This is a genomic window from Faecalibacterium sp. Marseille-Q4164, assembly GCF_017377545.1.
GTDB classification, from domain to species: Bacteria; Bacillota; Clostridia; order Oscillospirales; family Ruminococcaceae; genus Faecalibacterium; species Faecalibacterium duncaniae.
Genome location: NZ_JAFREJ010000014.1, coordinates 1 through 57671, shown reverse-complemented (window position 1 = coordinate 57671; position 57671 = coordinate 1). Strand labels below are relative to the sequence as shown.

The 57671-nt window shown below is 49.4% G+C and carries 53 protein-coding genes and 9 pseudogenes (1 of these 62 running past the window's edge); 6 read left to right on the top strand and 56 right to left on the bottom strand.

From position 1 onward, the window contains the following. Nucleotides 1–4137, bottom strand: a pseudogene (locus tag J3352_RS11320) (DEAD/DEAH box helicase family protein) (its annotated part extends 1383 nt beyond the left edge of the window); the annotation flags it as partial. A 119-nt stretch (nucleotides 4138–4256) separates the two neighbouring features. Further along, complete coding sequence (locus tag J3352_RS14335) at nucleotides 4257–4613, bottom strand: TnpV protein (RefSeq protein ID WP_081016879.1); 357 nt, start codon at nucleotides 4611–4613, stop codon at nucleotides 4257–4259. Here J3352_RS14335 and J3352_RS14330 point away from each other — a divergent pair. After that, nucleotides 4600–5367 carry a hypothetical protein gene (locus J3352_RS14330; RefSeq protein ID WP_242699959.1) on the top strand — a complete coding sequence of 256 codons (768 nt, stop codon included), beginning with the start codon at nucleotides 4600–4602 and terminating at the stop codon, nucleotides 5365–5367. The genes J3352_RS14335 and J3352_RS14330 overlap by 14 nt on opposite strands. A gap of 96 nt (nucleotides 5368–5463) precedes the next feature. Here the strand turns inward: J3352_RS14330 and J3352_RS11315 are convergent, their stop codons facing one another. The 11 genes and pseudogenes from J3352_RS11315 to J3352_RS11265 form a co-directional block, all read right to left on the bottom strand. Then, nucleotides 5464–5679, bottom strand: a complete 216-nt coding sequence (locus J3352_RS11315) for a transposon-transfer assisting family protein (RefSeq protein ID WP_009272656.1) — start codon at nucleotides 5677–5679, stop codon at nucleotides 5464–5466. Nucleotide 5680: 1 nt separating this feature from the next. Then, nucleotides 5681–8965, bottom strand: coding sequence for a YodL domain-containing protein (locus J3352_RS11310; RefSeq protein ID WP_156067307.1), 3285 nt, complete (start codon nucleotides 8963–8965; stop codon nucleotides 5681–5683). Nucleotides 8966–8971: 6 nt separating this feature from the next. Then, nucleotides 8972–9250 carry a hypothetical protein gene (locus J3352_RS11305; RefSeq protein WP_009322006.1) on the bottom strand — a complete coding sequence of 93 codons (279 nt, stop codon included), beginning with the start codon at nucleotides 9248–9250 and terminating at the stop codon, nucleotides 8972–8974. Further along, a pseudogene (locus J3352_RS11300) lies at nucleotides 9247–11040 on the bottom strand (DNA topoisomerase); the annotation flags it as partial. The gene J3352_RS11305 and the pseudogene J3352_RS11300, both read right to left, overlap by 4 nt. A 37-nt stretch (nucleotides 11041–11077) precedes the next feature. Beyond that, a complete protein-coding gene (locus J3352_RS11295) occupies nucleotides 11078–12703 on the bottom strand; it encodes a recombinase family protein (protein WP_242699958.1) in 1626 nt (541 codons plus the stop codon). A 93-nt stretch (nucleotides 12704–12796) separates the two neighbouring features. Next, nucleotides 12797–12979 (bottom strand): hypothetical protein, encoded by a 183-nt coding sequence (locus tag J3352_RS11290; RefSeq protein WP_005924684.1) that lies wholly within the window; start codon nucleotides 12977–12979, stop codon nucleotides 12797–12799. Between the two features lie 223 nt (nucleotides 12980–13202). After that, on the bottom strand, nucleotides 13203–13667 hold the full coding sequence (locus J3352_RS11285) for a replication initiator protein A (protein ID WP_242699957.1): 465 nt from the start codon (nucleotides 13665–13667) through the stop codon (nucleotides 13203–13205). Nucleotides 13668–14436: 769 nt separating this feature from the next. Next, on the bottom strand, nucleotides 14437–16017 hold the full coding sequence (mobQ, locus tag J3352_RS11280) for a MobQ family relaxase (RefSeq protein ID WP_055185953.1): 1581 nt from the start codon (nucleotides 16015–16017) through the stop codon (nucleotides 14437–14439). Between the two features lie 269 nt (nucleotides 16018–16286). Beyond that, nucleotides 16287–16604: a DUF3847 domain-containing protein gene (locus tag J3352_RS11275; protein ID WP_156067311.1), complete on the bottom strand. Its 318-nt coding sequence runs from the start codon at nucleotides 16602–16604 to the stop codon at nucleotides 16287–16289. 75 nt (nucleotides 16605–16679) lie between these two features. Further along, nucleotides 16680–17948 (bottom strand): GHKL domain-containing protein, encoded by a 1269-nt coding sequence (locus J3352_RS11270; RefSeq protein ID WP_097785098.1) that lies wholly within the window; start codon nucleotides 17946–17948, stop codon nucleotides 16680–16682. Continuing rightward, complete coding sequence (locus J3352_RS11265; protein WP_097783064.1) at nucleotides 17945–18643, bottom strand: LytTR family DNA-binding domain-containing protein; 699 nt, start codon at nucleotides 18641–18643, stop codon at nucleotides 17945–17947. The genes J3352_RS11270 and J3352_RS11265 overlap by 4 nt, the downstream gene beginning before the upstream one ends. 179 nt (nucleotides 18644–18822) lie before the next feature. Here J3352_RS11265 and J3352_RS11260 point away from each other — a divergent pair, with 179 nt between their 5' ends. From J3352_RS11260 to J3352_RS11240, 5 genes are all read left to right on the top strand, one after another. Continuing rightward, nucleotides 18823–19401 (top strand): accessory gene regulator B family protein, encoded by a 579-nt coding sequence (locus tag J3352_RS11260; RefSeq protein ID WP_097783063.1) that lies wholly within the window; start codon nucleotides 18823–18825, stop codon nucleotides 19399–19401. A 68-nt stretch (nucleotides 19402–19469) separates the two neighbouring features. After that, nucleotides 19470–19604, top strand: coding sequence for a cyclic lactone autoinducer peptide (locus tag J3352_RS11255; protein WP_165852945.1), 135 nt, complete (start codon nucleotides 19470–19472; stop codon nucleotides 19602–19604). A gap of 265 nt (nucleotides 19605–19869) precedes the next feature. After that, complete coding sequence (locus J3352_RS11250; protein ID WP_133300985.1) at nucleotides 19870–20616, top strand: hypothetical protein; 747 nt, start codon at nucleotides 19870–19872, stop codon at nucleotides 20614–20616. A gap of 31 nt (nucleotides 20617–20647) precedes the next feature. Further along, nucleotides 20648–21037 (top strand): hypothetical protein, encoded by a 390-nt coding sequence (locus J3352_RS11245; protein ID WP_055187026.1) that lies wholly within the window; start codon nucleotides 20648–20650, stop codon nucleotides 21035–21037. Nucleotides 21038–21232: 195 nt separating this feature from the next. Next, nucleotides 21233–21748 (top strand): hypothetical protein, encoded by a 516-nt coding sequence (locus tag J3352_RS11240; protein WP_055187025.1) that lies wholly within the window; start codon nucleotides 21233–21235, stop codon nucleotides 21746–21748. A 190-nt stretch (nucleotides 21749–21938) separates the two neighbouring features. On the opposite strand, the gene J3352_RS11235 is transcribed toward J3352_RS11240, so the two are convergent. The 43 genes and pseudogenes from J3352_RS11235 to J3352_RS11035 all read right to left on the bottom strand — a co-directional run bounded on the left by J3352_RS11235 (nucleotide 21939) and on the right by J3352_RS11035 (nucleotide 57608). After that, the gene (locus J3352_RS11235) at nucleotides 21939–22295 is read right to left on the bottom strand and encodes a hypothetical protein (RefSeq protein WP_055187024.1); all 357 of its coding nucleotides are present in this window, start codon (nucleotides 22293–22295) and stop codon (nucleotides 21939–21941) included. A gap of 158 nt (nucleotides 22296–22453) precedes the next feature. Beyond that, on the bottom strand, nucleotides 22454–22714 hold the full coding sequence (locus tag J3352_RS14325) for a DUF6061 family protein (RefSeq protein WP_081028504.1): 261 nt from the start codon (nucleotides 22712–22714) through the stop codon (nucleotides 22454–22456). Between the two features lie 88 nt (nucleotides 22715–22802). Next, nucleotides 22803–23117 (bottom strand): annotated as a pseudogene (locus tag J3352_RS11230) (DNA topoisomerase III); the annotation flags it as partial. Beyond that, complete coding sequence (locus tag J3352_RS11225; protein ID WP_156067313.1) at nucleotides 23098–23790, bottom strand: conjugal transfer protein TraG; 693 nt, start codon at nucleotides 23788–23790, stop codon at nucleotides 23098–23100. The gene J3352_RS11225 and the pseudogene J3352_RS11230, both read right to left, overlap by 20 nt. Then, on the bottom strand, nucleotides 23787–23981 hold the full coding sequence (locus J3352_RS11220) for a hypothetical protein (protein WP_156067315.1): 195 nt from the start codon (nucleotides 23979–23981) through the stop codon (nucleotides 23787–23789). The genes J3352_RS11225 and J3352_RS11220 overlap by 4 nt, the downstream gene beginning before the upstream one ends. Next, nucleotides 23978–24742, bottom strand: coding sequence for a DUF4366 domain-containing protein (locus tag J3352_RS11215; RefSeq protein ID WP_156067317.1), 765 nt, complete (start codon nucleotides 24740–24742; stop codon nucleotides 23978–23980). The genes J3352_RS11220 and J3352_RS11215 overlap by 4 nt, the downstream gene beginning before the upstream one ends. After that, nucleotides 24732–24989 (bottom strand): DUF4315 family protein, encoded by a 258-nt coding sequence (locus J3352_RS11210; RefSeq protein ID WP_009003366.1) that lies wholly within the window; start codon nucleotides 24987–24989, stop codon nucleotides 24732–24734. Before J3352_RS11210 ends, J3352_RS11215 begins: the two co-directional genes overlap by 11 nt. Nucleotides 24990–25017: 28 nt before the next feature. Next, nucleotides 25018–26754: a CHAP domain-containing protein gene (locus J3352_RS11205; protein ID WP_118019721.1), complete on the bottom strand. Its 1737-nt coding sequence runs from the start codon at nucleotides 26752–26754 to the stop codon at nucleotides 25018–25020. Then, on the bottom strand, nucleotides 26747–27130 hold the full coding sequence (locus tag J3352_RS11200) for a DUF3851 domain-containing protein (RefSeq protein ID WP_009003364.1): 384 nt from the start codon (nucleotides 27128–27130) through the stop codon (nucleotides 26747–26749). The genes J3352_RS11205 and J3352_RS11200 overlap by 8 nt, the downstream gene beginning before the upstream one ends. Next, nucleotides 27127–29526, bottom strand: coding sequence for a VirB4-like conjugal transfer ATPase, CD1110 family (locus J3352_RS11195; RefSeq protein ID WP_156067319.1), 2400 nt, complete (start codon nucleotides 29524–29526; stop codon nucleotides 27127–27129). Before J3352_RS11195 ends, J3352_RS11200 begins: the two co-directional genes overlap by 4 nt. Next, entirely contained in the window at nucleotides 29483–29938 is a 456-nt protein-coding gene (locus J3352_RS11190) for a PrgI family protein (RefSeq protein ID WP_156067321.1), read from the bottom strand. Before J3352_RS11190 ends, J3352_RS11195 begins: the two co-directional genes overlap by 44 nt. 20 nt (nucleotides 29939–29958) lie before the next feature. Further along, nucleotides 29959–30828, bottom strand: a complete 870-nt coding sequence (locus J3352_RS11185; RefSeq protein WP_156067323.1) for a VirB6/TrbL-like conjugal transfer protein, CD1112 family — start codon at nucleotides 30826–30828, stop codon at nucleotides 29959–29961. 69 nt (nucleotides 30829–30897) lie between these two features. Then, a pseudogene (locus tag J3352_RS14530) lies at nucleotides 30898–30996 on the bottom strand (Maff2 family mobile element protein); the annotation flags it as partial. Between the two features lie 85 nt (nucleotides 30997–31081). Continuing rightward, the gene (locus J3352_RS11175) at nucleotides 31082–32701 is read right to left on the bottom strand and encodes a recombinase family protein (protein ID WP_000945966.1); all 1620 of its coding nucleotides are present in this window, start codon (nucleotides 32699–32701) and stop codon (nucleotides 31082–31084) included. Nucleotides 32702–32812: 111 nt separating this feature from the next. Next, the gene (locus tag J3352_RS11170) at nucleotides 32813–33001 is read right to left on the bottom strand and encodes a transposon-encoded TnpW family protein (protein ID WP_000427739.1); all 189 of its coding nucleotides are present in this window, start codon (nucleotides 32999–33001) and stop codon (nucleotides 32813–32815) included. 14 nt (nucleotides 33002–33015) lie between these two features. Continuing rightward, a complete protein-coding gene (locus tag J3352_RS11165) occupies nucleotides 33016–33855 on the bottom strand; it encodes an ATP-binding protein (protein ID WP_000200031.1) in 840 nt (279 codons plus the stop codon). Beyond that, nucleotides 33852–34646 (bottom strand): replication initiator protein A, encoded by a 795-nt coding sequence (locus J3352_RS11160; protein ID WP_001205019.1) that lies wholly within the window; start codon nucleotides 34644–34646, stop codon nucleotides 33852–33854. The genes J3352_RS11165 and J3352_RS11160 overlap by 4 nt, the downstream gene beginning before the upstream one ends. Before the next feature lie 72 nt (nucleotides 34647–34718). Next, nucleotides 34719–35106: pseudogene (locus tag J3352_RS11155) on the bottom strand (cysteine-rich VLP domain-containing protein). Then, complete coding sequence (locus J3352_RS11150; protein ID WP_009249723.1) at nucleotides 35096–36763, bottom strand: relaxase/mobilization nuclease domain-containing protein; 1668 nt, start codon at nucleotides 36761–36763, stop codon at nucleotides 35096–35098. The pseudogene J3352_RS11155 and the gene J3352_RS11150 overlap by 11 nt, the downstream one beginning before the upstream one ends. Continuing rightward, a complete protein-coding gene (locus J3352_RS11145; RefSeq protein WP_001126628.1) occupies nucleotides 36735–37133 on the bottom strand; it encodes a plasmid mobilization relaxosome protein MobC in 399 nt (132 codons plus the stop codon). The genes J3352_RS11150 and J3352_RS11145 overlap by 29 nt, the downstream gene beginning before the upstream one ends. A 646-nt stretch (nucleotides 37134–37779) precedes the next feature. Continuing rightward, nucleotides 37780–37971: a hypothetical protein gene (locus J3352_RS14320; protein ID WP_000841357.1), complete on the bottom strand. Its 192-nt coding sequence runs from the start codon at nucleotides 37969–37971 to the stop codon at nucleotides 37780–37782. A 131-nt stretch (nucleotides 37972–38102) separates the two neighbouring features. Continuing rightward, nucleotides 38103–38300: a helix-turn-helix domain-containing protein gene (locus J3352_RS11135; RefSeq protein ID WP_001909500.1), complete on the bottom strand. Its 198-nt coding sequence runs from the start codon at nucleotides 38298–38300 to the stop codon at nucleotides 38103–38105. Further along, nucleotides 38293–38715 (bottom strand): annotated as a pseudogene (locus tag J3352_RS14315) (sigma-70 family RNA polymerase sigma factor). Before J3352_RS14315 ends, J3352_RS11135 begins: the two are co-directional and overlap by 8 nt. 170 nt (nucleotides 38716–38885) lie before the next feature. Next, nucleotides 38886–39653 (bottom strand): class I SAM-dependent methyltransferase, encoded by a 768-nt coding sequence (locus tag J3352_RS11125; protein ID WP_002586626.1) that lies wholly within the window; start codon nucleotides 39651–39653, stop codon nucleotides 38886–38888. Nucleotides 39654–39703: 50 nt separating this feature from the next. Next, nucleotides 39704–41623 (bottom strand): tetracycline resistance ribosomal protection protein Tet(W), encoded by a 1920-nt coding sequence (gene tet(W) / locus J3352_RS11120; RefSeq protein WP_156067327.1) that lies wholly within the window; start codon nucleotides 41621–41623, stop codon nucleotides 39704–39706. Between the two features lie 657 nt (nucleotides 41624–42280). After that, nucleotides 42281–42409: pseudogene (locus J3352_RS11115) on the bottom strand (Maff2 family protein); the annotation flags it as partial. Between the two features lie 218 nt (nucleotides 42410–42627). After that, nucleotides 42628–43443: pseudogene (locus J3352_RS11110) on the bottom strand (VirD4-like conjugal transfer protein, CD1115 family); the annotation flags it as partial. A gap of 41 nt (nucleotides 43444–43484) precedes the next feature. Further along, entirely contained in the window at nucleotides 43485–43643 is a 159-nt protein-coding gene (locus J3352_RS11105; protein ID WP_081018971.1) for a transposon-encoded TnpW family protein, read from the bottom strand. Between the two features lie 142 nt (nucleotides 43644–43785). Next, nucleotides 43786–45657, bottom strand: a complete 1872-nt coding sequence (locus J3352_RS11100) for an AAA family ATPase (protein ID WP_118257623.1) — start codon at nucleotides 45655–45657, stop codon at nucleotides 43786–43788. An 11-nt stretch (nucleotides 45658–45668) separates the two neighbouring features. Next, the gene (locus tag J3352_RS11095) at nucleotides 45669–45971 is read right to left on the bottom strand and encodes a hypothetical protein (protein WP_006875985.1); all 303 of its coding nucleotides are present in this window, start codon (nucleotides 45969–45971) and stop codon (nucleotides 45669–45671) included. Then, nucleotides 45968–47464, bottom strand: coding sequence for a MobQ family relaxase (gene mobQ, locus J3352_RS11090; RefSeq protein ID WP_156067329.1), 1497 nt, complete (start codon nucleotides 47462–47464; stop codon nucleotides 45968–45970). Before mobQ (J3352_RS11090) ends, J3352_RS11095 begins: the two co-directional genes overlap by 4 nt. Next, nucleotides 47430–47789 (bottom strand): DUF3847 domain-containing protein, encoded by a 360-nt coding sequence (locus tag J3352_RS11085; protein WP_006875983.1) that lies wholly within the window; start codon nucleotides 47787–47789, stop codon nucleotides 47430–47432. The genes mobQ (J3352_RS11090) and J3352_RS11085 overlap by 35 nt, the downstream gene beginning before the upstream one ends. 382 nt (nucleotides 47790–48171) lie before the next feature. Further along, nucleotides 48172–48780, bottom strand: a complete 609-nt coding sequence (locus J3352_RS11080; RefSeq protein ID WP_002593328.1) for an ATP-binding cassette domain-containing protein — start codon at nucleotides 48778–48780, stop codon at nucleotides 48172–48174. After that, a complete protein-coding gene (locus J3352_RS11075) occupies nucleotides 48777–50741 on the bottom strand; it encodes a DUF1430 domain-containing protein (protein ID WP_156067331.1) in 1965 nt (654 codons plus the stop codon). The genes J3352_RS11080 and J3352_RS11075 overlap by 4 nt, the downstream gene beginning before the upstream one ends. A 215-nt stretch (nucleotides 50742–50956) precedes the next feature. Next, nucleotides 50957–51301: a TnpV protein gene (locus J3352_RS11070; RefSeq protein ID WP_156067333.1), complete on the bottom strand. Its 345-nt coding sequence runs from the start codon at nucleotides 51299–51301 to the stop codon at nucleotides 50957–50959. Further along, the gene (locus J3352_RS14525; RefSeq protein ID WP_370569103.1) at nucleotides 51298–53184 is read right to left on the bottom strand and encodes a DUF4368 domain-containing protein; all 1887 of its coding nucleotides are present in this window, start codon (nucleotides 53182–53184) and stop codon (nucleotides 51298–51300) included. Before J3352_RS14525 ends, J3352_RS11070 begins: the two co-directional genes overlap by 4 nt. Before the next feature lie 60 nt (nucleotides 53185–53244). Further along, nucleotides 53245–54291, bottom strand: a pseudogene (locus tag J3352_RS14520) (type IV secretory system conjugative DNA transfer family protein); the annotation flags it as partial. Further along, entirely contained in the window at nucleotides 54288–54788 is a 501-nt protein-coding gene (locus J3352_RS11060) for a PcfB family protein (RefSeq protein WP_007886614.1), read from the bottom strand. The gene J3352_RS11060 and the pseudogene J3352_RS14520, both read right to left, overlap by 4 nt. A 97-nt stretch (nucleotides 54789–54885) precedes the next feature. Beyond that, nucleotides 54886–55197, bottom strand: a complete 312-nt coding sequence (locus J3352_RS11055; RefSeq protein ID WP_044024580.1) for a DUF5720 family protein — start codon at nucleotides 55195–55197, stop codon at nucleotides 54886–54888. Nucleotides 55198–55247: 50 nt separating this feature from the next. Further along, nucleotides 55248–56108, bottom strand: a complete 861-nt coding sequence (locus J3352_RS11050) for a DUF6017 domain-containing protein (protein WP_007886611.1) — start codon at nucleotides 56106–56108, stop codon at nucleotides 55248–55250. 67 nt (nucleotides 56109–56175) lie between these two features. Beyond that, nucleotides 56176–56361 (bottom strand): hypothetical protein, encoded by a 186-nt coding sequence (locus tag J3352_RS11045; protein WP_118753548.1) that lies wholly within the window; start codon nucleotides 56359–56361, stop codon nucleotides 56176–56178. A gap of 29 nt (nucleotides 56362–56390) precedes the next feature. Next, complete coding sequence (locus tag J3352_RS11040; RefSeq protein ID WP_156067581.1) at nucleotides 56391–56666, bottom strand: DUF5720 family protein; 276 nt, start codon at nucleotides 56664–56666, stop codon at nucleotides 56391–56393. Nucleotides 56667–56678: 12 nt separating this feature from the next. Beyond that, nucleotides 56679–57608, bottom strand: coding sequence for a ParB/RepB/Spo0J family partition protein (locus J3352_RS11035; protein ID WP_156067583.1), 930 nt, complete (start codon nucleotides 57606–57608; stop codon nucleotides 56679–56681). Between the last annotated feature and the right edge of the window lie 63 nt (nucleotides 57609–57671).

Below are 57671 nucleotides of genomic sequence, written 5' to 3'. Positions count from 1 at the left end.
CACAGCCACCGCCTGATGGGGCTTGATGGTCCGCTTGGTGAACATATCTGCCTTGCGTTCCAGCTTTCCGTCCTCGTCGATGACTTCCAGCGCACAGAGCAGGTAATAGGAAGAATCGTCTGCATAGGCCAGTCGGTTTGCACGGTCATTGATAAGGCCATATTTTTCAGAAAAGCTGTCATATAGGCTGTTCAGTTCCGCCTGCTTTTGGGTAATGGTGCTGTCCGAAACCGCTGCATCCATCTGAAGGTCGATCAGTTCCTGCACACAATCACGCAGTCCCACAAGACCTTTTACGCGGGCTTCTGCGGTGGTGTTGAGATCCGGGCGCACCATGCGGCTGTTTTCCCGGTAGTACACCTGCCCGTCTACAATGGCATAGGAATAGTTCTTCACATTAGGATCGGCAGGAATGGAGGTGCCAATGGCTTCGCCTTCGCCCAACTCCGGCAGCTCTGCCTCCTGATAAGTGCCATGAATGTACTTCACAGCATCATGCAGCTGGTCGGAAAGCTTCAGTTCCTCGATGGGGTTCACGGTGTAGTCCATACCATGTGCAGTGCTTACCGGCTCCTGTCTGCCCAGCACCATTTCCGGGTGGTCGATAAAATACCGGTTGATGGCAAAATCGTTCTCCGTCTGTCCGGTCTGGGTCCATTCCGGCACGATGTCCAACGGGCGGTCCCGCTTTTGGAGGAAGATGATGTCCGATACCACCTCGGCACCGGCATTCTTTTTGAACGCGTCATTCGGCAGACGGATAGCTCCCAGCAGCTCAGCACGCTGGGCAAGATAGCGGCGCACGGTAGAATCCTTGGCGTCCATGGTATATCGGGAGGTCACAAAAGCTACCACGCCGCCGGGACGCACCTGATCCAGTGCTTTGGCGAAAAAGTAGTTATGAATACTGAAATTCAGCTTGTTGTAGGCTTTGTCGTTGACCTGATACTGACCGAACGGCACATTGCCGATGGCAAGGTCAAAGAAGTCACGCCTATCGGTGGTCTCAAAGCCGCCTACTGTGATGTCCGCCTTGGGATAGAGCTGCTTTGCGATGCGCCCGGAAACAGGGTCCAGCTCCACGCCGTACAGACGGCTGTTTCGCATTTTCTCCGGCAGCATACCAAAGAAATTGCCCACACCCATAGACGGCTCCAGAATATTTCCGGTCTCAAATCCCATACGGTCCACCGCTTCATAGATGGCCTGAATGACCGTAGGGCTGGTGTAATGGGCGTTGAGGGTAGAGCTTCTGGCGGCGGCATATTCCTCCGGGGTCAGCAGTTCTTTTAGCTGGGCATACTCTAAAGCCCATGCCGGTTTCTCCGGGTCAAACGCATCAGAGAGACCGCCCCAGCCCACGTATCGAGAAAGAACCTCCTGCTGTTCGGGGCTTGCCTGCTGTCCGGCAGCTTCCAGCTCTTTCAGCAAACGAATCGCATTGACATTTGCCTGGAACTTGGCTTTCGGACCGCCTTCGCCCAAATGCTCATCGGTAATGCGAAAGTTTTTTGCATTGCGGCGCAGGTTAGCCTTGTATTCCTCATAGGAGGCTTTCTCGGCAGCTTTGGCATTGGGGAAGGTCTGCCACTGGCCATTGACCTGAATGGAAACCGGGTGTTCGTCCAGCACTTCCTCAAAGGTTTTCTCCGGCTCAGTCACAGGGGCTGGTGGCTCCGGCTCCTCGATATGCAGTCGTTCCACCACCACATCATAAGGCAGATTGTTCTTATCGCCCGGATAGACGGCCATGGTCTCGGAATGGAAGGTTGGGGATTCGGTAGCCGGTTGGGGCTGTTCCTGTCCAAAACCGTCCTGCTGACGGGCATACATCCCGCGCAGCAAAGGCGCAACCTCATCCCAGCGGAAATACAGCATAGCCAGACGCTTTTCCTCTGCATCCATGACTTCCAGTTCTATGCCCTGTGCCGTGGTACGGTAATCGGCAATATCGCCGGTCTCCAGATTCAGTGTCTCGATCTCACCGGAATAGGCTCTGCTCAGCCAGTAGGCAATCTCGCTGTTGCTCCTGCCGGATTGCAGCAGCGTGGAAATCTTCTTTTTATCCGCTTCATCCATCAGTCCATGAGCCAATACATCCCGCAAGTCCTGATCTGCCTTGTCCGGGTCAGTAGGAAGAAACTCGGTATAGTAAGCATTGCGGCGGTCTGCCCGAAGCAGCTGCTCGAACTGTTCTTTGCGCTCTGCCCGGTAGATGGGATATACCATCCCGGTGGGCAGAAGCTGTACGGTGTCCTCACGCAGCTCGGTGATCTGATAGGCGTCATCCTCGATATACACGGTATCGCCCACGGCATAGACCGGGGCAGCAGGGTCATAGGATGTTCTTTGCGGAGTTGGGCGGCGAACTGCATCATATTCCTCATCGGAAATGGAAACTTCGGAAGTCTGCTCTGTCTCGGCATCTGCGATCTGCTCGGCATCTGACATCACCTGTTGGATAAATGGGGCATTGTCCAATTTTTCCGGGTCTGCCACCTGGCCGTTGACGATCCCTCTTTCCTCCAGAGCTTCCCGGATGGCGATGGGGTCGATGTCGTCAAATCGGTTCTGTTCTTCTTCGGTATAGAACCGTTCCTCCTGAATGAGCTGGGCAAGCCTGCGCTGTACCTTCGGCCAGGGCAGCTGCGTTTCCTCCGGGCTGCCGGCACGGACAACGAACAGGCTGTTACTGTTACTGCCGCCGTATTCCTGAGCCAGCCATGCGGCGGTATCTTTTTCTCTTGCATGGTCTTTCATATAGCGGACAACAGCGTGTTTACTCTCGATATTGCCGTTCCATGCACAAAGGGCAGTATCAATATCTTCCTGAGAAAGAGGGCGCAGAAGCTCATGGAGCTTTGGATAGGTCTCGTCGATCACTTCCCGGTGTAAACGCTGACGGAACTCCGGCACATCCGAATAGAGTCGGATCAGCTCCATATCCTTAGAACCAAGGACTGCACGGCGCACAGCGGCATTACCCTCGATGACAGAATTTTCACGGTCAGAATGACCGCAGGCATTGCGATATGCGGTATCCTCGGAAATGGTGGCAGTCACCACAGGCTTATACTGCTCAAACTGCTCCCCAAGGGTAGGCTTTGGCGTTTCTTCTTCCATCTCCGGCTGCTGGGCTTGAAGGGCATCTTCTTCGGCCAGTTCCTGTTCAGACTGGATTTTGTCATACTGCGCCTGTTCCTGTTCGGTAAGATAGCGGTCTTTCTGGACAAGTGAGGTAATGCGCTTGGCAACCTTTTCCCAGTTCAAGTGAACATCCGGGCAGTCCTGCTTTTTATAGTGCAGTCCTTTCCCATCGTGATCTTCGCCGCTGTGTGTTGCGCCGGACAGGGCATGAGAGCGTCCGCCAATGCCATACTCGTCTTTGAGGAATCTCACTTTCTCCTTATCCGTATGGTTTGCCATGAAGAACGCATAGATACGGCCTTTTCCTCCGGCGAAACTGCTGCCGCCGGTCATAGCGGCGTCGATCTCATCCTCGGTAATGAAGTGCTGAACGGTTGGCACTTGGGAAAGGTCTGAAGAAAAGGTCCTGCGTGGCAGGTCAAGGTCCTTCAGGTTCTCCCAGATCTCCCTTGGTCTGTGATAGTGAAAACGCAACAGGTCACGATCCTGCTGATAGGCAGTCCAGAAGGCGGCGTATTCTTCCTTGAGTGTCTGGCGGAAAGCCGGGTCACTCAGCTGCTCCGTCAGGCGGCGGGTCTCCTCTGGGAAACCATTGCCTTTGATCTCTGACAGGCAGGACAAATATCCGGCTTTTCTGGCGTCCTTGCTGAGATCGTGATACAGATGCCAGAGCTTTTCCGAGAGAAGGGAGCGTTCATAGCCTGCCGCTTCTGCAAGCTCCACATTGGAGGCAAACTGACCACTTTTCAAAAGCTCCCCGATACGCTCTGCGGCACTCTCCCAGGAAATGACCTGGGCAGACCTGTCATAACGGACAGACTTCCCGTGGGAAAGATGGATACCATCCTCGGCATACCATGCACTCACACTGCCAAGGCCGTTACCGCCGTGATACAGCGTTTTCAGTATCTCGGCAATCTCAGCGGTGGTTTTCTGCTTTTCAAAGGCTGCAACCACACGCTCTCTCTGACGATCTGTATTGCCTCCCAAACGCAGCACATGGTCAATATCATTTTGGGCAAAAGAAAAAGCAGAGGATGTATGCGCTACATTCTCTGCTTCATCTATGGATTGGATCTGCTCCGCTTCGGAGAGGAACAGGTTTAGGGTCAGCTGTTGATAAGCTCCGCCATCAGGATCTCCTCTGCCTGGGCTTTGCAGGTGTTCATCAGCCCCACCCACTTCATGGGATCGCTGGCTTTCAGTTCCTCGGTGGCTCCCGCTTCCTTCGCCAGCTGGGGCATCATCTGCTCCAGTCTGCTCTGGGCGGTCTCGTCGATCTCCAGAAGGTGCGGGTACAACTTCTCGCTCAGCAACATCTGGTTGTAGAGGATGGGACGATGTTCCTTCAGGTAGGTTTTCCTCATCCTGCCGTACTTGCCCAGGGGTTTCTCCGGCTGCTGGCTCAACTTCAGGTCGGGAATCAGATAGTCTCCGTTCTGGATATAGGTCATGGGATTGTTCATCTTGTTTGCTCCTTTCTTGGTTGGCTTCGCGCTCTGCATTTCGGACGGTAACGCCGATCTGCCGCAGCACCTGCTGGTTGATCTGGCTGACCGCTGTTCCCAGCGCCCCGATGGTGGACGGGGTATTGAAATCAAAGATTGCCATGAAATCTTCGTGGTCGAAGTAGCGTTCCGGCTCCAGTCCGCAGCGGGACATCAAAGCGTAAGTGATGCTGACGGTGGCTGCTGCCTTGAACTGTACTCCGATGTTAAACTCATCATATTCCTCCAAAAAGGAACCGTCAACGATATAGAAGAAGTCCTGCTGATGCTCCGTCCAGTATTCCTCAGCCAGTTTTCCGGCTACCTCGGTGAGCTGTCCGGCAAGGTCATCACCGGAAACATCATAGGTGCGCTCAAGCATGGCCTGCACCGAATCCAAATGGCGCTCCTCCAGCTGCCACAGCCAGGGAGTGCGGGAATGTTCACGGGTTCCGGTGTCGGAAATATCAAAAACATAGCGCAGGCGGGGCCTGTCCCCGGAATCGTCCACCAGAGCAATTCCCTTGGAGCCGCGCCTTACATACCGGCCCATCTTTTCATTCCACAAATCGTACTCTGCACAGGCGGTAGCGTCCGGGCGCTGGGCGTAGATCATCAGCTGCTCATGGAACGGGTACTTGTAAAGCCGGGCTGCCGTAGTAAGGAACCCTGCCCATTCCTGCCAGCTTCCAGTGAGTTGCGTTGCCACTTTCTCCGCCATCTGTGCATATAGTTCAGCTTTGGTTGGCATAGTGTTCTGTCCTCCTTTCAGTTTTGGGGTAAAAAGGTGGGGTGGCATATTGCCACCCCATCCCTGCGACTATGGTGTTTACTGGTCAAAATCCGGGTACAACTCCAGCTCGGCAAACTCGGCATCACTCATGGCCTGAAGCTTGCCCAGTGCGCTGTCTGTCAACTCCCGCAGCTCGGTTTCCTCCGGGGCCAGTTCACCGCACATCTCAGTCAGAGCTTCGATCAGTCCGGTGCGGCTACCGGTATTGTAAATGCACATCAGGTTCATTTCCTCAAAAGTAAAGTTTCCCATATCAAATCTCCCTTTCCGCACTCTTTTTGGGCGCTGTCTTTTTGTGTTCTGCCTTGGGCTGGCTTTTCAGCTGCTCCATGACGGACTTTTTCTTTTCCCGTTCCTCCCGATGGGCAGCGGCAGCCAAATCCATGAGGGAAATGGACTGACCGCTGCGGGCCTGCTGTTCCAGCTCTGCCACCGTAGGCTCTTTTGCGCCATTGTTGATGATACCGTCGATCATGCCGTAATCGTCCTCCACGGCCATCTCCGCATTTTTCAGCGGATTTTCCGGCAGGAATCCGGGGATCTGGGTAAAACCAACACTGTCACAGTAATGACAGGATACCTTACCATCCTGCTTGATCGCAACGATGTCACTGACACTCATAGAAGGACTGTGAAAATCCGCCGGTTTTTGCAGATTAAACTGCTCATATAGTTTTTCCAGCTGCTCCGGTACCGTGCCAGACTCCCTCAGCGGAGCAGTGTAAATGAGATCATAATTGCTACGGTCTATGGAAATGTCATGGGACTTTAGCCAGTCCAGATTCATAAAGCGCACATTCTGCGGATCGTCACGGCTCACCTGATAGATGGCAAAGCAATCTCTGTTCTGAGCAAGAAATGCCTGTTCCCGTTCCTGCTGATGTTCCTGGCGCTCCATGACCTTTTCGTGGAACTGAGGGCTTTTCTCCCATTCCTCACGGTCCACACCGAAAATGCCGCCATGATCCATGATTTCCTGCGAGTCAAATACCATACTCTCCGTATTGTCCTCATGCAGCACATAGACAGTCAAACCAGCGGCATCCAGTTCTAGCGCCCGTTCTCTGGTGACAGGGAGCATCCCATCATAGAAGTAGCCGTATTCCTGCATATCCGGTGTGGATACCTGCTCATCAGGCATAGGGTATTCATCCAGCGCCTGCTCTTGTACTTCCGGCAGCTGAGAAGAAGCAGCCATCTGACTGGCCTCTGCCTGCATCTGCTGGTAGGCAGCTTCCTGCAAGGTCTCAATCATGGACAACGGTGCGTATTTTACCGAATCTCTGCCCAAATCGTTGTCATCACAAATCTGGAGAACTGCCTTCATGCGGGAAATCTCCGGCATATCCAGCTGACCACCATCCAACTCTTTCATGGACGCGGCATCGTAAAGGGTATAGTCCCAGCCGCTGTCACAGGACTGGATATGAAGATAGGTGGCATCGTCAATCAGAAACAAAGCCTCCTGCTGGTTGGCATCCGCCCCCAGCACTTCCATTTCCGGCATTGCCGCAGCCAGTTCCTTTACCGCTTTCTGTACCAGCGGATTGTCACGGTAATAGTCGATTGCCTGAATAGTGTCCAGGTCAATGGTCTGCCCGGTCAAAATCGGAAACGGTCCTTCATAGTCGCTTCCGTCTTTCAGTTCAAAACCAATGCCCTTGATCCCGTTCATTCGTTCTGCAGGAATCTCCTGATAAATACGGATTGCTTCCTCCAAAGACAGGTTATCGTGGTATTCTCCGAGGTTTGGAAATTCCATGCACTCTGCTACATAGTAGGTCAGATCGCCGGTCGGCAGCCTATCAGATACCTTAATGGAATCTGCTGGCTGCTCTATCGGGGCGGTTTCCGGCTCTACCTTTGCATGAGGGTCGATTCCGCGCTCTTTGCAGATTTCCTTATAGTGGCGCTCAATGTCGGAGATCAAAGTGCCGGAGGTTTTGTTGATGGTCTCCAAACTGGCTCTCAACTCTTTCAGTTCCTTGCCCTGACTCCAACTGGCAATATAGCCAAAGCTGTTTTCTCCTGTCTCGATGCCAAAATATTTGCAGACTGCATAGGAGATGCTTTCAGCCTCCACTTCTTCCGTGTGACGGTTTTTGATTGCCTGTTTTTCTGCGGTTGCATCTTCCTCAACTGCAAGACGCCATTCAAACTGATTTTCGTCCACATAACGCCAATCCATATCAGAAGCAAACTGTTCGGCTTCTTTTTCTGTGGCAAAATCCAACTTGAAATCATGCTTGGTTCCACCTTCACTCTCCTGCACAACCTTCCATGACGGTAGCATTTCATATTTTTTAGGGTCATGGAGCTTGCTGTGGGCAATCTCGTGTACTGTGGCCGAAACCGTCTGCACCTCGCTCATGCCCTGACGAATGGCAATTTTCTGATGATCGGCAGAAAAATAGCCGTCCGTATCGGCGGCCATTGCTTCAAAAGTAATCGGCACCGGTGCGCTGCGGCGCAGGGCCTCCATGAATGCCTCATAATTTGGCACATTGCCGGAAAGGGAGGAAGCAAGCTCCGGCAAAGGTTTCCCGTCGGTCTGACTCACATCAAAGACCTTGACCGGGCGGAACATGGGAATCTCGATTTCTTTTTCCTCTGTGACGATCTTTCCGTCTTTATCCAGAATCGGAGCCTTGGTATCCGGGTCCAGCTTCTGCTCCTCGATTTTCTTCTTGTACGGTGTTGGGGCGATGATGGTAATGCCATGCTCGCCCTTTTTTACATGACGCTCAAACTGGTCTTTCCACTTATTGTATCCGGCTACCAATGTGGCGTCCGGCTTCTGCATATAGATGAGCATGGTGTTGTTTACCGAATAGCGGTGGAAGCGGGACATGACGGACAGATAGCGCATATACTTTTCACTCTCAAACAGTTCTTTGATGCCCTGCTCGATGCCATCTGTGATTTCCCTTAGCCGTTCTCGGTTGGTGGGTTTGTTCTCAGCCATGATTTTCAATCTCCTTTCCAAGTGTGTGATTTCTGCTGTGTGTTCTGCAATCCATGCCTTTTGTTCTTCTTCACTTTCATAAAGAAAAAGGTCCAGCAGGTACTCTACATAGGGTTTCTTCTGGATTGCTTCCACAAAGCGGGGGTGCGGTTCTTCCTCCGGTGTCCTGGGAGAACGGTCGGCTTCCCATTTTTTCAGCAGATAGTAGTAATCGGACAGTACACGGTAACAGCGCTGTCGATTCTCCCGAAACTTCTGTGCCTCGGTTTTTTGCCGGACATATCTCCTGCGGGGCGGGGCCTGACTGTCATAGATCAGGCCAAAGTCCTGTGCCAGTTTCTCCGCCGCTTCTTTTGGGGAGAGGTTAAAGAGCTTTGCGGTAAAGTCGATCACATCCCCATCTTCACCGCAACCAAAGCAGTGGAACCGCTGGTCTACCTTCATGCTGGGGTTCTTATCATCGTGAAAGGGACAGCAGGCCATACCATTTCGTTTGACCTCGATCCCATAAAACGCTGCCGCTTCTCTGGTGCTGACCGACTGCTTGACCGCTTCAAATACATTCTCTGCCATGTGCCTTTAACTGCCGGACTTTTTCACAGGGGGCTGGTATCCGGCGGCTTTCGCACGCTCACTGGCAGCTTTGCGACGCTCGGTGCTGTATGGCTCCCGGACTGATACACACCGCTTGGGGACGGTAAAGTTATGGGCGTCCTTTCGGGTGATCTGGTCGGGATGCTTTTTTGCCAGCAGTTCCAGCTTCTCCATCAGACGAGGATCGTGGGTATAGACCTCAGCCATTGGTTCTGCCTGGTTATAGAGGAGAATGGTTTCCCGTTCCACTAAAGAGAGCTTCATCGGCTGCCTCCTTTCCGCTGGTCAAATTCCAGCTTGAAGTTGGCATACTGTCCATCGTCCTCCAAAACCACAGTGGCATCGTAGGTCTTGCCGGTTTTCTCCGAATATAGCCCCGTCACACGGACACAGCCATCGTTCAGCAGCGCAGACACCACAGCTTTGGTCGGCTGTTTTTTCTTGGTAGCCCACCATTTGTTGTTTTTCCAGATTGCAAATTTGCAAGAATCATTCTGACAGAAGAAGCCTTTTTGCAGTTCTGCAACTTCACCGCCGCAGCGAGGGCATTTGCCCACCACCTCACGGGGCGGAGTGAACAGGTACTCAGTTCCCTTGATGACCTGATAAGTCCCCACCAGATCTTTCAGCATGGTGCTAATCCCGTCCAGAAACTCCTCTGGGGCAAGCTGCCCGCGCTCGATCTCGCCCAGGCGATACTCCCACTCGGCAGTCAGAAGCGGCGATTGCAGTTGTTCCGGCAGCACCGTGATAAGGGATACTGCATCGTGGGAAGGAAGAAGCTGCACCGTTTTTCTGTTCTTTTTTCGCTCCAGAAAACCGGCAGATACCAGCTTTTCCAAAATACCGGCACGGGTGGCCGGTGTCCCCAGACCTTTTCTCTCAGCATCCTCTGGCATATCATCTTTCCCGGCAGTCTCCATTGCGGACAATAGGGTGTCCTCCGTAAAGTGCTGAGGCGGACTGCTTTTGCCTTCTTTGACGATTGCCGCAGAAACCGAAAGTGTCTGTCCTTCGGTCAGCTCCGGCAGGGCTTTCTCTACGCCCTCTTTTTTCGGCTCTGCATCCTTCTTTTTGGCACGATAAGCGTCCTCCAGTGCTTTCCATCCGAGGTGCTTCACTGTTTTCCCTTTTGTGGTAAACTCCCCACCGGCACACGCTGCAATCACAACGGTTTCCGAATAGATATGGGGCTGGGCTACGGCGCACATCAGACGCAGAGCCACCAGCTCCAGCACCGCTTTTTCTCCCGCAGGAAGGGCAGAAAGGTCTGCGTCCTTGAGATTTCTGGTAGGGATTACTGCGTGGTGGTCGGTTACTTTCTTATCGTTGATTACCGTCTGCGGATCACAGGTAATGGCGATTCCTTTGCGAAACGGCATAGCATTGGCAACCAGATTCACCAGCACCGGCAGGCTGTCTGCCATATCGCCAGTCAGATAGCGGCTGTCAGTACGGGGATAGGTGCAGAGCTTCTTTTCATACAGGCTTTGCAGATAGTCCAGGGTCTGCTGGGCTGTAAATCCAAGCAGGCGGTTGGCATCTCTTTGCAGAGTAGTCAGGTCATAGAGGGCAGGCGGCTTTTCGGACTTTTCCTTGCATTCCACCTTTTTGATTGTGACATTTACACCCTGACAGGCTTCTTTCAGCTGCTCAGCAGCAGCCTTATCCGCCATGCGCTCCCCGGATACGGTAAGACCGGGCAGCTCCAGCGCCACGGTATAAAAGGGAATCGGCTTAAAGGTGTCGATCTCAGCTTCTCGCTGAACAATAAGCGCCAGCGTCGGGGACATCACGCGCCCGATGTTGAGGGTTCGGTGATACAGCACGGAAAAAAGCCTTGTCGCATTGATCCCCACCAGCCAGTCGGCCTTGGCACGGCAGAGGGCAGCATCCCGAAGTCCGTCATAGTCCGCACCGGGGCGCAGGTTTGCAAAGCCTTCCCTTATGGCGGAGTCTTCCATCGAAGAAATCCAGAGCCTTTTCATCGGCTTCTTGCAACCTGCCAGCTCATAGACGCTACGGAAGATCATCTCGCCCTCGCGTCCGGCATCTGTAGGATAGTTCTCGGAGGTGACTTTTCTGACTTTGTTACTCGATGGCATCCAATGGGCCGATAAAGCGGTAGAAAATCTGGATTTTCTGGACGTATTCGCCATCGACCTTTTCCGCTTTGGATACCAGAATCTTGTCAATCAGCTGATGCAGAATCTTATAGTTCAGTTCGGTGATGCCAGCGTACTTGCTGACTTCATCAATAAAATCCTGAATCTTGTCCAGCTGATCGTGTTCAGCACGGCCTTCCCGCTCGTACTGCTCAATCTTCTCGGTCAGTTCAGCCTGTTCTTTGTCGTAGCGATCTGCAAGCATTTGAAAACGTTTCTCCGGGAGAAGTCCCTTTGATACGTCCTCATAAAGTTTTGCATACAGGTCTTCGATTTCTGCGATTCGTGCTTTACACTGCTTCAAATCCCGTTTGTGCTGCGCCCGGTCAGAGGACACCCGGAGGTGCATCTGATTTGCAATCTTCTTCACAAGGGCTTCCCGATTGCTCACAGCGGCCTTTGCGTGTGCCTGAATGTCCGCAAAGACAGCTTCATGCAGAACACGGGCTTCCAAATTATGAGAGTCACAGGCTTTCGCACCATATTTCCGATAAGTGCTGCAACAATAAAAGGTCTGATCCAGAACACTGTTACGTTTGCGCCTGTGCTCGACCTTGACTAACATCGTTCTGCCGCAGTCTGCACAGCGGACGATGCCTTTGAAGATATTGTCGTAGTCGGTCTTATCGCACATAAAACTACTGGAACGGCTGTAAAGGATTCGCTGCACGTTCTCCCAACGGTCTTGTGGGATGATTGCTTCATGTGTATTCGGAACGATAGCGCGTTCTTCAAACGGAATATAACGCCGCTTTTTGGATTTCATGGACACGGTGGGCTTGGCTTCGTAGATGATGTGTCCGGCGTAGACTGGGCTGTGCAGAACCTGACTGATATAGGCACTGTCCCAATCATACATCTTTTCATCATCAATAAAGCGGCCAAACATCTCTTTCTTGTAGTAACACGGCTTCAAGACTTTTTCATCGTGGAGCCGCTTGGCGATGCGGTGAAGCCCCAGCCCTTCCTCTGCCATTGAATAGATATACTCAACAACGGGGGCGGTGTTCGGGTCGATCACAAGGTGATTGTGGTCGGCAGGGTCTTTCTGGTAGCCAAACGGTGCGCCGCTGGAGATATACTTTCCGCTTTTCTTGCGTGTCCGAAGGGCACTCTTGATTTTTCGGGAAGTGTCTTTGGCGTACATTTCATTGATGATGTTTCGGAACGGGGCAATATCCATCTGAGATTGCTCGTTGGAATCATAACCATCGTTGATTGCAATATAGCGGACACCGTGCTCAGGAAAGAAGATTTCCATATACGTTCCGGTTTCGATGTGGTTGCGTCCAAGTCGGGACTGGTCTTTGGTAATGACTGTTGCCACCTTTCCTTCCCGGATATCATCCAGAAGTTCCTGAAAGGCAGGGCGGTCAGAGTTCGTACCGCTGTAACCATCATCGACATAGTACTGGCAATTCCCGAAACCGTTGCGTGTGGCATACTCCATAAGCATCGCCTTTTGAGTGCGGATGCTCAGGCTTTCGCTGTTTGAACCGTCATCTTTTGACAGCCGGCAGTATAAAGCAGTTACTTTTTTGTCCTTTTCCATGTGTACCTCCATAATGGAAAAGAGACCTCATCAATCACATTGTAGCGGATGCTGCGTGATGATGCAAGCCCTTTTCCGCAGTAAAACGTCCAATTAACCAGCGGCGAGATACGATTCGGCAGTTTTACGAATTTCTTCTTCCGCAAGCCGCTGAAAAAGCGTATTCATCGGCACATTGCCGATATAATGGCGTTCCACGATCAGGCGCACAGACTTCGGACTTCTCGGCGCACGTTTGCGTGTAGTGGGCTTCTTCTCAGATTTTTCTTTGTTCAAGGGCAGACCTCCTCATTCATGTGGTGCAAATACGGAAAGGAATGGATGGATTCTATTCGTTTTTCTCTTTTTGTTTTATTACGTTGGTTAGGTGAAAGTTTTCTTTGATACAGTCTTAAAGGCTGCTATACTGCATAGGAAAAATCTCTTTTGCAGATGCCATTAAGAATCTGCATCGCAGAATCGTGATTTTGGCGGTTCTTGAATCGTGAAAAACGCAGAACTATTCAACATTTGGAATTTTTACAAAGATGTGATTGGGCGAAGAAAACCGCGTTCGTCTGCGCTCAATCAATCCCGCAGCGTCCAATTCCTTAAGCGCACTGGAAACACTGACCGTGCTGCGCCCTAGCTGCTCAGCCAAAGAGCAAATCGTAAAAATGACAAACACGAAACCTCGTTCATCTGTCCAGAGATTTTTCTGCGAGAGCGTGGCACGGTCGAGCAGCAGCGCATAAGTCATTTTTGCAGTCTGGCTCAGGTCAAGTTCCAAAAGAAAGCGTGGGTATGGGAGAAACGGCGGCAGCGGAGTTTGCGTGGTAAGATATTCTGAAATGTTGATCACCTCCAGCTGAAGCAGAAATCGGAAACAAAGCGTATGTAACGAGAATTGGTGGGTTCCAATTCTCCAGTCGCAGAAAAGCACGAAACAAGTGCTCAACTGCGTTAATAAGTTAAGGTCTCCCATATTGGTCCTCGACTTCCCTAGGAGTGGGGAATCGTCCGGCGGCGGACTTGCACCGCACCATTGGCGTTTCAGCCACCCCGTCTTCGTTATGACCGGGCTGCGAGTTACAGAAGTACCTTTTGTGAAGTACCGGACGATTGAACTATTCTGTTTTCAAAGAACGGAGTTTTATAGAAAATCTTCGGAATTTAAGGCTTCCGAAAAATTGTCCCTCTACTTACGAGCCATCGAAAACGGCCCAAAAGTAGCCCGAAAAAGAAATTTGTTGAAAAGTTTTTGGAAAATATAGTTGAAGTGGCTGCTTGATTAAAATAACATTGATCCATGGGCGACCGACGGAGGACGAAACTTTGCAGCAGCGGCAGTGCCTGAAGTTGAAAGTGGTCTTGAAAAAGATGCCCTACACTTGGTAGGCATCGAGAACGCCTGTTTCGTAGCATTGGTGAGAAACTTGTAATTGAATTGTAATTCTTGAGACCGAATCTCCGCTTTTGAAAAAATCCTCTCAATAGGTAGGCAACGAAAACAGCCCAAAGACAACCATCTTTTTGAGAATTAACAAAAAGGTCACAAATGACTGGCCTTCAAAGAAACACTTCTACTATTAACAGAAAAAGTGGCCTAAAATGGGGGGTGTTGGAGAAAATTTCCGCCTTAAAAATACGCCTCTACTCACTAGCCAACGAGAATAGTCAAAAGCTAACAAAAACATACGAATTATGTATTTCTGCCACTGATTGCAACGGCGTATCGGTGACAGAAAGATCGTTTAGAGCGATTCTTCGCGGTTTGGGGTGGTGGAAATCGTTTTGTAGTTGGACTTTTTCTGCTGAAGCTGCTCCAGCTGTTTCAGCACCGATTCCTTCTCCGGCATCTTGCCGCCCGGCGCGGAAAGCTGCTGCTTATTCAGCACCATGTCGATATACTTGCGGATATTTTTCAGTGCAGAGATATCCGGCTGCAAGGTTTCCAGTTGGGTGCGCAGCTCTGCGCTGCCGGATTGCAGCGCAGAAAATTCGGCATCCAATGCCGAAAAATCTACCGCTGTGCTGCCGTTCAGTTTCATCAGAGTGCGGACAGCTTTATTAAAGGTGTCCAGCTCCTCTTTGTGCTGGGCGGCATAAGCGTCCTTGGTCAACTTGAAGTTCTTCTTGATAAAGGTGTCGTGGATGGGCTTCAGCTTGGCATGGGCGGCGGCAGCATCCTTGATCTGGGCGATTGCCCGCATACGGTTTTCGTTCTGCTTCAACTGCCTGCGGAGAGGGGCGGCGGTCTGGTTCAGGTTAGAAATTGCGGTATCCAGATTCTCAATGGTGTTCAGAGAATGGGCTTTCAGATAGTCCACCGCCCGTTTGACTTCCTCAAAGTCCCGAACAGTGCATTTCAGTTTTGCCTTGCCAGACCAATCACTGCGCTGCTCATTGCGGAGATTGAAGTAGTCCACCAGCAGGTCGGACAGCGTGGGCTCTTTCGCCTTTTCCAGAGCGTCCAGAAGAAGCCGCTTCTTTTCGTTCAGGTCTGCGATCCAGTGTTGCAGACCACGAATTGCACTGCGGATGGACTGCATCAGGCTGTTGGCGGCTCGAATGTCCCGGTTGAGATTTCCGAGAAATGTTTCGATTCCCCGTTTTTCCATCTGGTGTGCAGCAGGGCCGAGATGAACGGTCGGTATCTGCTGGATGCCGCCCTGCCGCTCAAAGGAGCGCAGGTCAACACGTTCCGGTCTGCCAGCAGCCTCCAGATAGCGGTTTGTGATGGTCTCCCAACTGTGCCGCCAGACCTCGGCATACTTCTGGTCGTTCCAGTCCACCGTGTTTTCCTTGTGGCACTTCCAGTTGCCAGAGGGGAGCTGGATGCGCTCACCGTTTTCGTCAAGGTCGTATACCTTTCGGGCTTTCGGGAGCCAATTGCCATGTTCGTCCATTGCCCGGAGCGTCAGCAGAATGTGAGCGTGTGGGTTGCCATCTCCTTTGTCGTGGATGGCAAAGTCAGCAATCATACCCTTGGAAACAAACTGCTCCTGACAGAATTCCTTTATCATGGAGAGATACTGTTCTTTCGGCACCTCCACCGGAAACGCCAGCACGATGCGCCGGGCAAGCTGGGAGTTCCACTGGTTCTCCACGGCTTCCACGGCGTTCCAAAGTGTTGCCCGGTCTGCATATCCGGGTGGCGCATGGGACGGCAGCATGATCTCGGCATGGACAAGTTCCTTCTTCTTGTTGTAGAATTTTGTTTTCTGGTCGTACTCGCTGAACAGCCGTTCGCCGCTCTGATAAGCGGCCCCGGCAACAGCGGACTGACCTTGGCTGCGCTTGACGATGGTGATTTTGAAATGCGGACACGGAATAGGTATCACCTCCAAACAAAAAGACCGCCCAGCAAGATTGCTCTTGATGAACGGTCTGGGATCGTATTCGGTTTTGCTCGCCGCCTTGGAACGGAGTGCTATGCGCTTTGGTCTCAGGCGGGAGCCGCAAAAGGATAGCTGCAAAGCAGCGCAAGGAAAATGCAGTTTTCCTTGGGATGGAATCGGGCTGGCGCACAAACGCCAGCTTCGATTTCATCGAGCCGTCTGCAAGACCGCAATTTCACCGGAACGGTGTATAATTGCGCCCTTTATTCTAAAGGGTTTTGGACGTTGCTGCGTTCCTGCAAGTCGTGAATCATCTTTGCAAGTGCCAGCGCAACTTCTGGTTGACGGAACGCAATTTTCAGCAGCTCCATCACCTGATCGTTGGTGAGTTCTTCCGGCGCAATCAGAAAACTTTCCAGCATTCCGGCACGGGTACACAGACGATGCACACGGGCTTTGCGGGTCAGCTCCGGTATCTGATGTTCCAGAATTTTCTCACGGTGCTTGTAGTAGCGTAGCTGCTGCTCCGCTTTGGCTTTTTCGCTGCGGAGATAGGCAAGGTCGGATTTGGGCTGGGTCATAGCATCACGCTCCTTTACAAAATAAAGAGCCAAACAATCAGTATAAAGGCTGATCATTTGGCTGTGGAAACATATTTAATTTTCGCAGTTCAAGCGAACTTGAACCGTAAATACACCGTCTTTCTTTTTCGTGTAGAAGTCACCATGGTTTTCCTGAACGATACGGTTTATATTTTTTAGCCCGTAACCATGATGTTCTCCGATGCGGATTCCGCGAGAAGTATCACTGTATGGGTTTTCCAGCCGATAGAAAAGGCTCCGATATTGTTTGCGCAGCTGTAAATGGATGGTTCGCTGTTCCGCTGGCAGACTGCAACAGGCTTCAATGGCATTGTCAAATGTATTTCCGAGGATGATGCTCAAAGACAGCGATGAGATCGTCAGAACTTCAGGAATCGTCACATCCAGTTTGACCTTGATGTTATTCTTCTCTGCGATGCGTAGGTAATAATTCAAAAGAGCATCAACAACAGGGTTTCCGACAGCAGAAACATTTGTGGAACGCTCAAAAATATCCGTGGCAGCTTGTGCAATCTTGTGAAGTTCTTCGGTATCGCCGTGTTCTGCAACTGCCTGCATCGCCAGAATGTATTTCTTCACATCATGCCGTAGAGAACGGACTTCTTCCTGACGTTCTTTGAGCTGCTGGTAGTATTCCATTTGAAGATTGTACTGCTGCTCATTGAACTTGGCTTTGAATTTTTCCAGTTCATTTTCCCGGAGAGCTTCCACATAGAACACGATCAGGATGTTTATAAGGAGAAGCACAGCCATAAGGCCGACCATATAATCCGGGAAATACTCATCCGCAGCATGATACTGTGCCACATAACAGACAGCGATGCTTGCGATTTGAATCGCAATAATTGGCAACAGCCATAGGATGCGCAGAGCATTTCCCTTTCGACTGAAAAAATGTGAGATCAGGACTACAAGTGGAACTTGAATCAGGTTTGAAAAAACAACATAAACCAACCGTGCTGCCCCAGCCTGCATCAGAATATCGGTATCAGGGATGCGCAGCCCGATCAGGAGCATTGCAAGCACTTCCACCAAAGCAATCAGCGTAAAGAAAGCTCCGCTTGCAAAAACCGCCTGCCATGGTCGCACTTCGTAAAACAGCAGTGCGAGGAAAAATCCGCCAACTAAAAGATAGATCGTGCGCTGCGTTACCCAGTCCGGGAATAAGCTTAGTGCACACTGGCCAGCGATCATAAGCACAACATACACATAGAACCATTTTGAAACGGGCTCCTTTTTAGGAAATAGCCGACCGATAAAAAGCAGCAACAGAGCGATGTTGGCAAAGCTCCCTGCAAACTCAACGAAATAATAAAGTATCATCTTCCCAAATAAGCGTTAAAGTTCTGATTGAACTCCTGACGCTTCCTCCTGCTGATCGGTAGCTGATGTCCGCTGGAAAGAAAAACAGCGGTTCCAGTAGCGTAAACAATGTGTTCCATATTGACAAGATAACTTTTGTGTGGCGACACGAAGCATCGTTTGGGAAGCTGCTCCAAGGCTTCAGGAATGCTCATTCTCAATGTAAGGTCTTGCTCCTTGCAGTGGATCAGAACTTTATGTCCGTGGCTTTCCAGAAAGTAAATATCTGATGTTTCCAAGGACATGGTGACACCATCGTATTCGATTGTGAAATGTTTGGAGTTCAGTTCCTGAAGGACAGCGTCCATCGCCGCAGCGAACAGCGTCTGATCCAAAGGTTTGACAAGGTAGCGGAATGCAATGCCATATCCCTGCACAGCATACTCGTGCCGCTTCGTGACAAATACCACCAAGGGATGCTTCTCCATTTGAATCAGGGATTGTGCCAGCTGAAAACCGTTGGATGGCATCTCAATGTCGAGCAGCAGCAAATCGAAGGATTTCTTCTGCATTTGCAATTCGCTCAGAAGTTCGTTTCCGTCCATGTAAGTTTCAATGTCAAAGCAACCTTGCACATCGTATCGCTGGACGCTTTGAACAATACCATCAAGGTCTGACTTCTCATCATCGCAGACTGCAACGTGGTACTTCAGCATTTCGACAACCTCCACAAAATAATGTTCTGATACTATTATAGACTGTGCAAAGGCTCCTTACAAGTAGCCTGACTTACCACTTTTGTCACCAGAACGACCAGTTTTGCCAAACCTCTTGATTTTGTTGAAATTTATGATACAGTGAAGCAAAAATCAGAAGATAAGGTGGCGCAACTGCAATGTGGGAACGCACGCTGTCTCAGAAATTAGTCCGTCTTTTCTGCGAACAAAAAGTGGTAGACGAATCAAAAGCGGATGCGTATGTCTATGGGTACGAGTTGCTCATATCGTCTGTTGTAAGTGTTTTGCTTGTCATCCTCGTCTCTGCCGTGTGTGGTGATGTTCGATACTCACTTTCATTTTTGATTGGGTTTATCCCGCAGAGAATCTACATTGGTGGATATCATGCAACGTCGCACACCAGATGCTATCTGGCATTTACCGGACTGGCACTTATCTGCATTTTGCTGAGTAAAGTAATTGCAGCCAATCACCTTTTTCGTATCCTGACAACAGCAGCTCTTATGGGCATCGCTATCTTTTTCTCTCCGATAGAAGCAACGAATAAGCCTTTAGGCAAAAAGAAGCGGTTAAGCTATAAGATGGTCGCATCTGTTCTTTCGTCAATAGATTTCCTGTTTGCCATTTTCAATGTGCTTCCGGACACCCGCAGTATAACGGTATACTACATTTCAAAATGGGTTTTAGTGATTTTTGCAATCATTCCGTTTTTTCAGAAACAAGCGAAGATATCCTAAGGTACGAGGGCGTTCATGTGTTTTCAGAAGATGAATGCTCTAAAAAATATCAAACGGAGGTAACAGAAATGAAAAAGATTATGTTGCTCTTGAGCAAGGTCACTTGCATTATGGCAATGGCTCTCGCAGTCTTGAGCGTGAACAGCACCTGTGGCTTTACGGCATATCAGCCGGATGTCCCGGAATCGCTTGAGCATGACTGAAATTCATATGAAAGGTAAGATAGCGATACTCTTACGGGATATATTTCTTGATAATTTTCTAAAAGGAACTGTTCGATTATGTTGGAGCTGCTTTCATTCATTATGTTGATTGTTCGTCAGCTTTTCTATATTCTAGGCGTCCTTGCATTTGGAAAATATCTCTTGAAAAAGTGAGAGCATCGATAATCAATGTACTTCGGAGGTGTTTCCGATGCACAGATGAGAGTCCGTTGTTCTATAGGAATGCATGAAAGGAAAAAACAAAATGAAAACAAAAACATATTTGCGTTATATTTCCTGCGTGTTAGCGGTGCTGCTTTGTGTTGCTTCCATTATGCCCATTGCCTTTGCAGATTCAACAAATCATGGCAATAGCGAATCTCTTTTGACAGGATCAAATTATTCTGTTTCGTACTCGATGAATGGAAAAGATGTTGTTGAACAGCTTACAATTCGTGATGGAGGTATCACACGAATTACGCGTACGGTGCATCCTAATGATGTGATGGACATTGTTGTTGTAGGTGCATCTGGTGAATCAACAACATCAACTGCAAGAAGTGACTATAGCTTGTTCTATGAAATTTATCAAGATCAGCAAAATTACAAAAACGGACAGCTGGCACAAATTCCTGCACTCACTGGAAGCGAGGTGACAGGGTCGCAGTTCAAGCACCGCTATGTTGGCACAAGTGCAACCGATACGGTTTATGCTAGTGATTTGCGTAAATGCAAAAAAGCATCTGATGTAGCCAGTATTTTAGCAACTGCATGGGGAAGCACACCAGCAGCAGTTATTTCTTCTACAGCATCGTTTATTTTCGATCAGATGCTTCAGAGTATGTCCTCGGACTGCTATAAAGTGACAATATCTTCTATTACGTATGAAGTCCTATTTTCCTATGACAATAGCTACTATACACATTGCTATCATCAAACTGTCAAGGAATATAAGTCAAATGGCTCTTTGATTCGGTCTAAAACGGATTATTATCAGGCCATTGGTGGCTGATAGTGACTTCAAAGAACAGGGAGAACATGTAATGGGATTCTTTAAGCAAAAAGGGCCACTCCAAAGAGATTTCTGCGAAGTATTGCTATATGTTGTGGCTTTATGGGCATTGAAGCCAGCAAGCCTTCAGGATATCCTGACGGTGAATCAATGCGATGGAATGTGGTTCTTTTCCGCAGCATTTTTTGCCATTGTTTTTGTAGGAATCGTTTCAGATTATCTTCTGATTACAAATCATTTCGTTGCATGGAAAGCAATACACGGCAATGTCAATCAAACAACATTTCAGGAACTTCAGAAATTTGCGCTGTGCGAAAATCAAAAAGTTGCTATTGAGCCAAAGTTGGCAAGTTGTATTTTAGTGGTTTTGGCAGGTTGTTTAACAGCGGCATTCGTATGGTTCACATTTATTTGCCGATGAGCATACACCTGAGTTGAAAATTTGCGGCTTTATAGTGTGATGAGGTGGCTGTTAGTGATATTGCTTTTGATCACGATGATGCCAATATACTAAAATTTTGTAAGAGGTGATTCCAGTGCAGAATTAAGCGAAAAAGAATCCAAATTGTAGCTGGGTGACTTGTAACAGTCAATAAAATATAAGGAGCAAATCGACATGAAAAAGATGACCCGAAATGAATTCCTTAAAATGGCTGGAACGAGTGCTGCGTTGGTTGTTTTCAACACAGTTTTGATGCCTGCTGCTGTTGCAGTTGAACCAGGCGTTGTAGCACTTTCTTCCAAAAAATCTAGTATCGAAATTGATAAAGGAACAACTGTAAACTCTGCAACATTCAAACTTGTCCCAATTTCTCGCGAAACCTTCTGGGGCGATGCTGGTTCATGTACACTTGATTATCTGTCTGAAGGGTATATCCAATGGACGATTACCGTTCCGGGTGCAGTAATTGTTTCCTTTGAAGGTAACCTGCATTTCAATAAACTTGGTACACCCTTTGGAACCTTTGATCATGCCATTTCTGCATACGGCACAATCGGTACGGAAGATGTAAAATATGGACTCTCTAAAGGAAAATGGGAGGTTGAGTTTACTGGAATTGCTACTGCGGCTAACGGCGATATGTATAGTGTCGTTGATGGCGCAACATTAGCTTTCAGTGTCACCAAATGATTCTGCCATATAATCTACGTATTTGATTTTTACAAAATAGCTTATCACATAGAACAAGCCCCACCTGCAGTAGATTCTTCGATTTGGAATATCTATTGTAGGTGGGGCTTTTAGATAAATTTATTTATTCAAGTTTGCCTTTATGTCTTTAAGGAGTTTTTATAGAGAGATAGCTTAAAAAACGATGATATCACAATTGCTGGATTTCTTGTTCGGCCAACCAAGCGAGTTTATTCCAGTTGTTTACACGACACCGTTTGCCGATAAATTCCAATATTTTTTTGTGAGTTTCTTTTGGCAGAGTATCGCCATTATGACATGCAAGAAATGTAAAAGGTTTAGGGATGTCTTCTTTTTTATCGGCCAATAATAAAATATATCCGATATACTTTCCCTGTTCAGATATCACATAAAATTCAGGTAGACAGTTTTCTTTACTGCTCTGAACAATTTCTTTAAAAATGTCTAATGGTATTTTTTGGGGAACAGCAGAGGCATAGACGTATTGAATGGCATTATCTTCATTTTTCAACCATGTAATCTCCATACTTATCTTCTTTTCCTTTTTGCAAACACAGTTAAAGCATTAAATATATTGTTATTATACCACATTTGTTGTGTGTTGGACTATGATTTGAAATTATTTGGCATTTTAACCAGTTTATCAAATGACTTATTGTGCGAGTAAGAGAATTTTAATCATAATCATTCGCTTGACCAATTTGTAACACAAAATACGTTACAATGATTTTCGGCGGTAGCCATGAAAAAACGATGACACTCAATCCTCCGTGTCAACCCCACTGTAAAGTAGCGGGTTGAGGATGTTCTGAGGCAGTTGGGCATCCTGTTGGCGACGGCAGAGCCATCCGTGAACCGGGCTTCCACTCGGTTGGTGTCTATGTTGTAGCGGAAGGAAAGCAGTTTTTGAGAGTGATTATGGTCGAAATTCTGATTTCGTTTCATTTGAATAGCTCCTTTAATGATTTTGAAATTTGATTTTTGACGAGATGAGGTCTCTTTTTTCTTTCTCTTGAGTCACCTAACCGCACTACCCTGCATCACAGGCATTTACCACTTCCGTCACATCCGGGGCATTCATCAGCTTTTTGAGAATATCAAACTGCTTTTTCTTATCTTTTCCTACCACCATCTGCCAATGTTCCGGCAGGATAGGCAGATCATCATATCGCCACTTGGCATACTTTGGGTCATAGCTGTCTGCATCCGCAAGACCGGCCAGGTGGCCCACGCACCAGCTGACACGCCAGCCGTTGCCCTCCAGATACCCGTCCTTACGGACGGTTGCACCGATCACCGCCGCCAAACTCTGGGCAACTGATGGCTTTTCAGCAATTACAAGTTTCATAATCTTCATCCTCCCATTCTTCCCGCACAGGCGTGTGCAGCTTTTTCTCAATGCTGTTTTCCTCATCCAAAAGCAGGTTATAGCCAAACCGATAATCATAGCGGTACAGTTTCCCCAGCAGGTCATTGATGATGATGCGGCAAGCCAAAATGACACGGGTTTTATCCACCTGCATCAGCTGGTAGCGTTGATAATTGCTGTAATATTCTTCATGACGGTGGGTATTGCTGACGGTATCTTCAAACAAAATATCTACTGCATCCTGACAACCATCCTCTTTTTTCCCCTCCATACAGTTCAAAAGTTCCATTACCATAGGGAAGCTCTGTTCATCCATAGGAGCTTCTGCTGCAAGAAAACCGATCAGAGCAGATAAGAGCAGACAGGCTGCTGCCTGTTCCTGATCCGTCAAAACAGCCATTGTTTTCTCCACATTTGGCAGGATCTTTTCTTTCACAAAATCTGCCGCGTCACCGGAATAAAGCTGACGGATAGAATCTATGGACAATGAAACTGTCACGGTATCTAAGGAGAAATCAAAGGGGTCATCTTGCTTTGGCGTTCTCCGAAGTTTGTTTAACATGGTAGAAAGAATATCGCCGCCAAAATACACGGCAATCACCAGCAGGTCAAAAACAGCAATCAGCTTGATAAATATAATCAGAACACTCATTTTTTTCGTTTCCTTTCTTTAAGCCAGCGTTCCATCTCTCGATGGCAGATACCTACGCAGAGTCTTCCATAATTCCCGCAACCATAGCAGGGGTGGCTGTGGGGCAAAGAAGGAGGACGGGAAGTTTCCTTCCCGCCCTCCGGCCTGCGTGTCATCATGCGTTCATAGGGACTGTCTGTGAAACGGGTCATTTCACACTGTCCTCATCATCTTCTTCTGTGCTGCCCCCGTCAGCATCCGGTTCTTCCGACTCCTCATCCTCGGTTTCCCATTCCTCGGAATCTTCCTCGCCATAATCATAATCGTCCAGACTGTCATTGCCCTTGGTCTTAGGCTTGTTCTTAACGAGCTTCAAGTAGGCAAATACGCCACCGCCACCAAGCAGAGCCAGCAAAAGGGCCAGCGCAGCCGGGTTCAATCCGGCAGGCTTCTCTTTTTCCGGCTCCGATGTTTCTGCCGGAGGTTCCGGTGCTTTGCCCGTACATTTACTCTTATCAGTTGCGCAGACCGGGCAGGCCGTATTGACTGCCCCTGCTTCACATTTTGTCGTGCAGCTACACACAGCAGCCGGCTCCTCTTTGACATTTTCATCTTCCATCAATGCCATCAAATCCGCTTCATCCACCTGGTTCAGAAAGTGAACAGCAGTCTTTTTATCCTCATTAGCCCTGTCGATCAAAATGTAAAAATAGTTGCCAGCTTTGGTCGTAACAGTAATAAGCTGCTTATTGCCTCCAAAATCATCCACCAATGCCGCATTCCCCTCCGGTGTAAGTGCCGGTGCCGGTTCTGTTTCTTCCACAATCACATTGCTGTCATTGGTAGAATCCTCTGCCGGTGCCGCCGGAGCCTGTTCTGACCCCTGTGCGAAAGCAGGGATCGTAAAGCCAAATGCCACAACCATTGTCAAGCAAAGGGCGGAAAGTGTTTTGCAAATTCTTTTATTCTTCATAAGCGGTAACCTCCTGATTATTTGATTCCGACAGTGCTGTATCTCTGCCGTGGTTCATTCCACCGGAAAGCATAGCGTTCAGCTGTGCTGGAGTCATGCGTAACGCACGAACCATCTGAACGATTTCCAGATTCTCTGCCTCCGTTTTCTGTGCTTCCAGGGTCTTGAGCTTTTCCTGATATTCCGCAATCTTCTCACGGGTTTTCTCAATTTCCTGGTCGATACGTTCAATTTTGTTTTTTGCCATAACCGTTCACTCCTTTCCACAAAGTCTGTTACCAGTTCATCAGGCCGTAGCCCTTAATACTTTGATAATTCAGGTCATAACTTTTGATCTTGCAGGCATCGCCGGAATTTCCCTCCACCGTATAAACACGGCTGCCATCCGTACCGATCACGATACCCACATGGTCTGCTGTCCCATCCAAATCCCAATCAAAGAAAATTGCATCTCCGGGAGCCAGATTGTTATAGCCTCTTGCACCCCATTGTCCATGAGACTGGAACCACGGAACGCCCTGCCACTCACAGCCTGCAAAGCGCGGTTCACTTTTTCCAGCCTGGTTATAACACCAGGATACAAAGCAGGCGCACCACTCCACGCGGCTGTCAAAGCCATACCAGCTCCAATAAGGATAGCCGCCCACATTGCCCACCTGACGCTTGGCCAGTTCCACCAGCTGAGGATTGCCGGGGCGGGTACCGTTAATGAACTGCACACCGGACAGATCTTCCGAGCCGCTGGTATCAGGGGAACCGCCGCCAAACAACAACGGCTTATTGCCCATGGTCTGCCGGTAAACCTGATACATTTCCATCTGCTCCGGGGTCAGTAACTCCGACGCCACAGCGGAAATGGGCTTGCTGGTGAGTTTCACATTCAAAATGTAATACTCATAGGGGACTTCTTCTGAGGTGGTCTCGCCGGTCTCCGGGTCGGTGGAGGTCTCCGTGCGGTAGCGAATCTCCACTTCCTCAGTAAGCGTCAGCTGATACTGTGCTGCAAACACACGCGCCAGCTCTGCCTGAGCGCTCTGCTGGGTGTAACCTTGCAAGACGGCAGACAGAAATGCTGCCAGCTCATGAGGGTCATGGCCGATCATACCAAGGTCATAGCGATACTCGTCATACCCTGGGTGGCTGCTTTCAATGTTGTCGATTTCCTCCTGCAACTGGACTTCTCTGGCTGCATAATCTGCCTCCACTGCCAGCATTTCCGGGTCATCCGACGGATAAGTGGTGCCGGAGAGAACGGAACCGATGCTCTGCGCCATCATGGAGCAGGAGGACATGGTATTCATCAGCATACAGGTAATGAGGAACAAAACCCCTGCCATCAGGAAACCCTTCTTGTGGCGCACGACGAACGCCCCTGCCTGCTGTGCCTTTTCTTTCACCGTCCTTGCGGCTTTTCCGGTTTTGGACGCAGCCTGGGCGGTATTTCCGGCAGTCTGACCGGCGTGTTTGGCGGCGGCATACTGCCTTTTGATGGCCTGCTTTTGCTGCCAGCGGGAAAGCGGATTGCTGGCAAACTGGGGATTTTCCTGCAAAGATTTCTGGTACAGAACATTTACATTTGCCTTTTCCAGTTGGCGCTCTGCCTGTGCTGCTTTGCGGTACGGCTTCAGCTTGTGGCTGCGATAGCCCTCCCGCACCAGATAAGCGCCGGTCTCCACCGCCTCCTCGGACTTGTGGGCGCTTTCCACGCCCACATTGTCCTGCTCTGTTTCCCGGATCTCTTTGTGGAGCTTGCCCGCAACCAGATGGACGGGAGCTTCCCTGACTCCTTGAGAAACTTTGGAAGGTGGCTTTTTCTTGTCCTCAAAGGTCAGCTTCGAGGTCTTTTTTCCGGTATCCGGGTCAATGACCGTCTGCCTGACCTTTTTCTTTGGGATATTGGCCTGCGCCTTATCTGCTCTGGCCGCAGCTTTCTCCGCTTTACGGATCGGCTTTTCCAGTGCAGGATCAGACCGTTCCTCATCAGTAAAGCGCAGGCGCGGCTCTTTATTCAAACCATTCTCCCAGCATGAGGGAGGACATCATGTAGTGCAGCTCTGCATAAATGGCCATTCCCACAGGATCGTTGAACATACAGCCGGACAGGTAGGCATAAAACTGTGCCACCACATCGGACAGGATCTTCGCCTCTGTTCCTTCCAGAATCAGGCCGCCCATACCTTCTTTAGCACGAATGGCGCTCCAGACCTCTGCCAGACGGAGAAGCCCCACCTGACCGGTCTCATTCAGTTCGGCTGCCTGATCTGCCGCCGTGCGGCACTCACTTACCGCATCGGCCATGACCGTAAGCAGCTGGCTGCGCTGGGCATTTACCGCCCTGTCAAAAAACATCAGCGGGTTTTTATTCAAAATGTTGGGGTTCATCATCATTCATCCTCCTTTTTCAATTCTTGAGGTTTGGTGGTCATAATGCGGTAAAGTTCGGTGTTCTTCGGGAAGTGGTCTACAAACGGCAGGATCGTGGAGCCATAGAACAGCAGGCCCTCGCCCTCACCGGAGTGGGTCACATAGCTAAGCTGGTGCGTGGAAATCCCCAGTTGCTTCGCCAAAATCTGACGGTCTCCGCCTGCCTGGTTAAGCATATACACGAAGTCCGAGTTTTCAAAGATGTTCTCTACCTCGCGGCTGCTCAAAAGGTCTTTGACATTCTGGGTGATACCTGTCGGAATACCGCCCCATTTTCTGAATCGCTTCCAGATTTCCACCGTATAGGCGGCGGTCTGCTCCTCCTTCAAAAGCAGGTGCATCTCGTCGATGTAGTAACGGGTGGACTTGTGGGCGGCACGGTTGATGGTAACGCGGTTCCACACCTGATCCTGTACCACCAGCATACCGATTTTTTTAAGCTGCTTGCCCAGTTCCTTGATGTCGTAGCAGACAATCCGGTTATCAATATCCACATTGCTCTGATGATTGAACACATTCAACGAACCCGTTACATAGATTTCCAATGCCGTTGCAATGTACTGAGCTTCTTTTTCTTCCTGCTCCCGCAACAAGTTATAAAGGTCCTCCAAAATCGGCATATTCTCTGGCTTTGGGTCATTGAGATATTCGTTGTAAACCAGCCGTACACAACGGTCAATAATGGTTTTCTGCACCGGCTGCAAGCCCTCCTTACCGCCCACGATCAGCTCACACAAGCTGAGGATAAAGTCAGACTTGAGTGACAGCGGGCTTTCATCATCCGAATAGTCCAGATTCAGATCCATCGGATTGATATAGTTGGTTGAAGTAGGTGAGATCTTGATGACCTGCCCATGCAGACGCTCAACAAGAGGTGCGTACTCCGCTTCCGGGTCACAGATAATGACATCATCGCTGGTAAGCAAAAAACAGTTGGCAATTTCTCGTTTTGCGCTGAAGGACTTACCGGAACCCGGCGTACCCAGAATCAGACCATTTGGGTTTTTCAGCAGCTTTCTGTCCACCATAATGAGGTTGTTTGACAGAGCATTGATGCCGTAGTACAGGGCTTCTTTCCCATTCTGGAACAGTTCCTGCGTAGTAAAGGGCACAAAGATAGCTGTGGAACTGGTGGTCAGTCCTCGCTGAATCTCAATCTGATTGAGACCCAGAGGCAGACAGCTCATCAGCCCTTCTTCCTGCTGGAAGTCCAGCCTGGTCAGCTGACAGTTATACTTCTGGGCAATAGAGCCTGCCTGAAAGATGTTGTTGCCAAGCTGACGGGGATTGTCCGCTGTGTTCAGCACCAGAAAGGTCAAAAGGAACATTCTCTCATTGCGGCTCTGCAAATCCTGCAAGAGTTTTTTCGCTTCACTGCCGTAGGTAGCAAGGTCAGATGGAATGATGTCCATGTCGTATCCGGCACGGACTGCTTTTTTCTGCTCCTCGATCTTGCTGCGGTCCAGGTCGGTAATCTTTCGCTTTACCGTTTTGATGGCTTTCACCTGATCCACCGACTGAATATGCATACTCACAATGAGCGAACTTTCCATATCCAGAAAATCAGCCAACAGACGGTCATTCAGCTCCGGTGCGAGAATCTGCAAAAAAGAAACAGTCCCATATTTCTTACCCATACGGAACTGCTTGCCGGTGCGGAACTCAAAGGAGCTTGGTGCAATAAAATCCTTTGTGGACAGACCGGAAGGAGCCAGCCAGTCCCATTCAAACAGAAACGGGAGTTGTTCATCCATGTGGAATACCGCATGAAGCTGAAAAAGCCTTTCTTTACCGTCCAGCGTTCTGGCAGCTACACCAAGACGCTTGAAGTTATTAAGTATATCGGTCTCAATACGCTCCAGACGGGGCTTGGCGGCTTTGATGCTGTCCGCGTCGATACCAAAGGTCAGGTATTTGGTCTTGATGAGACCGTTGTTACCTCTGGCCAGCTGATTTTGCAGCATTGTGGTGTATTCCTCGCGGATACTGTCAAAGGCGTCCCTCTGGGGCGGGATGGAAATGGAGCTAGCAAAGGTCTCCTCCGATGCCGCAAGGTTCAAAAAAGACAGCTGGAAATGAATCGAGCTGTCAAAATAATTGAGGAAATCACACCACCCCTCAAAGATTGCCGTCTTATCTTCGTTTTGGGAGAGCTGATAGTTGATGTCCTGAAACTGGATGGTCTTTGTGTAGTGGCTGTCCGATACGCGGCAGATTCCGTCCGGCCACATCCGTTCATAAGGGATACTGTCCTGCGCAGATTTTCCTTTTTTGTCCGTGTGGTTAGCGCGGGCAATGGCCGCTTCGATCTGCTTCTTATCGGCACGGGACAGCTTTTTCTTTGTCTTTACCGGCTGCACAGTTTTTTCCTCGGTTTTTCCGAACATCCGATGCAGCCATTTTTTTATTGCGGTGAACAATGTCATACACCTCCTTATCGAGCATTTCCTGCCGCTTTAATACGGCATAAAAGTTGTTGGTCTGGTAAGGTCGCTGCTTTGGACGGATTACAGCTACTTTGAGAATGTTGCCCACGATCTTTTCCAGGGGCTGTCCATGCTTTTCGTACATAGCCAGCATAAAGAAGGGCAGCATAACCAGCATCATACACATAGCCGCTACACTGTTTCCGGTAGGTTTTCTGAGCAAAAAGAAAAGCGGTACGCCAATAAGCGCTCCGCCCGTGAAGCAGATAAGCTGCCGCTTGGTCAGATTGAACATGACCTTTGTTTTGACTTTTGTTAAGTCCTTGGGTACGGGTACATAAGCCAATGTGGAAACCTCCTTCCGTTTTAGTGCGCCTGAAAGACTGATTTGGCGAGACTGCCTGTTTTGAACAGCGTAAAACATAGCAGTACGGTGTAGCCCACGCAGCTCCAGATTGCCATGATGATGTCATCTTCCAGAGCGATGTTCTGCACCAGTACAGCATAAATTGCCACGCAGACGATAATGAGAAACGCCTGAAAGCCCAGTGCCAGCAGAGATCGGAGGTAATTCTGTCCCATACCGCCCCATTCTTTGCCCATCATTGCAGCCATTGGAACGGGAGCCACCGAAGTTACAAGGTAGATCTCGATCATACGGCCATAAATAACGATAAAGATACAGATATACAACGCCCACATGGTAATGCCAATAAAGAGGGATTGGAACCACAGTCCGAACAGCGGTCCCAAATCCATTTCCATCAGCCTCGGTTCCAGATCGGTCATAACTGAGGAAATGTCAATGGACGCATCCGAATTGATAATCCCTGCCGCCCGCGCCACCACGCTCTGCGCCATATCAAAGACGCCCATCACGATATTCCATGTGTTTGTGACAATGAGGATGGCGGCAGCTGATTTGAACACCCACTTGAAAATCATCCAGGTATCCACATCATGCAGATTGTTCTTGTCTGCAATCATCTGGATCAGGTCTACGGTCATCACGATAGCCAGGATCACACCTGCAATCGGCACCATGATGGAGTTGGACAGATTCTCAATCATATTGAAAATACTGCCATTCCATCCCTGTGGGGTCTGTCCTACCTGTACGGATATATCCGCGACCTGTTGGTTTACGCTGTCAAACATCCCCGAAAGGTTGCTCATAATACCGCCCACCAGCATTTCTTTCAGCCAATTTGTCAGGGCTTCAAGTAAGAAATCCATACGGTGTCAACCTCCTTTCCGCCGCCCCCGCAAAGCTGCGGGAGCGGCAAGGATTTCATGCAGGAACGCTTAGACAGAGAACAGCCCGGAGAGCAGAGGTACAAGAACCATACCAACAACGGCTACACCAGCGCCAGCCATGAGCTGCTTCATGCCCTGAGATTTTGCTAATGTGCGATAAAGAAGTAATAGAAGTGTAAAAAATTTTGCCGTTCCTATCCGGCACTTAGGGCTGTGTCGGATAGGTCAGGCGTTAGGCTTCCGGCAAGTCTATCTTGCCGACAAAGCTGTAATAAATCTCAATGTCCTGCCTGCGGGTGCCGTTCTCGTCATAGCTGCACTCATGCACGACGATTTTCTCAATCATTTCCCGCAAGAGGGTGGGGGTCAATTCTTCAAAAGCAAGGTGCTTTCTCACAATCCCCATGAATTTCTCGGCGTTGACGGTGGCGGCCTGCGACTTGGAAAGTTCCTCCTGCAAAGCGGCAGCCCGGTCTTTCAGTTCCCGCTGCTCCTGCTCATAGTCCGCCGACAGCTCCATGAAACGCTCGTCGCTGATTTTGCCGCTTACATTGTCCTCATACAGCCGCTTGATAATGCGGTTCACTTCGGCAATGCGTGTCTGGGCCTGTTCAAGCTGCTTCGTGGCTGCGGCGGTCTTTCTCTTGCCGCCGATTTCGTTCTGCTGGATGAGCAGCTTTACAAAGCGGCTCTCATGCCTGGCGGCGTATTCCGTCACTTGCCGGAGATTGGAAAGCACGCCCGCCGTCAAAAGGTCGGTGCGGATAAAGTGTGCCGTACAGTCACGGGTACGCTTCTTGTAGCTGCCGCAGATATAACAGTCCTGCTTGCGGTTCTTGTTCTGATACCGCTGCTGATACAGCACATGGCCGCAGTCGGCGCAGAACAGCATACCAGAGAACAGCCCCACTTCATCATAGCGGTTCGGGCGTTTTCGCTGCTTGCGTAACTCCTGCACACGCTCCCATGTTTCCGTGTCGATAATCGGCTCATGGTGATTTGGGAAGATAGCCTGCTTCTCGATGGGGTTCTCAACGCTGTGCTTGACCTTGTAAGAGGGCTTCTCCGTCTTGAAGTTTACCAGACAGCCAGTGTACTCCCGGTTTTCCAGCAGATGGACGACGGTGTTTGTCGCCCACTTGCACTCATAGCCGGGGTGGTAGCGTCGGGTGCTGCCCGTCCTGCGGTATTCCAGCGTCCCCGGCGTGGGGATTTGCTGCTCCGTCAGCATACGGGCAATCTTGGTCGGGCCATTTCCCGCAAGGCAAAGCTGGTAAATCTGCCGGACAACCGGGGCGGCTTCCTCGTCAACGATATAGTTCTCGTCCTTGTCCATGAGATAGCCATAGACTGGCTTGCTGGTTACAGGCTTGCCGCTCATGCCTTTTGCTTTCTTTACTGCCTTGATTTTCTTGCTCGTATCTCTCACCAGCCATTCGTTAAATAAGTTCCGCAGAGGGGTAAAATCATTGTCCATGCCGCCGTTTGCGCTGTCCACGTTGTCATTGACAGCGATAAAACGCACGCCCTTTTGAGGGAACAGCATTTCCGTGTAAAATCCCACCTGCAAGTAATTACGCCCCAGCCTGCTCATGTCCTTGACTATGACGGTGCCGACTTTCCCGGCTTCAATGTCTGCAAGCATGGCTTGAAATCCGGGCCGCTGGAAGTTCGCACCTGAGTAGCCGTCGTCGGTGTACCAGCGCAGATTGGTAAAGCCGTTCTGCTTGGCGTAGGCTTCCAAAATCCGTTTCTGGTTGGAAATGGAATTGCTCTCGCCTTGCAATTCGTCCTCATGGGACAATCTCGGATAAAGGGCGGTAATGAGGTTTTGGGTGGCTTGTCTTAACATAAAATCCTCCGTTTCCGACAGCCAGCCCCACTATTCCGTGGTTTCATTGTACCACGGAACAGGGGCGGCTGTACAGCGGTAAAAGTGATAAATCTGCTTCTTTACAGCTTGTCAAATCGCCTTTTTTTGTGTAGCAGCGGCTTCCGCTTCCAGTACCCTCGCCATCTTGTCGGCGGCGGTGCTGGTGGTGTCTTTCTTGAAAAAGCCGGACACGACAAGAACGGTATTCCCCATGCGGATTTCCGTCACGCAGTCGGGGCGGCGGGTGGTACGGTGGTCGTGCTGCTTGATATTCTCCATAGGCAATACTCCTTTCATTCAGCCAGCAGTTTCTTCATGGTTTCCATTTTCCGCTTTGCGGTTTCCTGCCGGAAGTTGACGCCAGTAAAGCGTATCGGGACGCACATGGACAGCAGTCGGTCATAAATCCGGGAATGGGCCGTGTCTGTCGGCTTTTTCAACTCGTCCAGCGGGCGGTTGGTGGTGGCGATCAGCGGCTTGTTGCTGCGGTATCGGGTATCAATCACATGGAATACCTGTTCCAGTCCATAGTCGGTGCCACGCTCCATGCCGAAGTCGTCAATGATAAGCAGCGGATAGCGGCAAAGGCGGGAAATATACTCATTCCGGCCTGTAAAGCCGGGAGAGAGGTCGCCCAGGATAACGGCGAAGTTCGTCATATATACGGGGACTTCTTTCTCCATGAGGGCGTTTGCGATACAGCCCGCAAGGTAGCTTTTCCCGTTGCCGACGTTCCCCCAGAACAGGCAGCCGATGTTTTCGGCCTGCATTTCTTCCCAATGCTCCGCATACCGCCGGGCAATCCCGGTCTGCGGGTTTCTGCCGTTGTCGTTCTCGAATGTCCATTGCTGCATGGCTGAGTCGGCAAAAGCCCTCTGTTTCAGATTTTCCACGGCTTCCACATGGCGGCGGTGTTCCTCGGCGGCCTGCCGCTGCTCACGGGCGGCTCTCTGGCAGTCGCACTCTGCCGGGTGGCGGTCACGGCCAAACAGCTCCTTACCCTCCGGGAAGTAGGCTTCTTTCGGCGTATGGCACTTTCCGCAGTAAAGCAGTCCGTCCTCGCCGATATAGTCCTCCATCTCCGGGGCGGCGGTTGTCATGTTCTCCAAAATATCTTTGATTTCACTTGTCATAAGCTTTCTCCCTCCATACAGGTATAGTCGGGGATGCCCTGTTTTACGGCTCCCTTTTTGTCATTGGCCGCCCATCTGTGCAAGGCGGCGGCATAATTCTGGTAGGCTTTCCCGCTGGCGGCAAGGTAATGGCTCATTTCCTCAATCAGCCGTTCCAGCCTGTCCGGGTATTCTGCCTGTAACTCGTCATATTCGTCCTTTGACAGAAAAATATTCTCATATCGGCCATAAGCTGTGGGCGGCTCCCCACTCGCTCTCATTGTTTGGTTCTCTATTAAGTTGTTTATATTAGTTTTGTTAGGGGTCGGTTTTCCGACCATCATAGGGTCGGTTTTCCGACCGTCATAAGGTCGCTTTTCCGACTGTATGAGGGTCGCTTTTCCGGCCATCAGTTGGTCGGAAAACCGTACCACTGGGACAGGCGGCACTTTCACATAAAGCCGATTGGGTGCGGAGAAGCCCCGCCGTTCCCGTTCTAAAAGCCCGGCTGCGTCCAGTTCTTTCAAGGCTCCCTTGATGGCGGTACAACCCTTGTCCAGCATTTCCGCTATCTCCGCAACGGGGTAGACAATGAATATCCTGCCCTCGCCGTCCTGCCAGCCGTTCTTCTGTGACAGGGTGGAGCGGTCTAATAAAAGCGCATACAGCAGCTTGGCGGTCTGTGAAATCTCCATTTTCAGCAGGAAACGGGGGTATGGAAGATAGGCGGGCAGCGTGGTGTCTGCCCTGATATAATCAGCGATAGTATCACCTCCCTCTGTGTTGTGTCGTTTTTGGGCTTTGTCACGCATTAGGACGGCATTTCCGGGGGGAAAGGATAAATGTATCGCATACCCTTTGACACCCACGAAAAAAGCCTTGATTTATGCGGGTTTGAAAGGCTCTAAAGCGTGACATTTCTGCCTTTGTTTCCGCTTTCTCTCGGCGGCTTTGCGTTTCTTCATGCACCCGGCGCAGCCGGGGCAGTATTTCCCCCCGGTTGGATTTGGGGACAAAGGCCGCCCCGCAGACCGCGCAGCGTTTCCGGCTCCCCCGGTACAAGAGGGCTGCGGCCAGCTCCCCGTCAAGGGGCAGGACAGCCACACGGAACCAGCGGCACATGAGGGAATAGGAAATGCTCTGGACGCACACGCAAGGCTCCCCGTCGTCTAACAGCAGGCAGTTCCCCTCGTCGTAGTTACAGCACTCATGCACAAGGCGGCGGGCTGCCTGGTGCTGGCGGTAGTCCATGCGGGACGGCTTATCGTTCATGGCTCTGCTCCTTTCTGCGGTGCGGCTCTTCCCGGCGCAAAATCTGGTCGATGTTCCGCTTGACGGTCTGCAACTCCCTGAACCGCTGCTTCTGTTCGTGATAGGTGTTGTACAGGCCGTCTTTCTCGGAGATAAGCTGCTCGATCTCGGCCTGCAACGCTTTTCGGCCGGGCAGCTTGGTAAGCCCCTGTGCCTTGAAATACCGGGCGGCGGCTTCGGCTATGATAAAATCGCTCTCGTTTGCCTGGCGGTATGCGGCGCGGGCTTTCTCGGATTTCTGCGCTTTCAGCCCCTCGCGGATGGGCTTGGTCTTGGCATAGGCAAGTACCTGTTGCCGCAACTCCCTTTTCCCTTGCAGCTTCGTTTCCAGTGCTTTCAGTTCGCCGCTGGTCTGGCGCATTTCCTGATAGGCGGTAGCAACGGCGGCTTCAAGCTGTTCCGGGGAAGAAAAGCCGTACTGTTGGTAGATGGTCAGGGTCTTGGCGGCCTGTTTCAGATTGTGTATCTTCGCCCATCGTTCATAGCCTTTGCCCTTGCCCTCGGCCATCTTCTGCTCAATGTCCACAAGCCGCTGCACACTGTCCTGTCTGGGGTCGATTTTCCCTGTCTTTTCGCCCTGTAAGCGGCCTTTCCCGGCGTGTAGGTATTCGGGTATGGCTGCGGTCTGTTCGGCGGCTCTGGCGGCTTGGTGCTGCGGGGTGTAGCGAACCGTTACGCCCCTCTGGGCGTTCTGCTCCAAAACGGCAAGGACGGCGGTGCGGTCAAAGTCGCCGCCCAGCTTCCGGGCGGTGATAGGCTTCGTCCTGTCTGGCGTGAGGTAGGACAGCCGCCCCCGGCTCTCCTTGACGGTCACACCCTCCCGCAACAGCAGAGAGGAAAACTCGTCAAAGCTGGCAGCGGTGGCAAGGGCTTTCCGTAGGGTCTGCCGCAGCTTCTCCTTGTTCGTTTCAAACTTGGTCTGCCGGGGCGTGATACCGCCTGCAATCATGGGGGCGTTCTGCTTGTCCAGTGCGGCCTGTCCCTTTTTCTGCGCCCAATATTCCCGGTCTGTGACACGGTTCTTGCTGCCGTTCAAGAGGTCGATTTGGTAAAGTCCTTCCCGGTGGCACATCTCCATGACCTCGGACTTGAAGTAGCGTAGGGCTGCGTCGGTGCAGCGGTGCTTGCACCCGGCTTTCGTGTCCGCTGGCCTGTCCATGTAGGGCAGGAACGGCACTTCCTCTATCCGCAGGCTGTTAATGACGATATGCACATGGATGTTGCCGCTGTGGTTATGCCCGTCCGGGTGGGTGCAGACAAGGGCCTGATGGCCGGGGAAATGCTCTTTACAGAATTGCTCCCCCAACGCCTGCGCCCGGTCTACGGTCAGGCCGTTGTCCGGCCCGTCCCGTGGGTCAAAGCTGATGATATAGTGGTGGCTTTTCACATCCTCCCGCCGCTGATTTTTCTCATAGCGGAGATTGGAGCGCATACACGCAACGGCAAAATCCTCGCCGCCGCAGTTCAGCGTGGACAAGCGATAATCCTCACGGGGGATAAGCCTGCCGTTTTCATCAAGGACGGGCTTCATAGTAAATTCGTCATGCTCAAAGAGCAGGTATTGTTCGGCGGCTCCGTAGTCGGCGTTCTTAGAGCCTAAATGCTTGAGTGTTGCCAACGGCGTCACCTACTTTCTTTAGGACTTCATACTTGAGGGCGGCAAGGTCGGCGGCCGCTTCCCGCAATTCCTTTGCCATAGCCGGGTAGGGGCTATGCCACTCGTTGAGGGTGCGGGCAATCTGGTTGAGATTGCCGCCAATCCTGCCGTACTCGGCTGTGAGCTTCCCGACAGCGGAGAGCAGCTCGTCATTGACTGACGACACATGGAGTACGGGGCGTATGGTAGTGCGCCGGATGGCCTGCCGGAGAAATTCGGACTGACTGATACCATAGGGCGCAAGCCGTTCTGTGAAGTCGGCGTATTCTTCATCGGTCAGCCGGGTTTTCACAACATGGCTGCGGTGGGGGGTGTTGTATCGCTTCGGCATGGGCTGTAAACCTCCTTTCACTTATCACAAAAAATGGGCTGGTCTGTTAGCTATTTTCGGGGCATTTCCTGTCTGCCGGACAGAAATATTTTTGCGGCGTAAGCCGCATAGCAGGGTTTGGGGAAGGCACTCCCCAACAAGTTTCCCGCGAGGGGCAAAACCGCAGAATTGCGGATTTTGGCACCGTGGTAGAAACTTGCTCTAAGTAAGCCGTAGATTTCCCCTTGCACTTACTACTCGTATAGCTGCCGCCTGTTTTGGCCGGATTTCTGCAAAAATCTTACGGCGTGGGGCGATTTTTACCCGCAGTTCTTTCTTTCCGCTAAAGATACATTTCAAAGGCCGCCAGCTACCCGCTTGCCGGGAATTTTCTCAAATTTTCCTTTGCCTTAGAAATACAGAAAATGCAGATTTGGCTACCGCCGCAGAAAATTTTTTGTTTCCGGCTTCACCTACCTACTACGGATGACTTTGCGATTTTGCCAAACGGATAAAGAAAAAAGCAGCAAATCTTTTTCAGACTTACTGCTTTCGCTGGCCGCCGATGGGCGGTGGATATTCAGTTTTGAAAGTTCAGGTCAGGTTGGCCCGATGATGGATAGCACAATAAATTCCTGTTTTCCCTTTAAGGCATTGTGCATTTTTTCTATTTCTCTTGATGATTATTTTTTTCATAATCAATCAATGTACCTATAACAATTCCAATCAACATTCCGATACCTGCACAAATAGAAATAGCAAAAAGATTTTGCAAAAACGCCCATGCCAACACACCTATGCAACCACCGACAATAAATCCTGTTAATAAGCCAATAGTTAAGTATTTATTACTTTTCATATTGCTATATCTCCCCTAAAAGTATATTTGTCGTTGGTTCTATTATACTATGACCTGCTTCCTTTAGGAATAGATGAATTGTAAACTGGCTGGAGTGAAACCGCTAATGACAGCCAGTGTTTGTTCTTTGTTTATCGGTCAAAGCGAAATTTGAACAGGGCGGCAATGAGCTGTTGCTTTATATGTTCCTCAACTTCGGCGTTGACTTTCCCGTGTACTTTGGAACAGTAGCGGATATATCCGGCATAGTGGGAAAGAATGGTGTCGATTGCGTCCGGGTCGCCCTCATGGGCTTTGACGATTGTTTCATAGGGGAGAAGTTTACTCATAGTCATTTCCCTCCATGAGCCGCCTTAACCGCTGCAAGGCAAGCCGGATATGCCGCCCCGCTGTGCTGCGTGTCCGGCCAATATGTACGCCGATCACTCGCTGCGGCTGGCGCAGGAAATAGTAACGAAAAATTTCTTCCTGCGTCTGCTCCGGCAAAAGGGCAAGGGCGGCGGCAAGCTCCGCATGATACAGAACGGCGGTCTGGCCGCAGGCGGTAAAAAGATATTCTTCAAGCTACTCCGGCTCGGCAAGCTGGACAAACTTTTCACTCATCAGATAATCAAGGGAAACTTCCCGTTCCCACCTCCGGCGCAGCTTCAAGATTTTATCTATGGCTGCGTGACGAATGACTACCTTGCAAAAGGCATTGAATGTGTACTGGATATGCACCTTGTAGGCTTCATCTTCGGTCATGGAAATTCCCCCTCTCTGAATAATAGTGCGGGGCGGCAGTACTCCTTGCTGTCGCCCCTTGATTGCCTACCAGCAAAGACGGGCGGGGCTGTCAACGACGGCGCGAAGCGGCGTTCATTTTATCGTTGACTGGCTCGGCTGGGTTTGCTATTTACCCGACAAACTTGAATTTATTTTAAGCTATCACGTTTTACCTTCTTAAGCCTTACTATCATTACCATAGGAATTTCTTTGTTGGTTTTAAAACATTCTTCATAAAATCCATCAATGACAAATCCAGCTCTAAAACAAAGGTTAAAAATATCTTGTATGGAACGATGATAATAAATCTGCTCTTTCGGTTGCCCTTCAATCGCTATATCATAGTAACTGTGCGGTGTCATATATTTTTCAGTCAACGTGACAAAACAAGGGTGTTGCGTTGCAAAGACAAAAATTCCGCTTTCCTGCAACAGTTCATAAACAGCCATAAGAAGTGGTTCAATATCCGTAATATCCATAATTGCCATATTAGAAACTGCTTTCGTAAAGGCTCGATTTCTTTTTAATTCTAATATACTTTTTCTATCGGTCGCATCCGCCACACAAAATTCAATTTGTTTTGCATATTGTGATTGCCGTCTTTTAGCCAATTCTATCATTTTTTTGCTGTAATCAAAAGCGACAACCGAAGCGCCTCTTTGTGCAAGATACGAAGAATAATTTCCATTGCCACACGCAATATCCAAAATGTAATCCGCAGGATTAGGAGATAGAAGTTCCGTTACTTTGGGACGCACTACCTCTCTGTGAAATTCATTAGATTCGTCACCCATTGCATTATCCCAAAATTGTGCGTTCTCCTCCCAGATTTTTTTACTTTCCTCTGTTCCCATGTTCTCTCCCACTCCCCAAATTTGCTTTTTTGCTTCCATTAAATCTTCCTTACTATATTCCATTGTTACCCTCCATAACTTCTGATTGTTGCCGTCTTGACGATTATGTATCTTTACATTACCTTCTGAAACATATGGCGCACCTTGTCCAGGCGGCTGTTTGGACGGCGGGGCTGGATGACCGGCTGACCGACAGCGGCCTGATATCCTTTCAGCTCTGTAAGGCATACGCTCCGCCCGTTGGTGTAAAAGGCCAGATCAGTACGGTATGCCTGTATACAGCGGGCGGGAATCTCGCCAGTAAAGACAACTTCATCCTTTTTTACCTGGGCCGTTTCGATGGTGGCACAGTATTTCGGTGCATCATGATAAGCCCTGGAAAGGTATTCCTGGGGCGCATAGAGGATGAAGGAGAGATAAGGTTCCAGCAGCTGCGTCCCCGATTCCTTCAATGCCTGTTCCAATACAATCGGGGCCAATGAGCGGAAGTCCGCCGGCGTGCTGACCGGACTGTAATAAAGCCCGTATTCAAAGCAAATCTTACAGTCCGTTACGTTCCAGCCGAACAAGCCCTGCTCCAGCCCGTAACGGATACCATCCCTGACAGCGTTTTGAAAACTCTGGTTCAAGTATCCCAGCGAAACCCGGCTCTCGTATTGTACACCGGAGCCAAGCGGGAGTGGTGTAACAGACAGTCCGATGGATGCCCAAAACGGGTTGGGCGGCACCTCGATATGGATGGTGTGGCTGGCTGCTTTGAGCGGCCGCTCCATATAAATGACGGTGGGTTCCTTTACCACTGTTTCAAGCTTGTATTTTTCCGACAGCAAAGCGGAAACAACCTCCAACTGCACCCGGCCCAAAAAAGAAAGAATGATCTCATGGGTGATGGAATCCACCTCGCAGCGCAAAAGCGGGTCAGTATCCGCAAGTTGCGTAAGAGCGTCCAGCAGCCGTTCTCTTTGCGCTGCCGTTTTCGGCGCAATCGACGTCCGCAGCATGGGGAGGGGGTCCTCACGCCACCTTTTACGAGGGAGCCGGGTTGGGTCCCCTAATACATCGTTTAACCTCACGCTGTCGCTGGGAAGGATAACAATTTCACCCGGATAAGCGGTGTCTGTCCGAACAATTTCCCCTTTGGATGGAATACGCATCTCTGTGATTTTCAGCTTTTCTCTCCCGGCCAGGGCCACCGTATCCCGCAGGCGCAGCGTTCCGCTGTATAGCCGTAGATAGACACGCCGCTGGCCGCAATCTGTATACTCCACCTTGAAAACGCTGCCGCATAGGGCGGCGCTCCCCTGTTCCCCAATCGGTTGGAACAGCCCTGTCACCGCATCCATCAACGGTTGAATGCCAAGGCCCTTTTTGGCGCTGCCATAATAGACCGGGAACAGGGAGGCGTCTTGAACCCGCCGCTGTTCCTCCCGCACAAGTTTTTCCCGGCTGATTGGTTCTCCTGCGATATACTTTTCCAATAATTTATCGTTATTTTCGATGACCGCATCCCATGCTTCTATGTCGGTATTTTCCTCCAGGACTATTTCCGGGGACAGCGACACCGTCTGCTTGATGATAATATCGGCGGAGAGCTTATCCCGAACAGACTGAACCACGCTCTGCAAATCAACGCCAGCCTGGTCGATCTTGTTGATAAAGATAACGGTGGGAATGTTCATTTTCCGCAGGGCATGGAACAGAATACGGGTCTGGGCCTGCACGCCATCTTTAGCGGAGATCACCAAGATGGCCCCATCTAAAACAGCCAAAGAGCGGTACACCTCCGCCAAAAAATCCATGTGGCCGGGCGTATCCACAATGTTGACTTTACATCTGTGCCACTGGAAGGAAGTGACTGCCGCTTGAATGGTAATTCCGCGCTGCCGTTCCAAAATCATAGTGTCTGTTCTTGTAGTTCCTTTATCCACGTTTCCTTGTTCCGCAATCGCTCCACTGGTGTACAGCAGGCTTTCCGTCAATGTTGTTTTTCCTGCGTCTACATGGGCGAGAATTCCAATATTGATTATTTTCATGTGATTGTCCTCCTTTTACAGCCCCAAAAGGGCATAAAAATCCCCAGCAGTAAAATACTTTTACCACTGGGGATTATAATTTGCGGACATACACATATACAGCATACACCTGTTTGTGATTGCTGTTTTTCGGATATGTCAAAATTGATAAGGCAAAAGTATTCTTAAATTGGGTACAAAAAACCAAGCCCCCACAAAAGGGACTATCATAATCCTTTGTTCCCACTATTTGATTATAGTTTTATTTAAGAATACCTTGCCGCATATTTTTTACTCCTTTTTTGGAATGATGCTATTATATCACATTAGTTTTAGGAAAACAAGTATCTAAAAGAAATTTTTCTTCCCCTTATATGTAACAATCATACCGGCTTCCTAACGTTCAGAATGGTTTCTACTGTCTGCTGCGGTGTTTGGTTGGAATTGTCCAGCCAAAAGCCGATCCGTGGTGTTGTCTGCATTTTACTAAATACAAATTCAATGTATACAGAAAGAAATATATAAGGAGTGGGAGGGATTCCGCCGTAGTCGGCATTGTAGGAAAATCCAAAAGTTTAGATTTTCTCAAAATGCTTATCTTTTGGTCTTTGGTTCGGAATAGTGTAGTGCTGGCGGTCTATCTATTGTTTTCGGTTGCTTGCTTCTTTACCGTACATGAGCATTTGCGCCAGGGTTGTCGTTGCCGTAACCTTCCAACAGGTTGATGACACCCCAGATACCAAGACCAGCGCCCAGAGCGATAACGAGAGTCTGAAGAACGGTAATTGCCTGTTCAAAAAATGCCATATAGTTTGTTAGCCGGAATCTGATTAAAAAATAGGTTTGTCATGTTTCATAGGCATACAAAAGCCGGAACAATCTGCCGCCCTGTTTCCGGGGGCATGATTCCGGCTGTCCTCCTTTTTCATTATTTTTCTTGCGATTGTCCGCTTTGTACGCCAATGGCCTCAACAGAGGCAGTTGCGGCAAATAGATACGATCACTCCTTTCTCAGCGGAACCGTATTACACGCCCTCCGTGTCTACTTCATATACATCGCAGACCTCATCAGGCTTGAGTTTTAGTCTGGCAGACAAAAATGCTTCAATATCAAAGGTATTTCGCTTATCTGCATCAGCTGTGTATTTGAAATTAGGGTGTCTGGTAATGTCATACTTGTCTGAAAGAAACGGACGCACACCGCGCAACTGCAAGATGCACTTGCCGCCATCCATAACTGCCAGCTCGTCCTGGCTCATCAGCTCTTTCCCCAATTTTTGATAGTTGAGAGAGTGGGAAGTTTCCCGTCCACGGCTCTCTCCGGTATTGTAGGTGTCGATGGTTTCCTTGCCCAGCACGGCAGCCAGCTCTTTGAGGGTAGTCGGCTCTTTACCGCCCAGGAAGATGGAAGTATCCATATTGCCGATGATGGTATCGGCATTATCTTTGTAAATTGCCTTGAGCTGGCTCTGTGCCTGCAACACCAGACAGGCAGAGATTTCACGGCTTCGGATGGTGGCCACCAGCTTTTCCAGCTTCGGAATCTGCCCGATGTTAGCACACTCATCAATCAAACAGCGCACATGAACCGGAAGCCTGCCGCCATACACATCATCGGCCTTTTCACAAAGCAGGTTGAATAACTGGGTGTAGCACATGGAAATGAGAAAGTTAAAACTGTCATCCGTATCACTCATAATGAGGAACAGGGCCGTTTTTCTGTCTCCCAGCGTATCCAGTTCCAACTCATCGTAGGATGTAACCTCGCGCAGCTCCGCAATATCAAATACGGCCAGACGCGCACCGCAGGAAATCAAAATCGACTTAGCGGTTTTGCCAGAGACGAAAAGTCAAGGACTTTTTCATCAAATTCAAGAAGAAGTCACATTTTGCGGACTTCTTCACGAAGCATACGCTTGATTTTGTCCTCCATCGTCTCCTTGGCGGTCTGGCTGAAATGCACACGCACGATATAGGTTGTCTTGCCGATCTGCTTTCTCACAGTCGGGCAAGGGGTACTGTTGGTTGCGGTATTGTTCATTCAAAATCCTCCTGTAAATGAAAAATGCCCGGTGACTGTTCATCATCGGGCGGTGTCGGTATGAGGGAAGAAGGCAAGGCGGCAACATTAAGGTATCTATAAAAACCTTGCCGTCTTTGCCACGCTTGCCTTGTTCCTGTTGTTAGTTTCGGAGATAGCAGACCCATGCTGTGCCCTCTTTCTCGGTCACAAGTCTGTCCCCGATACGGCTTTTCGCCGTTCGCATGGTGCGTGAGGAAATCCCACGCTCATTGACTGCCTTTTCCAGCTCTGCGCTCGGCATACGCTTTCCGTCTGCAAGCAGTTCCAGAATGAGCATTTGCGCCTGTGCGGTCTTGCTCTCGGTCTTAGCGGTGTCCGTCCCGGTAAGAAGCTCGTCAGCGGTAATGTCATAAGCTCCTATCCACTCAAAACCTTTCTCGTCTCCCAGAGAAAATGCAAGGGACTGTCCGGGCGGCGCAAGGGAGCTTTTCTCATGGATAAGCACCCTCGTTGTGGGACTGTCCTTCAGCTTGCCAATAAACAGCAGACTGCGGACTGCCGCCGTAATGTCGATAGACCCCAATCCCCGGTAGGTGCTTTGCGTTCCTGCGGCTTTGTTGAGGTGTCCGATCAGCACGATAGCGCACCCGGTAGCCTGTGCAATGTCTCCCAGACTGCGGAAGATGGGACGGACTTCATTTGCCCGGTTCATGTCCACATCTGCGCCCAGAAACGCCTGCACCGGGTCAATGATAACCAGCCTTGCGTTGTTCTCCCTGATTGCCCTTGCTATGCGTTCATCGGCAAGGGTCAGCGGTGTGTCTCTATCGTCAATGACAAGCACTCGTTCAAGGTCTGCGTCAGCTTCCATCAGCCGGGGCTTAACGGTATCGCCCAAACCGTCCTCTGCGGTCTGGTAGATGATATTGAAAGGCTCAAGTGTCTCCATACCGGGTAAGGGCTTTCGGTTGGTGCAAGCCGCCGCAAGACGCATGGCAAAGTAGGTCTTGCCCTCGCCGGGGTTGCCCTGTATGATCGTCAGCTTTCCAAAGGGGATATACGGAAACCATAGCCAATCCACGCTCGTCAGCTCCACATCTGCCATACGGAGCATTGGGACAGGCTGGGCGGTGGGCAGCTCTCGCAGCGTGATTGTTTCGGCTATGAATTTGCGGCTGGGAATGTCCCCTTGCTGACGGAGAACATCGTTCCAGTCTTTCCTTGCCGGGACAAGGCGAATGACGGCGATCTCGCTGGGAATGTCCTGCGCCAGTCGGAAGCAGGCTTCACTTCCTGCGGTGTCGCTGTCAAGGCAGAGGAATACTTTTCGGGTGTCCTTGCGTTCAGAAAGAAAACGGTCAAGGGCTTTGCCCGAAACGCCGCCCAGGGCAAGATAATTTCTTGTCTGCCAATCCTGCGGATAAAGGCAGATGAATGATAACAGGTCTATTGGCGCTTCAAAGACAAAGAGCTGGTTGCTGTTGCCCTCATAGCGGAACGGATAGGACTTGTCAGACCCGGTAATATCCTGTCTGAATGTGTCTGCCGTTCCTCGCACATGGGCATATCTCGGTGTGCCGTTTCGGTCTCTGCCGACAAACACAACATTGTGCCGCTTTGCGTCCTCGTAAATATCCCCGGAAAGAAGAAAAGCCTCAACCAGTTTCGGGTTGAGACCTCGGCTTTCGCAAAGATATTGAATTGCTCTGTCGGCTGTTCTGTTGTGCAAGGGCAAGTGGAACGCTGTGGGCGGTGCTGTGGTGGCTTCGGCCTGTCCCTCGCCGTTTTCGCCTGTCAACATCTGGACAGCTTCGGGAAAGGACTTGCCGTAAAACTCCATGACAAAATCAATGGGATAGCCGCCCTTGCTCTGGCTGTGGCGAAACCACTTGTTTCCCCGGACGGTCAGGCTGTCATGTTCTTTCCAGCGGTATTCCCGTCCGCTTTTGATAAGCGTCTCTCCCTGTGTGCGGAGAAAATCTTCCAGACTGACGGCGTTTGCCCGGTCGATCTGTGCTTGGGTGTACTGCATGGGCGTCCTCCTTACTTCTTGAAAACAGCGCATCGTCTGCAAATGCCATGCTCACGCTCGTCCAGCGTGTAGGGGCAGTTCGCACATTCCTCGCCGTACTGTCTCATGATAACAGGCAGATAGCCCAGCTCCTGCAACATATCAATCTGGCGGTCGGTGAGGGTGGCTTCAAAGGCAAGGCATTTCCGGGTGTGTTCGTCCAGCTCGATCAGGTCGGAAAGCGGTCTGCCATCGGTCAAAGGTTCTCCGCTCAAAAGGCGTTTTGCCGTTCTGCGGATGGGGTTGTACTCGTTCTTCCAGTCGTATTTTTTCATCGTGTCATATCCTCCTTTTTCTGTCGTGTTTGGGGTCGATTTTGGAGCATTTGTTCCTCTGTACGCTCGTTAAATCGGGCGGCAGTATCTACACATGACTTGACCTTCCAAAGACGGTGTAAATCGTCTCTGACGGTCTTAAACTCGCCATAGGTGGTGTTGTGCGCCTGTTCCAGCTCGTCATACTCTTCGGTCAGCTTTTTCATATCCACCTTGCCGTCCGGGAATTCTCCGGTCAGCTTGCGTCTGGCGGCGTAGAACTGTTTCAGTTCCGTTTCATGCTCTGCCTTGTACTTGGCTCTGGGCTTCTCAAACTTGATTTTCTGCAAGCCGTCATAGACAGGCTTCAAGCTCTGGAAAGCAGCAGAGCTGTCATAGAGCCGCTTAATCGCTTTCATTCGAGCGGTCTGTTCGTCCAGCGTTTTCTTCAAGCTCTCTGTGGCAGCACTGTGTTCGCTGACACGGCGTTCCAAATCCTCAAGGGAGTAAATGCCGTTTGCCCGGAGATAATTGAAAGTCTCGTTCATCTCCTTTAGGTTGCTGACCTTGCCTTTCTGCGAATATGCCCCGGCTCTGCGGCTGGTGTAATAGGCGTTCAGCAGAGAAACAAGGTCGGGTGCCTGCGGCTTGGCAAGCTCCGCTTTTGCTTCGGCAATCCAATCAAACAGGAGAGTGATTTTCTTCTTGATGTCACGGATAACGGCATTGGTGGCTTTGATCCAGCGGTTGAACTCGCCTTTCTCGGTGCGTATGCCTTTCTTCTCCATTGCCCGGACGGTTGCGCCCTCATGGACGGTGGGAAGAAGCTCCACGCCCTGACGCTCATAGCTTCGGTGGTCGATACGAACATCAAGCCCTTTCTCCGCAAACTTGGCGTTGCATAGTTCCGCCCATGTCTGCCGCCAATGTTCCAGCGTTTCGGGACTGCCCCAGTCGGTAGTGGGAACGGCGTTGAACACAAACTTTCCGTCTGCGTCTCGGATACGGTTGCCGTCCTCGTCCAGCTCATACACCCGGCGTTGCTTTAGTCCCCATTTGCCGTTCTGCTCGATGGGGCGGATGGGGCAAAGCACATGAAAATGCGGGTTTGGTATGCCGCCGTCCTCCCGGTCTGGCTGGTGTACGGCGAAGTCAACCACCATGCCACGGCTCACAAAGTTCTCCAACAAAAATTGCCTTGCAAGAGCGATGTTTTCCTCAAGGGAAAATTCATTCTGCAAGGCAATGTCAAAGCTGTATGCAAGCTGGGCGTTCTTTCCACGCTCGGCTTTTTCCACGGCGTTCCATAGGGTCTGGCGGTCTGCGTATTCGGGCGGTGCATGGGACGGCAGGAGAATATCGGAGCAGATCACGCCGCCCTTGCGGGTGTAGTCGCTGTATTCGCCGTAATACTCGCTATACAATCGCTCCCCGGCACGGTAGGCGGCAGAAGCAATAGCGGACTGTCCTGCGCTTCGCTTAGTCTGCGTGACGCTCAGATGAAATAGTGCCATCGGCTTTCAACTCCTTTTCTCTGTTTGCTTGGCTGATATGAGTAATCGCCATGTGCCGGACGGCTCGCTGGACTTCGGACAGAGAAAAGATGTGTTCCATCAGCTCTGTCATTTCGGTGCGTGTGAGATCTTTGACCTCCGGGGCAAGGCTCTCAATCGTGCCGCCCAGATTGCAAAGGCGGTGGGTGCGCTTGGTGCGTTCGCCTTTCTCCAGATACTTCTTTCTGTTCTCCAGACGCTCCAGCTTGTGCTTCTCCTGTGCAAGCTGCGTCTCAGCTCGTTCCTTTTCGGCTCGAAGCTGATCGAGGGTTTTCGGTTTTGTCATTGTGATTGACCTCCTTTTTTGATTTTTGGGATAAAAAAAGACCGTCAACTTTTCGCACATTGCGACCAGTCAACGGTCTGATTTTCGGTATTTATTTTTCCAAACTTGCTGGCGGCGAACAGCATTTCATGCTGTTTGCGGACGGCAAGTCCACAAGGGATAGACGCACAAGCGTCGCAAGGGAGTGTAGCTCCCTTGACGGAACGAAGTGACGAAACATTTTCGGTCAAGCAGTTTTTCTCTGCTGACCGGGAATGAAGCTCCGCAGGACGCACATACTCCCGATAGGAGAGTATAGAAGTGCGCCCTTTAGTTCCTAAAGGGATTTTCTTCTGACCCAAATTACATAAAATGTAGATCAAGACATTTCTAAGAGGTACTCTCAGATTTTCACAACATAAGGTTCATCTTCAATAATACCCTGATCGTGGGTAACAATGATAACCGTTTTACCTTCTTCATTGAGTTCGTGCAATAACCTCATAACAATATCTCTATTTTTCTTGTCAAGTGAGCCAGTAGGTTCATCTGCCAAAACAACAGAACATTTTTTCATCATAAGACGAGCTAAAGCAACTCTCTGTTGTTCACCACCGGAAAGCTGATAAACTTTTTTGTTAACTTCCTTTGATAACCCCACACGATTAAGAGCTTCTTTAAGTGATACTTTAGTTCGGCTTGATTTTTTAATCAAACTTAAATTTTCTTTAACTGTCTTATTTTCAAGCAGTGCAAAATTCTGAAAAAGAAACCCCACTGTATCCGCAAAAAAACTGTTTTTATTTTTAAGCCGGGTAATATTCAGCCCTTCGATTATGATACTGCCGCTATCCGGCTTTTCGATACCACCAATCATATTGAGCAAAGTGCTTTTTCCACTGCCGCTATCCCCGCTGATTACTACAAAACTTCCATCCGGAATTTCCAAATTAAAGTTGGAGAAAATTATTTTCTCTCCAAATGCTTTATTTAAGCCACGAATTATAATCATAAACATCCACCTTTCAAGGACTTTGAGATATTTGTTTTTTCAACCCACATAACATTTGTGAAAATGATTGCCATTTCAATAATGGTGAGCAATGCTCCAACCAGTAAAGCAATCCCGACACTTGCGTTAGATATAAAAAGCGAAACAATGCAAATCAATATCACAACGGCTATATTTTCTAAGAGATTAACGGAAATAAATCTTTTGTGCCTTTCATAAAAGCGATAGCCCAAAACCTTTTTGAGGGAGATTTCCATCGCATTAAGTCTAAATTCCATTTTCACTTCAGATATGATGATAGCGATATCTAACAGCAATACTAATACGCAAAGAGAGCTTATAAAGCCAATCAGTTTCACGAGGAAACTATGACTATAAGTATAATCCTCCCCGACATTCGTCAGCATAAAATAGTGTGGACCAAGCTGTTCTGCATATTTTTTCGCAGCATTACGAATTGTGCTTTCATCGCATCCGTAGATCACCTCACCATTATATGTTCCTGTTTCGATATAACTTCCATTCAAAGCAACAGCCTCATTTGCCTGATAAATAACAATCGGATTTGTTGCTCTTGACAATCCGTCAATAGCCTCTTCTCTGTTCGAATTGAGATAATAAAATTGCTCTCTGCCAGAATATTCTTTATAAACAACACGCAGTTCTTCTGCATTTTGGGTAAGAGAGCTAATTTCCTCTTTTGCGATATCTTTGTATGATTCCGCATTTTTTCCCTTTGGCACGAAGACCACGATATCCTCTTTTTCATCATCTTCAGTAAGCATATCAGAAAACCCTTGCAGCATATCTCTGGCATTATGATTTACAAAAATATAATTATCCGTATCGCTTATCCGGCTGCCTATGCAGACCACCGGATTTATAGTGTTGTATTCATTTTCGTAAAGGTCATTCCAAAATTCGCTCTCTTTGGATTCCTCCTCATTTTCTTCAAAAGGAGGTTCAATCTGCATAACTCCAAAATAGTAATCATTATAATGATTTTCTAAAAGAGTAGTGTTTGTAAGTAAATTACCTTGAATGCTACTGAGATTTGTAGTTATTGTAAAAATCGTCATAGCAGTAGCAAATACTTTAAGACCGTTCAGAAGATAAAACATACCTTTTTTATCTGAAGCATTGGCAAAGGCTTTTTTTACATCAAAGCGGACAAAAGCAGCATAAGGAATTACGGAAAGAACTGCTCCGGCACAATACACTGCCAAAATGAGATGATCTTCATACGCTCCCGATATAAATTGAGAAACAAGCAACTTTGCTAAGACGAATAATGCAGCATATGAAATCATATCAGCCACTACAGCTTTTAGAGCAATCACAGCAGCATTTTCGCCCAGAGAAGCTCGTACAACTACTTCCTTTTGTCTGCGTATCACCTCAATCATATTAAGTACAATCATCAATATGGCAACCAGGCCCCAAACAATGAACATCATATCAGTTTCGGTTGATTGCCAAAACTCTGGCTGCGATATAGAATATTCTTTTGCCAAATCTTGATATGTGGCAATAATGTCATCATCGTCACCGATATAGCTGACCATTATTTCCTGTCCATTGCCTGTGTTTTTTGCTTCTCTAAAATCTTCAAATTCTATTACGGTGATTCCGCCTATCAAAGCCGTATATGTTTTTTCCTCAATATCCATTGTGCTTTTAAGACTATCCCGAACAACGGTATCATCACCATAAATATAAAGTCTTGTCTGATAATTAGAAACTCTCTGATTAAAAGTCGAAAAAATATGAACACCATGCTTCTCAGCTGTATCTTCTGCATTGGCTAAAAATGAATCCATATCGTCATTAGTAGTTGTGTATCTGGACGATAAATAATAAGCACCATTAAAGTTCCAGAGCATATTTTGATATACTTCAGCTTGCATAACAAAAGCAAAAATAATCGTAATCAACAGCAATATATTTCTTATATGTTTCATTTAAAATTCTTAAACCTCCTTTGAATAGGTAACAGACACACGATTGCCCAAAATACTAATATGGATTTTTTCATACAACCACATTCTCTTGTTAGATTCTAATTTTCCGTTTTCTTTATTCGCATAAATTATACCATAAAACTTGTGAACAATTCTACCGTCATTTTGGAATATATGAGAAAAGTCCGAACAGTTTTCTGCCCGGACTTTCTCGCTCAATCATAAATCAATTCCGCTTTCACAATCTCCTCTGCCTGTGCCTTGCAAGCGTTCATCTGCCGCACCCATTCCATTTGGTTTTCGGCTTTCAGTTGCTCGGTCACGCCGTTTTGCTCTACCAGTGACCGCACGATCAGCTCTATGCGGTTTCGTGCCGCTTCGTCAATCTCGGCGCAATGCTCAAAGAGCTTGTCGGATAGTACCAGTTCATTGAACAGTATCGGACGGTGCATTTTCAGATACGCCTTGCGAAGTCTGCCGTAGTGTCCGAGGGACTTGGTCTTGCGGATAACGATGTTCGGGATAAGATAATCTCCGTTCTGTGTGTAAGTGATATTCATGCTGTTTGTACTCCTTTCATCGGCTCTCTCTGCGGTAAACTGCTGACAGGGACGAACACGCCCTTTGCAATGTCCTCCGCACGAATGGCGGCTTTCTTAGCTTCAATTTCTGCCTTTTTCCGCTTCTTGATTTTGTCCTCGTATCGCTTCTGCGCTCCGCTGGCTTTCCGCTTCAAGTAGTTCTGGTGGAGCCTGTCCTTGCGTTCCTCACGCTTGCGGATTTCCTCTAATTCCTCCGGGGTAAGCTCCACTTCGCCAAACGCAGGGGGAACGAAACGACCCACGAAATTGAAGTAAATCTCGACCTCCTGTGTGGTCTGAATACTGCCCTTGCGGTCACGCTCATGCACAAGGATTTTCTCAATAAACTCATTGAGCATGGCAATCGTCAGCTTGTCGAAGTTCTCATACTTGTCAATCAGAGCGATAAAACGGTCAGCGTCCTTTTCGTGCTTCTCGTAGCTCTTGATAGCCTTTTCCAGAACAGAGATTTCAGCGGTAAGCTCGGTCTGCTCCTTTTCATATTGAGCGTCCAGAGTGGCGTATCTGCTGTCGGACAGCTTGCCTAAAATGTTGTCCTCATAGATTTTGCAGAGCAGGACTTCCAGCTCGGAAACTCTCTGCTTTGCTGTGGCAAGGCGTGTCCGCTGCTTCCTGACCTCTGCCGTCTGCTGGCTGGACTGCGCTTCCTGCACCACACGGACAAACTCGGCTCTGTCATGCTTCGCATAATCGGCAATGGCTTTCAGCATTTCCGAGACAAGGGACAGTACCACATCTTCGTTGATACGGTGCTGGGTCTTGCAGAGCGTTCCGCAAGGAACTTTGGTGTACTGTGAACAGGTATATTGAGAAATACGCTTGCCGTTGTTGGTACGGTGGACATACATCTTGCCGCCGCAATCGGCACAATAAAGCAAGCCTGTGAGGGGAGCTGCTTCGCCCCAGCCGTCCGGGTAGCGTCTGACATTCCCACGGATTTTCTGCACAAGGTCAAAGGTCTGCTGGTCAATGATAGCTTCATGGGTATTCTCGAAAATCGTCCATTCGTCCTCCGGGACATAATGGCTTTTCTTGTCCTTGAAGTGCTTTCGAGTCTTGAAGTTGATGGTGTGTCCCAGATATTCACGCTTTTCAAGAATGTTGCAGATGGTGGAAGAACCCCAGCCGTACACATCTTTGAAAGTCTTGTTTTTATTCACACCCTCGCCGTGCTGGGCAAGGTAAGCGGACGGAATGAGGATTTTTTCTTCTTTCAGCTTGCTGGCGATCTGATACGGACCGTAGCCCTCAATCGTCATGGCAAAGATGCGCTTGACCACATCAGCGGCTTCGGGGTCAACCAACCATTGGTCTCTGGCTTCGTTCCAGAGATAGCCGTAAATGACCGTGCCTGTGAGGTGCTTGCCGGACTTGCCTTTGGACTGGAAAGTGGAACGGATTTTACGGCTGGTGTCTCTGGCGTAATACTCGTTCATAATGTTGCGGAAAGGGGTAAAATCATCGTCACCTCTGGCACTATCCACGCCGTCATTGATGGCGATAAGTCGCACGCCACGCTGACGCAGGATTTCCATAATCTGACCGACTTTCAGATAGTCACGACCCATGCGGCTCATGTCCTTGATACACAGGTACTCCACATTCCCGGCTTCCACCTCTTTCATCATTGCCAGAAATCCGGGACGGTCAAAGCAAGTACCACTAATGCCATCGTCCGTGAAATGGACAATGTTCGTAAACCCCTGCCGTGCGGCGAACTCCTCCAACATAGCCTTTTGATTGGAAATGGAATTGCTCTCACGCTGCTGGTCATCATCTTTGCCAAAGTCATCACGGCTCAGTCGTTCGTACAGAGCTGTGATTTTCTCGTTTTTTCTCATAACTTGCGCTCCTTTCTTCGGTTTTAGGTTGTGTGTTCTAAGAGACTTCCCAACCGCTTGATTAAGAAGTCTTTTAGAGCATACAACACCGGCTGCCAGCTTATATTTCTTATACTGCCGCACTGCGAAGTGGTTTGGCTTTTCCGATTCCAGTGCATCAAACATCAGGTCTACAGGATTTTTGAACTCCTCGTCATCCTCCCGGACTTCCATGGCGTTGATGAACTCGATGAGGGTGGAGAAGTTTTGCTCCTCCACCGGAGCTTCATAGTGGATATATCCGATCAATGCGCAATACAGCAATGTTTCCGCCTTGACCCAGAAATCGTCTCCGGCCTTTCCCTCGCCTTTGGTATTAGCGATCAGCGTTGTCACCAGCTTCAAAATATCCTTTTCCGAGTGGATGTATGCAAAGGGGTTATAGTGCATGGACTTCTTGAAGTTGATGGTATTTAGGACCTTGATTCGGTACGGCTCATAAATGACCTTGCCGTGCTTATCCTTCATGGGCTTTCCGTCCTTCCCCAGCTTGGGCGCACCCCTTTGGAGCATTTTTCCGCACTCCACCAGAATTGTTCCCTTCGGGTCCGTCACAACATAGGAGCTGTGCATCTGCATCAGGTTGGGTTTCAGCCAGAATCGGGTCTTACCGGAACCGGAGCCGCCAATCACCAGTACATTTTTGTTTCTGGCAGTCTTGGGGTCCTTGGGGCGGCTGTTCATGGTCAGGCTCTCCGTTTTCGTCAGAATCACATTGTTCTGAAATACAGGATCAACGTAAGGTGCAATATCCTCACGGGTTCCCCAGCGGGCCGAACCATATTCCAAACCATGTCGATATTTCTTGGCGTTCTTGCTTTTAAGATACACCGCCAGCCTCAGACCAACACCGCAACACAGCCCTACCAACAAGTCCAATGGATGCAGGCTTGGCCAGAAACTTTGCAACGCCCCAGGCAGAACCGCAACCAGCGAAAGAAACTTTTCTGAAGCATCCGCCCCTTGTGCCATTCGCCATGCCTCTCCAAAATTGGTAGCAAACAGCCCCAGCAGGATATACGGCATATTCAGCAAAATGAGCTTTTTGATGTCCAATGTCTTTTTCATCGTTCCAGCTCCTTTCGCTTGGTGCGATCCACCACAGCATTTTTAACCATCTCTTTGAACTGGTTAAGTTTTGCCAGTACGGACGGGCGCTCTGTTTTCGTTGCCTTTTTGACCTTTTTGTTGGTGTACTCTGTAAAAGCTGCTGTCAGAGCATCCGCATCACGGCCTTTGAAAAAAATCAGGTACTTTGGCGGAGAACTGCTGCGGTCCTTTTTCACCGCATAATCCACACCATATTTCCGGGCGATTTTCTCAAACTCCTTGATAGAGGGGTCTGTGATCTCAATGTTGGATATTCCCTGATTCTGCCCGACAAGCTGCTTCACAGTCTGTTTTCCATGCGGAACAACCGGCGCATCACGGCTTCTCTGTTTTTCCAGCTTCTTTTCCTTCCGATGTGCCATGTACTTGCTTATGGCAGCCTTAAACATTCTGCCGGTAAACTTTGTTCCACTGACAACCAGCGTCAAAGTTCTGTTTTCCACTTCTTCCTGCATTTTCTCGCCTCCTTTCCACGAAGTTTGCAGGGAATCTCTTTTTTGCTAAGGCGGAACCACCAGCCGCCGCAGAAGATAACGCTTCATACCGCCCTCCTTAGCGTAACTGGTCAGAATGGTCATAGTGCAGATTGCCCTGGCGTACCTTTGCGTGGCTCAAAATCTTAATCTGCCCCTTTTCCTGACTATCCAGTGCTTTTTCATAACCGGTATCCGACAGGAACAGGCGGGTTCGTTCGCCTTTCCAGCCAACAGGGGAATCGTTCGTCAGCACATCAAAAATAATCATGTGCCGGGTGTCCTCCGCAAAACGCTGGAGGTCCATATATCCATGACCGTGATAATTCTGCGCTCCTGCCTTTGCCCGCATTTCTTCCATCAGCTGCCCTATGGTCTTTCCCTCAGACATCATGCTTGCTCCTTTCTCCCGGCAGTTCCGGGCAATAAAAAATCGACCATTTACCAGCCGCCATACAGATCGTGATTTACTTGTGAGGTGTAATGATTACTTATCGTGGTCGGTGCATTGAACAGAACGGTCAGAAGATACTGCTTCATGTTGCGAATTTCCGTGGTGTTCTTCTGTAAACAGTCCATGACAAACTCAATGTGCGAGTTATCCAGCTTCAAGAACCTGGAACGAACGATTTCATGCGGAAAATCGCTTCCTGCGATACGGGTGGTCTTTCGCTTTGCACAGACCGTTTCCACGATCAACTCCACAATTTCGTCCAAATCCTCCCGATAAGTTTCATACTGCTGACACAGGTATTCATACCCGATATTCTCCTGAATCAATTCCCGATAACTCTCTATCTCTGTGAGTGACATCGCATCCCTTCCTTTCCGTTCCGGCAGACAATCTGCCGCGCAATCCCGGAAGGGAATGGAATCGGTACTTGATCCATAAATATTTTGTTTTTGAGTATTTGATTTCTCTATATTTAATTCTGCGGGCTTTTCCGTATCCGGTTTATCCATATACGGGTTTTCCGTATCTGGTGAATCCGTATCCGGTTTTCTAAGCTGTGGCTGCTCGTATATGACATACTCCGTATCACTGATGCGTCCCTGTCGGTCACGCAGTTTGTGCCGCACAATGTAACCGGCAGCCTCCAATTCCCGCAACGCAGCGCCTATGGCATCCACGCCCTCCTTACAGATCTTTGCAAGACCACGGGTAGTGTAATTCCAGTCCTCTGGCAAAGACAGCATCATGGAAAGCAACCCCTTGGCTTTTAACGACAGGTTTGCATTTCGTAAATGATGATTGCTCATCACGGTATAATCACGGGTCCGTTCAATGCGAAAAACGGCCATCGACCTCACTCCTTCCGATTTTTGGGTACAAAAAAACCGCAATCCTCATTCCAAAGAATTGCGGTGTTCAACACTTTTCAAATTTTCTTGCATAGAACCAAAGCAGCGGCTTTCGAGGACGCGCCTCTGTAAATGGCTCCTCCTGGGCGAAAGGAAGTGTTTGCATCACTCGGTCAATATCCGTTGAATCCATGTCATGCTGAGATTTGCAATCTTCCCGGATTGCTTCTTGAATTTCCTTTACCGTACACATAGTCATTCCTTTCCTTTCGTTGTATGGGTTTATGAGCGGCGGCGTTTTCCCGGTTTGAAATCGAGGATATGTCCCTCAATCACACGAGCGTAACGCTTGATCTTGATTTCCCGGCGCTGCTGGCTTTGCAGGGCAGCCTGATACCCGTCCTCGGTCAAAAACAGCCGTATTTCCTCTCCGGGGCTGCCGTAAGCTGTGCTGGGACGCAGGACGGAAAACTCAATCATCCAGCGGGTGTTATCCCAAAACCTCTCTACGGCGAGAATGTTGTGTCCTTTCAGCTCACGGGCTGAAATATCCCTCATAGGCGGCTCCTTTCATCGTTCCTGGTCTCTCTGACGCTTTTTCTGCCATGCCTCCAGCAGCTTGATGATGGTTTCCTGCATCCGCTGGGGCGTATAGCTTTTAGGGAAATACTTCCGCAAGGTGTCAGAGGTAAATGTCACTCGGTCCAGATCGCTTTTCTTTTCCTCACCCATGATGACACGCATCATATCGAGGGTCAGATGCCCCTCCTGACTGTATTTTTTGAGCCGCTGGGCTTGAGAAAGAGAAGGGGTAGCCTGTTCGCTGTCCATTGCGTCCAACAGGTCTACCTGTTCCTCCTTTTTGAGAAAGGACAGCTCATAGGCAGGGTTCAGGGCAACCTTCTTCTCATCCACCATATCCATCAATTCAGGAATCAACTCTGTCAGACGGATATAGCGCTGAATTTGATTTCGACTTTGCCCCACCTGTTCAGCAAGCAACTGGTCTGATCGCTTTTGTGTCCCAACTTGGGACACATTTTCTTTACTCGGTCTGCCAGCCTGTCTTTTCATGGCATCCAGTTTCATCTTGTAAGCAAAGGCTCTTTCACTGGGAAAGAGACTTTCTCGTTGCAGATTGCTGTCAACCATAATGATCGTGGCGGCATCATCATCCAAATCCCGAACAATGACCGGCATGGTCTCCTTTTCTGCCAGCTCACTGGCTCTGTGCCGCCTGTGTCCGGCTACCAGCTCATAACCGCCCTCCGGGTCCGGTCGAGCAATCGCCGGAACCAGAACGCCATACTGCTTGATACTGTCTGCGGTCTCCATCATGGCTTCGTCATCCTTGACTTTAAATGGGTGGTTCTTAAAGGGATGCAGTTTAGACAGCGGAATCTCCTGAATCTTTTCCAGCTTTGCATCCTGACGGCCTTCTTCGGTGGAGAACAGATCATCTACCGAGGCCAGCTCTATTTTTTTCGCGCTGCTTTTCAAGTTTCAACACCTCCTCGTATTATAAAAGAGTAGTATTTATAGACCGCTCTCCAGCGGTATGCT

Coding starts and splice junctions, on each gene's coding strand:
- J3352_RS11075 (WP_156067331.1), bottom strand. CDS start 50,741: ATGAAACATATAAGAAATATATTGCTGTTGATTACGATTATTTTTGCT.
- J3352_RS11060 (WP_007886614.1), bottom strand. CDS start 54,788: ATGCAGGAAGAAGTGGAAAACAGAACTTTGACGCTGGTTGTCAGTGGA.
- J3352_RS11175 (WP_000945966.1), bottom strand. CDS start 32,701: ATGTTAAGACAAGCCACCCAAAACCTCATTACCGCCCTTTATCCGAGA.
- J3352_RS11215 (WP_156067317.1), bottom strand. CDS start 24,742: ATGAAGAATAAAAGAATTTGCAAAACACTTTCCGCCCTTTGCTTGACA.
- J3352_RS11100 (WP_118257623.1), bottom strand. CDS start 45,657: ATGCAGTACACCCAAGCACAGATCGACCGGGCAAACGCCGTCAGTCTG.
- J3352_RS11045 (WP_118753548.1), bottom strand. CDS start 56,361: ATGTGTACGGTAAAGGAAATTCAAGAAGCAATCCGGGAAGATTGCAAA.
- J3352_RS11185 (WP_156067323.1), bottom strand. CDS start 30,828: ATGGATTTCTTACTTGAAGCCCTGACAAATTGGCTGAAAGAAATGCTG.
- J3352_RS11220 (WP_156067315.1), bottom strand. CDS start 23,981: ATGACCCGTTTCACAGACAGTCCCTATGAACGCATGATGACACGCAGG.
- J3352_RS11270 (WP_097785098.1), bottom strand. CDS start 17,948: ATGATACTTTATTATTTCGTTGAGTTTGCAGGGAGCTTTGCCAACATC.
- J3352_RS11210 (WP_009003366.1), bottom strand. CDS start 24,989: ATGGCAAAAAACAAAATTGAACGTATCGACCAGGAAATTGAGAAAACC.
- J3352_RS14330 (WP_242699959.1), top strand. CDS start 4,600: ATGGGATTGTTCATCTTGTTTGCTCCTTTCTTGGTTGGCTTCGCGCTC.
- J3352_RS11040 (WP_156067581.1), bottom strand. CDS start 56,666: ATGAGGGATATTTCAGCCCGTGAGCTGAAAGGACACAACATTCTCGCC.
- J3352_RS11125 (WP_002586626.1), bottom strand. CDS start 39,653: ATGGAATATAGTAAGGAAGATTTAATGGAAGCAAAAAAGCAAATTTGG.
- J3352_RS11245 (WP_055187026.1), top strand. CDS start 20,648: ATGGGATTCTTTAAGCAAAAAGGGCCACTCCAAAGAGATTTCTGCGAA.
- J3352_RS11170 (WP_000427739.1), bottom strand. CDS start 33,001: ATGGAGAATATCAAGCAGCACGACCACCGTACCACCCGCCGCCCCGAC.
- J3352_RS11240 (WP_055187025.1), top strand. CDS start 21,233: ATGAAAAAGATGACCCGAAATGAATTCCTTAAAATGGCTGGAACGAGT.
- J3352_RS11080 (WP_002593328.1), bottom strand. CDS start 48,780: ATGATTATAATTCGTGGCTTAAATAAAGCATTTGGAGAGAAAATAATT.
- J3352_RS14335 (WP_081016879.1), bottom strand. CDS start 4,613: ATGAACAATCCCATGACCTATATCCAGAACGGAGACTATCTGATTCCC.
- J3352_RS11145 (WP_001126628.1), bottom strand. CDS start 37,133: ATGCCGAAGCGATACAACACCCCCCACCGCAGCCATGTTGTGAAAACC.
- J3352_RS11265 (WP_097783064.1), bottom strand. CDS start 18,643: ATGCTGAAGTACCACGTTGCAGTCTGCGATGATGAGAAGTCAGACCTT.
- mobQ (WP_156067329.1), bottom strand. CDS start 47,464: ATGGCACTATTTCATCTGAGCGTCACGCAGACTAAGCGAAGCGCAGGA.
- J3352_RS11225 (WP_156067313.1), bottom strand. CDS start 23,790: ATGAGTGTTCTGATTATATTTATCAAGCTGATTGCTGTTTTTGACCTG.
- J3352_RS11095 (WP_006875985.1), bottom strand. CDS start 45,971: ATGAAAAAATACGACTGGAAGAACGAGTACAACCCCATCCGCAGAACG.
- J3352_RS11305 (WP_009322006.1), bottom strand. CDS start 9,250: ATGAAGCTCTCTTTAGTGGAACGGGAAACCATTCTCCTCTATAACCAG.
- J3352_RS11055 (WP_044024580.1), bottom strand. CDS start 55,197: ATGTCTGAGGGAAAGACCATAGGGCAGCTGATGGAAGAAATGCGGGCA.
- J3352_RS11050 (WP_007886611.1), bottom strand. CDS start 56,108: ATGGCCGTTTTTCGCATTGAACGGACCCGTGATTATACCGTGATGAGC.
- J3352_RS14525 (WP_370569103.1), bottom strand. CDS start 53,184: ATGAGAAAAAACGAGAAAATCACAGCTCTGTACGAACGACTGAGCCGT.
- J3352_RS11235 (WP_055187024.1), bottom strand. CDS start 22,295: ATGGAGATTACATGGTTGAAAAATGAAGATAATGCCATTCAATACGTC.
- J3352_RS11255 (WP_165852945.1), top strand. CDS start 19,470: ATGAAAAAGATTATGTTGCTCTTGAGCAAGGTCACTTGCATTATGGCA.
- J3352_RS14320 (WP_000841357.1), bottom strand. CDS start 37,971: ATGAAAAGTAATAAATACTTAACTATTGGCTTATTAACAGGATTTATT.
- J3352_RS11160 (WP_001205019.1), bottom strand. CDS start 34,646: ATGCGTGACAAAGCCCAAAAACGACACAACACAGAGGGAGGTGATACT.
- J3352_RS11315 (WP_009272656.1), bottom strand. CDS start 5,679: ATGGGAAACTTTACTTTTGAGGAAATGAACCTGATGTGCATTTACAAT.
- J3352_RS11310 (WP_156067307.1), bottom strand. CDS start 8,965: ATGGCAGAGAATGTATTTGAAGCGGTCAAGCAGTCGGTCAGCACCAGA.
- J3352_RS11085 (WP_006875983.1), bottom strand. CDS start 47,789: ATGACAAAACCGAAAACCCTCGATCAGCTTCGAGCCGAAAAGGAACGA.
- J3352_RS11295 (WP_242699958.1), bottom strand. CDS start 12,703: ATGGAAAAGGACAAAAAAGTAACTGCTTTATACTGCCGGCTGTCAAAA.
- J3352_RS11260 (WP_097783063.1), top strand. CDS start 18,823: ATGTGGGAACGCACGCTGTCTCAGAAATTAGTCCGTCTTTTCTGCGAA.
- J3352_RS11105 (WP_081018971.1), bottom strand. CDS start 43,643: ATGAACAATACCGCAACCAACAGTACCCCTTGCCCGACTGTGAGAAAG.
- J3352_RS11200 (WP_009003364.1), bottom strand. CDS start 27,130: ATGATGATGAACCCCAACATTTTGAATAAAAACCCGCTGATGTTTTTT.
- J3352_RS14325 (WP_081028504.1), bottom strand. CDS start 22,714: ATGAAACGAAATCAGAATTTCGACCATAATCACTCTCAAAAACTGCTT.
- J3352_RS11135 (WP_001909500.1), bottom strand. CDS start 38,300: ATGAGTAAACTTCTCCCCTATGAAACAATCGTCAAAGCCCATGAGGGC.
- J3352_RS11285 (WP_242699957.1), bottom strand. CDS start 13,667: ATGGGAGACCTTAACTTATTAACGCAGTTGAGCACTTGTTTCGTGCTT.
- J3352_RS11165 (WP_000200031.1), bottom strand. CDS start 33,855: ATGACAAGTGAAATCAAAGATATTTTGGAGAACATGACAACCGCCGCC.
- J3352_RS11070 (WP_156067333.1), bottom strand. CDS start 51,301: ATGAATATCACTTACACACAGAACGGAGATTATCTTATCCCGAACATC.
- J3352_RS11250 (WP_133300985.1), top strand. CDS start 19,870: ATGAAAACAAAAACATATTTGCGTTATATTTCCTGCGTGTTAGCGGTG.
- J3352_RS11275 (WP_156067311.1), bottom strand. CDS start 16,604: ATGACCCAGCCCAAATCCGACCTTGCCTATCTCCGCAGCGAAAAAGCC.